This is a genomic window from Rhizorhabdus wittichii (genome assembly GCF_017607425.1).
Classification (GTDB): domain Bacteria; phylum Pseudomonadota; class Alphaproteobacteria; order Sphingomonadales; family Sphingomonadaceae; genus Rhizorhabdus; species Rhizorhabdus wittichii.
In genome coordinates this window covers 4,209,887-4,264,827 of record NZ_CP059319.1, presented here as the reverse complement: position 1 = coordinate 4,264,827, position 54,941 = coordinate 4,209,887, and the positions used below count along the sequence as shown (strand labels likewise).

At 70.9% G+C, this 54,941-nt stretch carries 56 protein-coding genes, 1 tRNA gene and 1 pseudogene (2 of these 58 running past the window's edge); 29 read left to right on the top strand and 29 right to left on the bottom strand.

The features are described 5' to 3' along the window. A protein-coding gene (locus HRJ34_RS20490; RefSeq protein WP_012048768.1) for a cold-shock protein crosses the window boundary here: on the bottom strand, positions 1-36 show its beginning. The gene continues 561 nt to the left of window position 1, outside the view; only the first 36 of its 597 coding nucleotides appear in the window; it begins with the start codon at positions 34-36; the stop codon falls past the left edge of the window. Positions 37-147: 111 nt separating this feature from the next. Further along, complete coding sequence (locus tag HRJ34_RS20485) at positions 148-675, bottom strand: regulatory protein RecX (protein ID WP_404947152.1); 528 nt, start codon at positions 673-675, stop codon at positions 148-150. Positions 676-839: 164 nt separating this feature from the next. Here HRJ34_RS20485 and HRJ34_RS20480 point away from each other — a divergent pair, with 164 nt between their 5' ends. The 11 genes from HRJ34_RS20480 to HRJ34_RS20430 all read left to right on the top strand — a co-directional run bounded on the left by HRJ34_RS20480 (position 840) and on the right by HRJ34_RS20430 (position 8,740). Continuing rightward, on the top strand, positions 840-2,564 hold the full coding sequence (locus HRJ34_RS20480; protein ID WP_012048770.1) for a fatty acyl-AMP ligase: 1,725 nt from the start codon (positions 840-842) through the stop codon (positions 2,562-2,564). A gap of 10 nt (positions 2,565-2,574) precedes the next feature. Beyond that, positions 2,575-3,312 carry a hypothetical protein gene (locus HRJ34_RS20475; protein ID WP_208632251.1) on the top strand — a complete coding sequence of 246 codons (738 nt, stop codon included), beginning with the start codon at positions 2,575-2,577 and terminating at the stop codon, positions 3,310-3,312. Positions 3,313-3,413: 101 nt separating this feature from the next. After that, positions 3,414-3,489: transfer RNA gene (locus tag HRJ34_RS20470), tRNA-Trp, on the top strand. Between the two features lie 142 nt (positions 3,490-3,631). Further along, entirely contained in the window at positions 3,632-3,829 is a 198-nt protein-coding gene (gene secE, locus HRJ34_RS20465) for a preprotein translocase subunit SecE (RefSeq protein ID WP_012048772.1), read from the top strand. 21 nt (positions 3,830-3,850) lie between these two features. Continuing rightward, complete coding sequence (nusG, locus tag HRJ34_RS20460; RefSeq protein WP_012048773.1) at positions 3,851-4,390, top strand: transcription termination/antitermination protein NusG; 540 nt, start codon at positions 3,851-3,853, stop codon at positions 4,388-4,390. Between the two features lie 214 nt (positions 4,391-4,604). Then, entirely contained in the window at positions 4,605-5,036 is a 432-nt protein-coding gene (rplK, locus tag HRJ34_RS20455) for a 50S ribosomal protein L11 (RefSeq protein ID WP_012048774.1), read from the top strand. A 4-nt stretch (positions 5,037-5,040) separates the two neighbouring features. Beyond that, a complete protein-coding gene (gene rplA, locus HRJ34_RS20450) occupies positions 5,041-5,739 on the top strand; it encodes a 50S ribosomal protein L1 (protein WP_012048775.1) in 699 nt (232 codons plus the stop codon). Between the two features lie 231 nt (positions 5,740-5,970). After that, positions 5,971-6,195, top strand: a complete 225-nt coding sequence (locus HRJ34_RS20445; RefSeq protein WP_208632250.1) for a hypothetical protein — start codon at positions 5,971-5,973, stop codon at positions 6,193-6,195. Between the two features lie 147 nt (positions 6,196-6,342). Further along, positions 6,343-6,672 carry a phosphoribosyl-ATP diphosphatase gene (locus tag HRJ34_RS20440; protein ID WP_226948871.1) on the top strand — a complete coding sequence of 110 codons (330 nt, stop codon included), beginning with the start codon at positions 6,343-6,345 and terminating at the stop codon, positions 6,670-6,672. A 43-nt stretch (positions 6,673-6,715) separates the two neighbouring features. After that, positions 6,716-7,093, top strand: coding sequence for a histidine triad nucleotide-binding protein (locus tag HRJ34_RS20435; protein WP_208632249.1), 378 nt, complete (start codon positions 6,716-6,718; stop codon positions 7,091-7,093). A 123-nt stretch (positions 7,094-7,216) separates the two neighbouring features. Next, positions 7,217-8,740: an amino acid permease gene (locus tag HRJ34_RS20430; protein WP_012048778.1), complete on the top strand. Its 1,524-nt coding sequence runs from the start codon at positions 7,217-7,219 to the stop codon at positions 8,738-8,740. Between the two features lie 57 nt (positions 8,741-8,797). Here the strand turns inward: HRJ34_RS20430 and HRJ34_RS20425 are convergent, their stop codons facing one another. Then, positions 8,798-9,799 carry an adenosine kinase gene (locus HRJ34_RS20425; protein WP_208632248.1) on the bottom strand — a complete coding sequence of 334 codons (1,002 nt, stop codon included), beginning with the start codon at positions 9,797-9,799 and terminating at the stop codon, positions 8,798-8,800. A gap of 92 nt (positions 9,800-9,891) precedes the next feature. On the opposite strand from HRJ34_RS20425, the gene HRJ34_RS20420 reads away from it, so the two are divergent. Further along, entirely contained in the window at positions 9,892-10,272 is a 381-nt protein-coding gene (locus HRJ34_RS20420; protein WP_012048780.1) for a hypothetical protein, read from the top strand. Positions 10,273-10,287: 15 nt separating this feature from the next. Here the strand turns inward: HRJ34_RS20420 and HRJ34_RS20415 are convergent, their stop codons facing one another. Both HRJ34_RS20415 and HRJ34_RS20410 read right to left on the bottom strand, forming a co-directional pair. Beyond that, the gene (locus tag HRJ34_RS20415; protein WP_450088464.1) at positions 10,288-10,935 is read right to left on the bottom strand and encodes a glutathione S-transferase family protein; all 648 of its coding nucleotides are present in this window, start codon (positions 10,933-10,935) and stop codon (positions 10,288-10,290) included. A 19-nt stretch (positions 10,936-10,954) separates the two neighbouring features. Further along, on the bottom strand, positions 10,955-11,599 hold the full coding sequence (locus HRJ34_RS20410) for a dihydrofolate reductase family protein (protein ID WP_226948870.1): 645 nt from the start codon (positions 11,597-11,599) through the stop codon (positions 10,955-10,957). A 75-nt stretch (positions 11,600-11,674) separates the two neighbouring features. Here HRJ34_RS20410 and HRJ34_RS20405 point away from each other — a divergent pair, with 75 nt between their 5' ends. From HRJ34_RS20405 to HRJ34_RS20390, 4 genes and pseudogenes are all read left to right on the top strand, one after another. Then, positions 11,675-12,184 carry a winged helix-turn-helix transcriptional regulator gene (locus HRJ34_RS20405; RefSeq protein WP_012048783.1) on the top strand — a complete coding sequence of 170 codons (510 nt, stop codon included), beginning with the start codon at positions 11,675-11,677 and terminating at the stop codon, positions 12,182-12,184. 93 nt (positions 12,185-12,277) lie between these two features. Then, positions 12,278-12,916, top strand: coding sequence for a prolyl hydroxylase family protein (locus HRJ34_RS20400; RefSeq protein WP_029995373.1), 639 nt, complete (start codon positions 12,278-12,280; stop codon positions 12,914-12,916). Between the two features lie 125 nt (positions 12,917-13,041). After that, positions 13,042-14,558 (top strand): annotated as a pseudogene (locus HRJ34_RS20395) (hypothetical protein). Between the two features lie 78 nt (positions 14,559-14,636). Further along, positions 14,637-17,330, top strand: coding sequence for a TonB-dependent receptor domain-containing protein (locus HRJ34_RS20390; RefSeq protein WP_208632245.1), 2,694 nt, complete (start codon positions 14,637-14,639; stop codon positions 17,328-17,330). A gap of 67 nt (positions 17,331-17,397) precedes the next feature. On the opposite strand, the gene HRJ34_RS20385 is transcribed toward HRJ34_RS20390, so the two are convergent. The 6 genes from HRJ34_RS20385 to HRJ34_RS20360 all read right to left on the bottom strand — a co-directional run bounded on the left by HRJ34_RS20385 (position 17,398) and on the right by HRJ34_RS20360 (position 25,511). Continuing rightward, a complete protein-coding gene (locus HRJ34_RS20385; RefSeq protein WP_208634402.1) occupies positions 17,398-18,684 on the bottom strand; it encodes a glycoside hydrolase family 130 protein in 1,287 nt (428 codons plus the stop codon). Between the two features lie 52 nt (positions 18,685-18,736). Continuing rightward, positions 18,737-21,040, bottom strand: coding sequence for a glycosyltransferase family 4 protein (locus tag HRJ34_RS20380; protein ID WP_208632244.1), 2,304 nt, complete (start codon positions 21,038-21,040; stop codon positions 18,737-18,739). Between the two features lie 118 nt (positions 21,041-21,158). Then, entirely contained in the window at positions 21,159-22,814 is a 1,656-nt protein-coding gene (locus tag HRJ34_RS20375) for a M28 family metallopeptidase (protein WP_208632243.1), read from the bottom strand. Between the two features lie 62 nt (positions 22,815-22,876). Beyond that, a complete protein-coding gene (locus HRJ34_RS20370; RefSeq protein ID WP_208632242.1) occupies positions 22,877-23,716 on the bottom strand; it encodes a type II secretion system minor pseudopilin in 840 nt (279 codons plus the stop codon). Positions 23,717-23,871: 155 nt separating this feature from the next. After that, positions 23,872-24,447: a prepilin-type N-terminal cleavage/methylation domain-containing protein gene (locus HRJ34_RS20365; protein WP_158305158.1), complete on the bottom strand. Its 576-nt coding sequence runs from the start codon at positions 24,445-24,447 to the stop codon at positions 23,872-23,874. 68 nt (positions 24,448-24,515) lie between these two features. Next, complete coding sequence (locus HRJ34_RS20360) at positions 24,516-25,511, bottom strand: penicillin-binding protein activator (RefSeq protein WP_226948868.1); 996 nt, start codon at positions 25,509-25,511, stop codon at positions 24,516-24,518. Positions 25,512-25,516: 5 nt separating this feature from the next. Here HRJ34_RS20360 and HRJ34_RS20355 point away from each other — a divergent pair, with 5 nt between their 5' ends. Then, positions 25,517-26,272 carry a hypothetical protein gene (locus HRJ34_RS20355; RefSeq protein ID WP_208634436.1) on the top strand — a complete coding sequence of 252 codons (756 nt, stop codon included), beginning with the start codon at positions 25,517-25,519 and terminating at the stop codon, positions 26,270-26,272. Positions 26,273-26,430: 158 nt separating this feature from the next. On the opposite strand, the gene HRJ34_RS20350 is transcribed toward HRJ34_RS20355, so the two are convergent. From HRJ34_RS20350 to gspL, 4 genes are all read right to left on the bottom strand, one after another. Beyond that, the gene (locus HRJ34_RS20350; protein WP_086400576.1) at positions 26,431-27,651 is read right to left on the bottom strand and encodes a type II secretion system F family protein; all 1,221 of its coding nucleotides are present in this window, start codon (positions 27,649-27,651) and stop codon (positions 26,431-26,433) included. Continuing rightward, positions 27,651-29,111 carry a type II secretion system ATPase GspE gene (gene gspE / locus HRJ34_RS20345; RefSeq protein WP_208632240.1) on the bottom strand — a complete coding sequence of 487 codons (1,461 nt, stop codon included), beginning with the start codon at positions 29,109-29,111 and terminating at the stop codon, positions 27,651-27,653. Before gspE ends, HRJ34_RS20350 begins: the two co-directional genes overlap by 1 nt. After that, complete coding sequence (locus HRJ34_RS20340; protein WP_208632239.1) at positions 29,108-29,614, bottom strand: type II secretion system protein M; 507 nt, start codon at positions 29,612-29,614, stop codon at positions 29,108-29,110. Before HRJ34_RS20340 ends, gspE begins: the two co-directional genes overlap by 4 nt. Positions 29,615-29,732: 118 nt before the next feature. Further along, positions 29,733-30,764, bottom strand: a complete 1,032-nt coding sequence (gene gspL / locus HRJ34_RS20335) for a type II secretion system protein GspL (RefSeq protein WP_208632238.1) — start codon at positions 30,762-30,764, stop codon at positions 29,733-29,735. A gap of 79 nt (positions 30,765-30,843) precedes the next feature. Here gspL and gspG point away from each other — a divergent pair, with 79 nt between their 5' ends. From gspG to gspD, 5 genes are read left to right on the top strand one after another with little or no spacing between them, the layout of a single operon-like run. After that, positions 30,844-31,329 (top strand): type II secretion system major pseudopilin GspG, encoded by a 486-nt coding sequence (gene gspG / locus HRJ34_RS20330; protein ID WP_029995614.1) that lies wholly within the window; start codon positions 30,844-30,846, stop codon positions 31,327-31,329. After that, a complete protein-coding gene (locus HRJ34_RS20325; RefSeq protein ID WP_208632237.1) occupies positions 31,329-31,790 on the top strand; it encodes a GspH/FimT family pseudopilin in 462 nt (153 codons plus the stop codon). The genes gspG and HRJ34_RS20325 overlap by 1 nt, the downstream gene beginning before the upstream one ends. Further along, positions 31,787-32,188: a type II secretion system minor pseudopilin GspI gene (gene gspI / locus HRJ34_RS20320; RefSeq protein WP_208632236.1), complete on the top strand. Its 402-nt coding sequence runs from the start codon at positions 31,787-31,789 to the stop codon at positions 32,186-32,188. Before HRJ34_RS20325 ends, gspI begins: the two co-directional genes overlap by 4 nt. Then, complete coding sequence (locus tag HRJ34_RS20315) at positions 32,185-33,006, top strand: type II secretion system protein N (RefSeq protein ID WP_208632235.1); 822 nt, start codon at positions 32,185-32,187, stop codon at positions 33,004-33,006. Before gspI ends, HRJ34_RS20315 begins: the two co-directional genes overlap by 4 nt. Before the next feature lie 11 nt (positions 33,007-33,017). Next, positions 33,018-35,066 carry a type II secretion system secretin GspD gene (gene gspD, locus HRJ34_RS20310; RefSeq protein ID WP_012048802.1) on the top strand — a complete coding sequence of 683 codons (2,049 nt, stop codon included), beginning with the start codon at positions 33,018-33,020 and terminating at the stop codon, positions 35,064-35,066. Between the two features lie 145 nt (positions 35,067-35,211). On the opposite strand, the gene HRJ34_RS20305 is transcribed toward gspD, so the two are convergent. The 7 genes from HRJ34_RS20305 to HRJ34_RS20275 all read right to left on the bottom strand — a co-directional run bounded on the left by HRJ34_RS20305 (position 35,212) and on the right by HRJ34_RS20275 (position 41,032). Continuing rightward, a complete protein-coding gene (locus HRJ34_RS20305) occupies positions 35,212-35,664 on the bottom strand; it encodes a hypothetical protein (RefSeq protein ID WP_226948867.1) in 453 nt (150 codons plus the stop codon). Beyond that, positions 35,664-36,146, bottom strand: a complete 483-nt coding sequence (locus HRJ34_RS20300; RefSeq protein ID WP_012048804.1) for a hypothetical protein — start codon at positions 36,144-36,146, stop codon at positions 35,664-35,666. The genes HRJ34_RS20305 and HRJ34_RS20300 overlap by 1 nt, the downstream gene beginning before the upstream one ends. A 2-nt stretch (positions 36,147-36,148) precedes the next feature. Continuing rightward, entirely contained in the window at positions 36,149-36,832 is a 684-nt protein-coding gene (locus HRJ34_RS20295; protein WP_208632233.1) for a hypothetical protein, read from the bottom strand. A 19-nt stretch (positions 36,833-36,851) separates the two neighbouring features. Beyond that, on the bottom strand, positions 36,852-38,915 hold the full coding sequence (locus HRJ34_RS20290; RefSeq protein WP_208632232.1) for an NAD(+) synthase: 2,064 nt from the start codon (positions 38,913-38,915) through the stop codon (positions 36,852-36,854). Between the two features lie 214 nt (positions 38,916-39,129). Further along, entirely contained in the window at positions 39,130-40,098 is a 969-nt protein-coding gene (locus HRJ34_RS20285) for a GGDEF domain-containing protein (RefSeq protein ID WP_226948866.1), read from the bottom strand. Between the two features lie 143 nt (positions 40,099-40,241). Next, positions 40,242-40,457 carry a DUF2842 domain-containing protein gene (locus HRJ34_RS20280; RefSeq protein WP_012048808.1) on the bottom strand — a complete coding sequence of 72 codons (216 nt, stop codon included), beginning with the start codon at positions 40,455-40,457 and terminating at the stop codon, positions 40,242-40,244. Next, a complete protein-coding gene (locus HRJ34_RS20275; protein ID WP_029995523.1) occupies positions 40,454-41,032 on the bottom strand; it encodes a 5-formyltetrahydrofolate cyclo-ligase in 579 nt (192 codons plus the stop codon). Before HRJ34_RS20275 ends, HRJ34_RS20280 begins: the two co-directional genes overlap by 4 nt. Before the next feature lie 306 nt (positions 41,033-41,338). On the opposite strand from HRJ34_RS20275, the gene HRJ34_RS20270 reads away from it, so the two are divergent. Next, positions 41,339-41,641 carry a GIY-YIG nuclease family protein gene (locus HRJ34_RS20270; RefSeq protein ID WP_012048810.1) on the top strand — a complete coding sequence of 101 codons (303 nt, stop codon included), beginning with the start codon at positions 41,339-41,341 and terminating at the stop codon, positions 41,639-41,641. 53 nt (positions 41,642-41,694) lie between these two features. Here the strand turns inward: HRJ34_RS20270 and HRJ34_RS20265 are convergent, their stop codons facing one another. Together HRJ34_RS20265 and HRJ34_RS20260 are read right to left on the bottom strand one after the other, a co-directional pair. Further along, on the bottom strand, positions 41,695-42,036 hold the full coding sequence (locus HRJ34_RS20265) for a cell division protein ZapA (protein ID WP_012048811.1): 342 nt from the start codon (positions 42,034-42,036) through the stop codon (positions 41,695-41,697). Continuing rightward, entirely contained in the window at positions 42,036-42,236 is a 201-nt protein-coding gene (locus HRJ34_RS20260) for a hypothetical protein (RefSeq protein ID WP_016746335.1), read from the bottom strand. The genes HRJ34_RS20265 and HRJ34_RS20260 overlap by 1 nt, the downstream gene beginning before the upstream one ends. Positions 42,237-42,389: 153 nt before the next feature. Between HRJ34_RS20260 and tkt the strand changes: the two genes are divergently transcribed. From tkt to HRJ34_RS20230, 6 genes are all read left to right on the top strand, one after another. Beyond that, a complete protein-coding gene (gene tkt, locus HRJ34_RS20255) occupies positions 42,390-44,357 on the top strand; it encodes a transketolase (RefSeq protein ID WP_208632230.1) in 1,968 nt (655 codons plus the stop codon). A gap of 15 nt (positions 44,358-44,372) precedes the next feature. Further along, entirely contained in the window at positions 44,373-45,380 is a 1,008-nt protein-coding gene (gene gap, locus HRJ34_RS20250; protein WP_012048813.1) for a type I glyceraldehyde-3-phosphate dehydrogenase, read from the top strand. 118 nt (positions 45,381-45,498) lie between these two features. Next, the gene (locus HRJ34_RS20245) at positions 45,499-45,954 is read left to right on the top strand and encodes an MOSC domain-containing protein (RefSeq protein WP_208632229.1); all 456 of its coding nucleotides are present in this window, start codon (positions 45,499-45,501) and stop codon (positions 45,952-45,954) included. A 2-nt stretch (positions 45,955-45,956) separates the two neighbouring features. Next, a complete protein-coding gene (locus tag HRJ34_RS20240) occupies positions 45,957-47,150 on the top strand; it encodes a phosphoglycerate kinase (RefSeq protein ID WP_208632228.1) in 1,194 nt (397 codons plus the stop codon). A 1-nt stretch (position 47,151) separates the two neighbouring features. Continuing rightward, positions 47,152-47,586: a VOC family protein gene (locus tag HRJ34_RS20235; protein ID WP_012048816.1), complete on the top strand. Its 435-nt coding sequence runs from the start codon at positions 47,152-47,154 to the stop codon at positions 47,584-47,586. A 13-nt stretch (positions 47,587-47,599) separates the two neighbouring features. Further along, positions 47,600-48,496 (top strand): fructose bisphosphate aldolase, encoded by an 897-nt coding sequence (locus HRJ34_RS20230; RefSeq protein WP_208632227.1) that lies wholly within the window; start codon positions 47,600-47,602, stop codon positions 48,494-48,496. Between the two features lie 42 nt (positions 48,497-48,538). Here HRJ34_RS20230 and HRJ34_RS20225 read toward each other — a convergent pair whose 3' ends face one another. From HRJ34_RS20225 to HRJ34_RS20205, 5 genes are all read right to left on the bottom strand, one after another. After that, positions 48,539-51,724 (bottom strand): efflux RND transporter permease subunit, encoded by a 3,186-nt coding sequence (locus HRJ34_RS20225; RefSeq protein WP_208632226.1) that lies wholly within the window; start codon positions 51,722-51,724, stop codon positions 48,539-48,541. Positions 51,725-51,728: 4 nt separating this feature from the next. Then, complete coding sequence (locus HRJ34_RS20220) at positions 51,729-52,892, bottom strand: efflux RND transporter periplasmic adaptor subunit (RefSeq protein ID WP_208632225.1); 1,164 nt, start codon at positions 52,890-52,892, stop codon at positions 51,729-51,731. Further along, positions 52,889-54,166 (bottom strand): TolC family protein, encoded by a 1,278-nt coding sequence (locus HRJ34_RS20215; protein ID WP_012048820.1) that lies wholly within the window; start codon positions 54,164-54,166, stop codon positions 52,889-52,891. The genes HRJ34_RS20220 and HRJ34_RS20215 overlap by 4 nt, the downstream gene beginning before the upstream one ends. A 57-nt stretch (positions 54,167-54,223) precedes the next feature. Continuing rightward, positions 54,224-54,553: a hypothetical protein gene (locus tag HRJ34_RS20210; protein ID WP_012048821.1), complete on the bottom strand. Its 330-nt coding sequence runs from the start codon at positions 54,551-54,553 to the stop codon at positions 54,224-54,226. A 61-nt stretch (positions 54,554-54,614) separates the two neighbouring features. Then, a protein-coding gene (locus HRJ34_RS20205; protein ID WP_226948865.1) for an aminotransferase class V-fold PLP-dependent enzyme crosses the window boundary here: on the bottom strand, positions 54,615-54,941 show its final stretch. The gene runs 999 nt beyond the window's last position; the window shows 327 of its 1,326 coding nt (coding positions 1,000-1,326); the start codon falls outside the window, past its right edge — the gene reads right to left on this strand; its stop codon occupies positions 54,615-54,617.

The following is a 54,941-nucleotide window of genomic DNA, read 5'->3' as shown; positions in this document are numbered from 1 at the left end:
GCGCAACGTTACAGACGCAACAGACTTCTCATTCATCGCCCTGTCACCCGCAGCCCTGGCGTCAGCTTCTATCATAGAGCGCCGTTGAAACGAAGCGCTTCCGAATCCGGTGCCGCGCCCCAAACCCTTGCCATTGCGCGTTCTGCGTCACGGTTCAACCCCTACCTCGTCAGGATCAACCTGGAGCAGGCGCAACACCAGCTCGATCGGATGGCCCGCGCGCGCCATCGCGGCGATCCAGCGGCGTTTCTCGGCGGGGTCGGCGGGGCGCGCGGCGAACGGCCCGATCCGCTTGCGCCGGGCGTAGCGCAGCGCCGCCGCCTCGGCGTCGCCGTCGATCCGCTCGCGCAGCCCCTCGGCCGTCTCGGCGTCGATCCCGGCGGCACGCAGCGCGCTGCCGATCCGCCGCGCGCCATAGCCGCGCCGCAGCAGCGCCTCGGCCCGGGCCGAGGCAAAGGCGCGGTCGTCGACATAGCCGCGCTCGGCGAAGCGCGCGACCAGCGCCTCGACCGGGGCCGGGCCGTCGCCGTCCCAGCCGCGCTCGCGCAGCTTGCGGCGCAGATAGGCGGTCAGTTTCGCCCGCGTCGTCGCGTAGCGCGCGGCATAGTCGAGCGCGGCGCGTTCGAGGGTCGCGGCGTCATAGGGCGGCAAGGCTTTGGCAACTTCATGGGGCATGCGCCATGATTGTGCCACAGTCGGGCCGGATTTTGAACGCGCCGCTCGGCAAGATGTGGCGCACTGAACGAGGCTGCCTGTTGGCTGGCCGGCGTCGCCGCAAGGGTGCGGCGATGCTGGATCGGGTGGGAATGGCCGCGAATGAACGAAGGATCTGACCGATAATGGCATTGGTGCCGACGCCGACAGCCGACGCGCTGCCGCGCCGTTTCTCCGATTTCGATACGCTGGGCGCGGCCCTCGACTATGCCGCGACCGGCACGCGGGGGCTGAATTTCCATGACGCCCGCGGCACGCTGACGCGCCCCTATCCCTTCGCCGAGCTGCGCGCCGAGGCGCTGGCCAATGCCGGCCGGCTGGTCGCGGCTGGGGTGCGCCCCGGCGACCGCATCGCCCTGATCGCCGAGACGGGAACCCATTTCGCCGCGCTGTTCTTCGGCGCGGTCTATGCCGGCGCCTGGCCGGTGCCGCTGCCGCTGCCGACCTCGTTCGGCGGCAAGGACAGCTATATCGACCAGCTCGCCGTCCAGCTCGGCAGCTCGGACCCGACGCTGCTCTTCTTCCCCGAGGAACTGGCCGAGATGGCGACCGCCGCCGCCGCGCTGCGCGGGGTGAAGGCGCTGAGCTACGAGGCGTTCGAGGCGCGCGAGGCGGTCGACGCGATCCTGCCGCAGGCGTCGCCCGACGACATCGCCTATCTGCAATATTCGAGCGGATCGACCCGCTTCCCGCACGGCGTCGCCGTCACCCACCGCGCGCTGCTCAACAACCTCGCCGCGCACAGCCACGGCATGCTGCTCGAACCGCAGGACCGCTGCATCAGCTGGCTGCCCTGGTATCACGACATGGGGCTGGTCGGCTGCTTCCTGTCGCCGATCGCCAACCAGGTGTCGGTCGACTATCTGAAGACCGAGGACTTCGCCCGCCGCCCGCTCGCCTGGCTCGACCTGATCAGTCGCAACGAGGGCACCTCGATCAGCTATTCGCCGACCTTCGGCTACGACATCTGCGCGCGCCGCATGTCGAGCCAGACCAAGGCGTCGGACCGCTTCGACCTGTCGCGCTGGCGGCTCGCCGGCAACGGCGCCGACATGATCCGCCCCGACGTGATGCAGTCCTTCGTCGACGCCTTCGCCGAGGCCGGCTTCAAGGCGACCGCCTTCCTGCCGAGCTACGGCCTGGCCGAGGCGACGCTCGCCGTCTCGATCATGCCGCCGGGCGAGGGCATCGTCGTCGAGCTGGTCGAGGAGACCCAGCTTTCGGGCGGCGACCACAGCAAGGACCGGCCGCGCCGCTTCCGCGCGATCGTCAATTGCGGCAAGCCGGTGCGCGACATGACGGTCGAGATTCGCGACGACGACGGATCGCCGCTGCCCGACAAGATGATCGGCAAGCTGTGGGCCAAGGGCCCGTCGATCATGACCGGCTATTTCCGCGACGAGGAGGCGACCGACGCCTGCATGGTCGACGGCTGGCTCGACACCGGCGACATGGCCTATATGTCCGACGGCTATATCTACATCGTCGGCCGCGCCAAGGACATGATCATCATCAACGGCAAGAACCACTGGCCGCAGGACATCGAGTGGGCGGTGGAGCAGCTTCCCGGCTTCAAGGCCGGCGACATCGCCGCCTTCGCGATCACCACCCCGGGCGGCGAGGAGACCCCCGCCGTGCTCGTCCAGTGCCGCACCTCCGACCCCGAGGAGCGCGCCCGGCTGCGCGACCAGATCCGCGAGAAGGTCCGCGCGATCACCGGCATGCACTGCGTGGTCGAGCTGGTGCCGCCGCGCACCCTGCCCAAGACCAGCTCGGGCAAGCTGAGCCGCGCCAAGGCGCGCAACCTCTATCTGTCGGGCGAGATCCAGGGCTACGACATCGCCGCATGATCCGGCCGACATGATCCGGCGAAGCGCGCGCCTCCGGACATGGGCGGCCGCGCTGCTGGCGCTGTCGGCCGGGGCATCCGCCCTCGCCGCGCCGCTCGATCCGCTCGGCGACCCCGACCAGTTCCGCCGCGACGTCGAGGCGATCAACCGCAAGCCGCTGCCCGACGGCGAGGCGCTGGCGCGCGCGGTCGGCAACGCCGTGATGGTCGACGCCAAGGTGCGCGGCCGCTGCCAGCCGAAGAAGATCAGCATCGGCAAGCTCGAGCCGGTGACGCTCGACGGCATGATCGCCGCGATGATCGCCGCCGGCCGGATCGAGAATGGCTGGATCGCGTCGGTCAGGCTCGACGACTGCCCGCCCGCCGACCCGATCCGCGTGCTGCTGCTGCGCATGGCCGACGGGGCGACCCTCGACGGCGTCTTCGCCGGCCAGGGCGAGAGCCTCGCCTGGCCGACGCTGTCGCGCGAGGCGCTGCGCGCCACGGTCGCCGCCGCGTCGCAGCGCCTGCATGCCGAGGACCCGCAATGCGCGCCCAGGGAGCTGACGCCGACCGGGGTGCGCGTCACCGGCACCAGCCCCGATCTCGGCCCCAGCCAGTACGGCATCCGCCTGAAGGGATCGTGGACCGAGCTGTGGACCTTCGAGCCGTGCAGCCACCGCCTCGCCATCCCGATCGCCTTCCGCACCAACGGCGCCGGCGGCGCCTGGTGGGATATCGACCAGCCCGGCATACAGTTCGCGAAGTGACAGGCAGTTCGCGAAGTGACGGGCGGCGGATGTCGGCCGCCATCCCGCAACCCCTTGCGCTTGCACGCCCCCACCGCTATGTGCCCGCCTCTCGGACCCGGAGGAGTGTAGCTCAGTTGGTAGAGCATCGGTCTCCAAAACCGAGGGCCGGGGGTTCGAGTCCCTCCACTCCTGCCATCTGACGATGGCCGGAAGGCCGCTGGGGTCGGGAAACGAGACGAGGTCAGGTCCGCCGGCCGAAAGGCCGAAGAGCGGACCGCGGCCTCGTGTCGTTGTTTGCGTGGTTTCCGGGTCGGACCCGGCAGGATAGGCTGAGGACGTGGCGAAGACTTCACCCGTTGAGTTCATCAACCAGGTCAAGGCCGAGACCCGGAAGGTCGTCTGGCCGAGCCGCAAGGAAACGATCGCGACCACGATCATGGTCGGCATCATGACCCTGCTGCTGGGCCTGTTCTTCTTCGGGATCGATCAGATGTTCGCGTCGATCGTGAAGTTCCTGCTGTCCCTCCTGGGCTAAAAGACGGAGACGTTGGCGTTCATGGCGCGCTGGTACATCATTCACGCCTATTCGGGCTTCGAGAACAAGGTCCGGGAAGCGATCCTGGCCGATGCCGCGCGCCTGGGCCTGGAGCAGCTCGTCGAGGCCGTCGAGGTCCCCACCGAGAAGGTCACCGAAGTCCGGCGCGGCAAGAAGATCACGTCGGACCGCAAATTCTTCCCCGGCTATGTGCTGGCGAAGCTCAGCATGAACGACGACGTCTACCACCTGGTGAAGAACACGCCGAAGGTGACGGGCTTCCTCGGTTCGTCGGGCAAGCCGCAGCCGATCAGCGAGGCCGAGGCCGCGCGCATCCTCAACACCAAGGAGGAGGCCGCCGCCGCCGCGCCCAAGACCAAGCTCAAGGTCGATTACGAGATCGGCGACCAGGTCAAGGTGCTCGACGGTCCGTTCGCCAGCTTCAACGGCGTCGTCGAGGAGCTCGACTTCGACCGCAGCCGCGTCAAGGTGTCGGTGTCGATCTTCGGCCGCGCGACCCCGGTCGAGCTCGAGTTCGAGCAGGTCGAGCGGGTCAAGTGACGGCCTGACCAGGGCCGTCATCCTGAACTTGTTTCAGGATCCACCGGGCCACACGCACGGACGGTGCGGATGATGGGTGGATGCTGAAACAAGTTCAGCATGACGATTTGGAAAGTTTCGGAGCGATCCGGAATAGGCGCCTTGCAGGTGCCGAACATTGCGGGAGAGGGCGTCGGCCTTCGCATGGACCGCTAAACTTGGAAGAGAGTGAAACATGGCAAAGAAGATCACGGGCTATATCAAGCTCCAGGTGCCCGCTGGAAAGGCGAATCCGTCGCCGCCGATCGGCCCCGCGCTCGGTCAGCGCGGCGTCAACATCATGGACTTCTGCAAGGCGTTCAACGCCCAGACCGGTGATTTCGAGGTCGGCACCCCGCTGCCGACGATCATCACCGTCTATGCGGACCGTTCGTTCAGCTTCGTCACCAAGACCCCGCCGGCGACCTATCTGATCAAGAAGGCGATCAACCTGAAGTCGGGCTCGAAGGAGCCGGGCAAGGCGAGCGCCGGCAAGATCAAGCGGTCGCAGCTGGCCCAGATCGCCGAAGTGAAGATGAAGGATCTCAACGCCAACGATATCGAGTCGGCGACCCGCATCATCGAAGGCTCGGCCCGCGCGATGGGCCTCGAAGTGGTGGAGGGCTGAGACCATGGCCAAGCTGAGCAAGAAGCAGAAGAACCAGGCCGCGTCGGTCGACAGCCAGAAGCTGTACGGCGTCGATGAGGCGATCGCCCTCGCCAAGCAGAACGCCACGTCGAAGTTCGACGAGACGATCGAGGTCGCGCTGAACCTGGGCGTCGATCCGCGCCACGCCGACCAGATGGTCCGCGGCGTCGTCACCCTGCCCAAGGGCACCGGCAAGGACGTCCGCGTCGGCGTGTTCGCGCGCGGCGCCAAGGCCGACGAAGCCAAGGCCGCCGGTGCCGAGGTCGTCGGCGCCGAAGACCTGCTCGAGACGATCCAGGGCGGCACGGTCGACTTCGACCGCTGCATCGCGACCCCGGACATGATGGGTCTGGTCGGCCGCCTCGGCAAGATCCTGGGCCCGAAGGGCCTGATGCCGAACCCGAAGCTCGGCACCGTGACGATGAACGTCGCCGAAGCCGTCAAGGCGGCCAAGGGCGGCCAGGTGGAGTTCCGCGTCGAGAAGGCCGGCATCATCCACTCGGGCATCGGCAAGGCGAGCTTCCCGGCCGAGGACCTGCGCGCCAATTTCGACGCGTTCGTCGACGCGATCGTCAAGGCGAAGCCGACCGGCGCCAAGGGCAAGTACCTCAAGAAGGCCGCCGTCAGCTCGACCATGGGCCCGGGCGTGAAGATCGACGTGGCGGACGTCGCCGGCGCCTGATCGCCGGTCCGCACGACACGCCTTCGAAAGGGGCCGGGAGCGATCCTGGCCCCTTTTTCGTGGCCCGCGTCCGGCCCGCCCGACCTGTCGGGTTTCTTTACATCCCTGCCCCGCCCGCCCGCGCCACCCGACGCCCGAACCTTGGAAAACGGGCCTTTCGGGCAAATGGCACGATTGCGCTTACCTTTCCGGCAACCCGTTATTCCTCTCGCCCGGGGCGAGGGCGGGGAGATGGTCCGATGGTCAGTTCCGCATTCCGGGGGTATTTGCGTTGAGCATGGCCGCCGCGATCGCCTCTCCGCCTGGGCGCAACTCGATACGGTGACGGCGTGGCTGCAGAAGGTTCCGCAGCCGAGCGCGCTGGTCCTGTTCCTGGTCGCGGTCGCGGGGGTGCTGGTGGGTCGCATGCGAGCCGCAGGCGCCGCGAGCCATGAGTTGCGCGTGACGTTCGAGTAGCTTGCGTTCCATTGCGTTCGTTCCCGTGCGTTGTTTTGCGTGATGCGGCCCCGCCCGCCCTTCCCCGCCCGCCCGGCGGAGATGGACGGGCGGGGGTTCTTTCGGCGATCCGCGTTTTCGACGATTGACCTCGCCGCCTCGCCGCGCTTGAAGCGGCGGCATGACCGGCACCCTCGACCGCCAGATCGACCATCGCGGCGCGCCGCGCCGGATCCCTCCACATCCTATGTCGCCGCGCTGTTCGCGAAGGGCATGCCCAAGATCGCCCAGAAGCTGGGCGAGGAGGCGGTCGAGACGGTGATCGCGGCGATGGCCGGCGACCGTCGCGGGGTGACGGGCGAGGCCGCCGACCTGCTGTTCCACCTGATGGTGCTGCTGGCCGAGGCGGGGGTGCCCTTCGCCGACGTGCTGGCCGAGCTCGACCGCCGCGAAGGCACGTCGGGCCTCGCCGAGAAGGCGGCGCGGCCGAAGGGGTGATCATCCCTTTACGGGACGGACGAATTGGGAGTTGGAGAAGACGATGCCGATCGATGCGACCCAGCCTTATGACGACGACAATGTCTTCGCCCGCATCCTGCGCGGCGAGCTGCCGTCGCGGAAGGTCTATGAGGACGACTGGGCGCTCGCCTTCCACGACATCAACCCGCAGGCGCCGGTCCACCTGCTGGTGATCCCCAAGGGCCGCTACGTGTCGTGGGACGATTTCACCGCCAGCGCGAGCGACGCCGAGATCGCCGGCTTCGTCCGCGCCGTCGGCCATGTCGCGCGCGAGGCGGGGCTGCCCGCGCCGGGCTATCGCCTGCTCGCCAATGTCGGCGGCCACGGCCACCAGGAGGTGCCGCACCTCCACGTCCACATCTTCGGCGGGCGGCAGTTCCACGCGATGCTGGTGAGCTGAGCCGCGAGCAGACCCGTCCCGCCCGCCCTCGCGCAATTCTGTTGCGCGCGGCGGAATTAGCGATTAGGCTCCCCCTCCCATGACCGGCCGCGCGCACAAGCCCGGCATGAAAGGGACATCCGCATGATATTCGGGCGTGTTAAGCCTCTCGACGCCATTCTCGCCACAGCAGCGAAAAAGTCGCTGCACCGATCGCTAGGGCCGTTCCAGCTCACCATGCTGGGGATCGGCGGCATCATCGGAACCGGTATCTTCGTTCTCACCGCCGAAGCCGCGCAGAAGGCCGGCCCCGGCATGATGCTCAGCTTCGTGATCGCCGGCTTCGTCTGCGCGGTCGCGGCGCTCTGCTATGCCGAGATGGCGGCGATGGTGCCGGTGTCCGGCTCCGCCTACACCTACAGCTACGCCGTGATGGGCGAACTGGTCGCCTGGATGGTCGGCTGGGCTCTCGTCCTCGAATATGCGATCGCCGCCGGCGCGGTGTCGGTCGGATGGTCGGGCTATGTCGTCGGCCTGTTCCAGTCGTTGACGGGGATAACCGTGCCCAAGGAACTGGTGCTCGGCCCGATCGACGGCGGCATCGTCAACATCCCCGCCGCGATCATCGCGCTGCTCGTCACCTGGCTGCTGGTGCTCGGCACCAAGGAGAGCGCCACCGTCAACGCCGTGCTGGTCGGCATCAAGGTCGCCGCGCTGTCGCTGTTCGTGGTGCTGGCGCTGCCGGTGATGAACATGAACAATTTCGATCCCTTCGCCCCGCTCGGCTTCGCCGGTATCTCGGCGGCGGCGGCATCGATCTTCTTCGCCTATGTCGGCTTCGACGCGGTCTCGACCGCCGCCGAGGAGACCAAGAATCCCCAGCGCAACATGCCGATCGGCCTGATCGGCTCGCTCGGCATCTGCACCGTCTTCTACATGCTCGTCGCCGCCGGCGTGATCGGCGGCGTCGGCGCCCAGCCGATGCTCGACGCCTCGGGCGCCGCCATCCCCACCGGCTCGCCCGCGCTGGCGCAGGCCTGCTCGGCGATCGGCGACGCCAAGGTCGTCTGCTCGAAGGAGGCGCTGGCCTGGACCCTGCGCGAGATCGGCTACAAGGAGATCGGCAACCTGCTCGGCCTCGCCGCCGGCCTCGCCCTTCCCTCGGTCATCCTGATGATGATGTTCGGCCAGACCCGCATCTTCTTCGTGATGAGCCGCGACGGCCTGCTGCCGGGCGTCTTCTCGCGCATCCATCCGCGCTTCAAGACGCCGCATGTCGTTACGGTCATGACCGGTATCTTCGTGGCGATCTTCGCCGCGCTGTTCCCGGTGGGCGCGCTCGCCGACATCTCCAATTCGGGCACGCTGTTCGCCTTCGCCGCGGTGTCGATCGCGGTGCTGGTGCTGCGCCGGACCGATCCGAACCGCAGCCGCCCCTTCCGCACCCCGGCGGTGGCGCTCGTCGCCCCGATCGCGACGATCGGCTGCATCTACCTGTTCTTCAGCCTGTCGCGCTACACGATCACGCTGTTCTTCAGCTGGGCGGCGGTCGGGCTGATCGTCTATTTCCTGTACGGCTATCGGAAGAGCAACCTCGGCCGGGGCATCGTCGAGACGCACGAGACCGATCCCGACGCGCCGCCGCAGCCGGTGCCGCCGATCGAGTGATCGGCAACACGCCAGGACCGATGGATCGAGCCCGGCGAAAGCCGGGCTCTTTCTTTGTCAGGGGACGCGGAGCCGATCCTCGATCAGCGCGGCGAGGTCCTCGCCCTCGGGCAGGCGCGGCCCGGTCAGCGCGATGATCCGCCCGGCGGCGATCGATCCCATGCGCAGCGCCACCGGCAGGTCGCGGCCCTGCGCGAGGCCGGCCAGCACCCCGGCGGCGAACAGGTCGCCCGCGCCGGTCGTGTCGACGATCGCCCCGAACGGCTCGGCGGGCGCCTCGCAGCGCCGCCCGCCCTCCACGCCGATCGCCCCGTCGGGCCCGCGCGTCGCGATCAGCAGCGGCACCCGCGCCGCCGCCCAGGCGACGCCGGCCTCGAAATCGGCGCGGCCGCTGAGCTCGGCCAGCTCGCCCTCATTGGCGAACAGGATGTCGACCAGCCCCGCGTCGAGCAGCGCGACGAAATCGTCATGATGCTGCTGGACGCAATATTCGGAGGACAAGGTGAAGGCGGTGCGCCGGCCGTGCGCGCGGGCGGTCTCGATCGCGGCGCGGGCGGCGGCGCGCGGCTCGTCGGTCCGCCACATATAGCCTTCGACGTAGAGGATCGCCGCCTCCGCCGCGATCGCCCCGTCGAACGCCGCCGCCGGCAGATATTCGGACGCGCCGATCGCGGTGTTCATCGTCCGGTGGCCGTCGGGGCTGACGATGATCAGGCAGCGTCCGGTCGGCCGGTCGATCGGCGGCAGCGGGAAGGCGATGCCGCCGGCGGCCATGTCGTCCGCGAACAGCCGGCCGAGCCGGTCGGCGCCGACCTGGCCGACGAAGGCGAGCCGCAGCCCGAGCCGGGCGAGCGCCGCCATCGTGTTGGCGGCGGAGCCCCCGCACACCTCCTCGCACTGCCCCATCGCCGCGTGCAGCAGCACCGCGCGGTCGGGGGCGATCGGCTGCATCAGCCCGCGCATCAGCCCCTGCGCCGCGACGAAGCCGTCGTCCTTGTGGCACAGCACGTCGACCAGCGCGTTGCCGATCGCGACGACGTCGTAGCGGGGGGGAATCATGCGCCCGGCTCCTAGCGAAAGCCGTCGCCGCCGCCAAGCGGTCCGCCGCCCGGCGCTTGCGCCCGGCCCGATATGATGCTGTGCGGGGCGGCATGACCCTGTTGCGATCCGCCCGCCTCCTGCCCCTCGCCCCCGCCGCGCTGCTCGCCGCCTGCGGGCCGACCGGCCATGTCCCCGTCGTCTCGGCCCCGCCGCCGCCGGTGCGGGCCGAGGCCGGGCTCGACCGGGTGCTGGGCAAGGACGCCCGTGCGCTGATCAGCCTGTTCGGCGTCCCCGACCAGGATGTCCGCGAGGAGCCGGCGCGCAAGCTGCAATATGCCAGCGGCGTCTGCGTGCTCGACGCCTATCTCTATCCGCCGGGGCCGGGCCGCGAGCCGGTCGTCACCCATGTCGACGCCCGCCTGCCGACCGGCGAGGACATCGACCGCGCCTCCTGCATCGCCGCGCTCAGCCGGCGGAAGGAAGCGCGTTAAGCCATATCTTCCCGATCAGTCCCGGCCCTCGGGCGCGCCGAGCGGGAAGAAGTGGCGGTAAGGCCGCGCCTCGTCGAGCGCGCGGGCGTAGCTCGGCCGGGCGAGCAGCCGCGCGCGATAGGCGCGCAGCGCCGCATATGTCTCGGGGATCGCGTGGCTCCAGTCGGCATAGAGCAGTTGCGGCGCCGCCGAGCAGTCGGCGAGGCCGAAGTCGCCCGCCACCCACTCGCGGTCGCGCATCCGCTCGTCGAGCAGCGCATAGGCGGTGTCGAGCGCGGCGCGCCAGCGGTCGCCGCCGTCGTCATGCTCGCGGCCGATCGCGATGTAGACCAGGCGCTGCTGCGGATAGGCGACATAATTGTCGAAGAAGCGGTCCCACATCCGCACCTCGGCCGCCGCCAGCGGATCGGCGGGGATCAGGCGCGGCGCATCGGGAAAGCGCGCCTCGACATGTTCGATGATGCCGGTCGCCTCGAACACCAGTTGGCCGTCGTCGACCGCCACCGGGAATTTGCCGACCGGCCAGAGCGCGGCGAACTCGCCCGCGTTCGGCTCGCTGCCGTCGAGCATCTTCTCCTCGAAGGCGATGCCCTTCTCGTAGAGCGCGGTCTTGGCCTTCTGGCAGTAGGAGGAGAAGGGATGGGCGTAGAGCTGGATCGTCATGGTCGCGCTGCCTTTCCGTTCATCGGCCGATGATGACATGCCGGGCGGCCTCGCCGGCTTCGCTGGAGAGCACCCTATAGCCGAGCGCGGGAAGGTCGAGCCCCGCGAACAGCGCCTCGCCGCGGCCGAGCAGCACCGGCGCCACCGCGAGATGCAGCTCGTCGACCAGCCCCGCGGCCAGATATTGGCGCAGCGTCGACACGCCGCCGCCGATCTTGACGTCGCGATCGCCGGCCGCCGCCTTCGCCTGCTCCAGCGCCGCGCCGATCCCGTCGGTGACGAAGTGGAAGACGGTGCCGCCCGCCATCACCAGCGGGTCGCGCCGGTGGTGGGTGAGGATGAAGGTCGGCGCATGGAACGGCGGTTCGTCGCCCCACCAGCCCGTCCATTCGTCGCCGTTCCAGGGGCCGCGCACCGGCCCGAACATGTTGCGGCCGAGGATGTGCGCGCCGAACCCCTCCATCGCGCGGCGGGCATGGACCGCGTCGACGCCGTCGGTGTCGCCGCCCTCCTCGCCGATCATCGCCCGGAAGCTGCGCGTCGCGAAATACCATTGGTGCAGCTCGGTGCCGCGATGCCCCAGCGGGTCGGCGAGGCTCTGGCCGGGGCCGGCGCCGAAACCGTCGAGCGAGATCGAAAAGCCCGCCGCGCGAACCTTGCTCATCATGACTCTCCTGAACCGCTTTCAATCTGCAAGCAGTTGCGTCCTATTTCAACCGATTGTACTTTGCAAGCGGTCATGACGACGGAACGACTTCCCGGCCGCTCCGGCTGCCCGATCAACCTGACGCTCGAAGTGCTCGGCGACCGCTGGAGCCTGATCGTCATCCGCGACATGATGTTCGGCAACCGCCGCCATTTCCGCGAACTGCTCGGCCAGTCGGAGGAGGGCATCGCCTCCAACATTCTCGCCGACCGGCTGAAGCGCCTCGTCGCCCTCGGGGTGCTGTCGAGGCAGGACGATCCGACCCACAAGCAGAAGGCGGTCTACAGCCTGACCGACAAGGGGATCGAGCTGCTGCCGCTGCTCGTCCAGATGGGCGCCTGGGGCCGCCGCCATCTGCCGACCACGCCCGAGCTGGCGATCCGCCAGCAGCTCATGGAGGAAGGCGGGCCGGCGCTGGTCGCCGATTTCATGGCCGAGCTGCGCCACCTGCACCTCGGGGTGCCGCTGCCCGCCGGACACGATCCGGTCCTTCCCCGGCTGCGCGCCGCCTATGAGGCGGAACTGGCGCGCCGGGGCGGCTGACGGAATTGGGTCGGTTCCGCAGCGATCATGTTGCAGGACGATGACGCGCCCCATGGCCTGCCCCGCCCCATTCGCGCTAGGCAGGCGGTCGCCATGACCGACCTGATCTCCTCCGTCGCCGAGCATCTCAAGTCCCGCGGCGCACAAAAGCTGCCCAGCGCCAAGGCCGAGCTGTTCATGATCCGCGACTTCCTGCCGGCGGAGACCTGCGCCGAGCTGGTCGCGCTGATCGACCGCGACAACCGGCCCTCGACGATCGCCGACGACCAGGGCATCGCCTATTTCCGCACCAGCAAGACCTGCGACCTCGACCCGCGCGACGCGCTGGCGCAGGCGATCGACGCGCGGATCGCCGACGCGCTGGGCATCGACCCGCGACTCGGGGAGCCGATCCAGGGCCAGAAATATGACGTCGGCGACGAGTTCCGCGACCATACCGACACTTTCGAGCCGACCGGCTTCGACTATCTCGCCCATTGCGGCGAGACCGGCCAGCGGAGCTGGACGGCGATGATCTATCTCAACGAACCCGCCGCCGGCGGCGCCACCCGCTTCCGCCGGCTCGACAAGATCATCCCGCCCGAGCGCGGAAAACTGGTGGCCTGGGCCAATATCGACCGGTCGGGCCGGCCCAACGAGGCGACGTTGCATTGCGGGATGAAGGTCCGCAAGGGCGCCAAATACGTCATCACCAAATGGTATCGCGAACGGCCCTGGCCCGAACGGGGCTAAGCCCGCCCCACTGTCTCCGAACTGTCATGTCGGCGTAATCGAGCCGCCATCCAGCCTCTCTAGGAGCGGGTTCCGAAGGGCGTGGCCGAGAGTCGGGCGCCCCCTCGTCCAGCAAAGGGGCCATCATGAACAAGTTCCGCACCATCCTGATGCTCGGCTGCGCGCTGGCGGTCACCGCCTGCGGCGGCGCCGACGACGTCCTTGCCGGGTGAAGGCACCATTCGCGGCATCAAGGGCGGCGGCTTCGGCACCCCGGCGTTCAACCCCGACCCCGGGCCAGGCCGCCGCGAGCTGCCCGACCGGCACGATCGACCGCGGCACCGTCACCTCGGCCTTCCGTAACTGCGAAATCTCGGGCCGCATCAGCGCCGACTATACGCTGCAGAAGCTGCCGGGCGTGGTCTACTCGCTCTCCGGCCCGGTCAATGTCGGCACCGACATCGGCGGCGACGGCGCGGCCGCGGGCGGCCAGCGCGTCACCCTCACCGTCCAGCCGGGCGTCACCGTCTTCGCCTCGTCGGGCAACGACTATCTGGTCGTCAACCGCGGCTCGCGCCTGAACGCGATCGGCACCGCGACCTCGCCGATCGTCTTCACCGCCCGCGACAACGTCGTCGGCTCCGCGACCGACAGCAGCCAGGGCCTGTGGGGCGGCATCATCCTGCTCGGCCGCGCGCCGATCTCGGATTGCAACACCGCGGTCACCGGCGGCTCGGCCCAGTGCCAGCAGGTCATCGAAGGCACCACCAGCTCGCTCTACGGCGGCGCCGAGGCGACCGACAACAGCGGCACGCTGCAATATGTCCAGATCCGCTATTCGGGCTTCGCGATCGCGCCCGGCAACGAGCTGCAGGGCCTGACCCTGGGCGGCGTCGGCAGCGGCACCACCCTCGACCACATCCAGATCCACAACAGCTCGGACGACGGCATCGAGATCTTCGGCGGCCGCGCCAACCTGAAATATCTGGTGATCACCGGCGCCGACGACGACGCGCTCGACACCGACCTCGGCTACAAGGGCTTCATCCAGTTCGTGATCGGCGTGCAGCGCGACGGCTCGAACGGCGACTCGATGATCGAAGCCGACTCGAACGGCAACGAGGACGCCACCCCGCGCCAGAACACCCGCCTCGCCAACTTCACCTTCGTCCAGCGCTCGACCGTCCAGGGCGGCAACGTCATGCTGCTGCGCGGCGGCACCGACTATACGATGGTCAACGGCGTGGTGACCGGCACCGGCGCCTGCCTCGACATCGACGAGACCGGCACCACCACGACCCGCGCGGCCAACAGCAGCCTCGACGACGTCGGCCCGCCGGTGTTCAACTCGGTCGCGCTCGCCTGCTCGGGCGGCAATTATCGCGCCGACGGCAACGAGGCGGCGGTCCAGACGATCTTCACCGCCGGCAGCAACAACAAGCCGAGCTTCACCTCGTCGCTGACCGGCACCTACATCAACGGCGCCAACGAAGCCGCCGTGCCGGCCTTCGACGCCAAGACGCTCGGCAGCTTCTTCGTCACCACGTCCTATATCGGCGCGGTGCGGGACGCGACCGACACCTGGTATGCGGGCTGGACCTGCAACTCCTCGACCGCGTCGTTCGGCAGCACCAGCGGGGCCTGCACCGCGATCCCGAACTGACCGGCGCTTGAACGACGATACGGGCGGCGGTCGCGGAAGCGCTCGCCGCCCGTTCGCACATTTGAACGGGGACCCATCATGAACAACCCTCTCGCCTTCGGGCGCATCCTCCTGCTTTCGACGGCGCTGATGTCGCCGGCCGCGCTGCTCGCGCAGGCCGCCGCGCCGGCTCCCGCCGACCAGCCCGCCGACCGGTCGTCCGCCGACAAGGGCGAGGAGCAGGTCGAGATCTCGACGCTCGGCGCGCCCTCGGCCCGCGACATCGTCGTCACCGGCCGCCGCCAGCAGAACGTCGTCCGCGCGACCCCGCAGGTCGTCTCGGTGCTCTCCTCGGCCGACATCGCCCGCACCGGCGACGGCGACATCGCCGGCGCGCTCCAGCGCGTCACCGGCCTGTCGGTGGTCGGCAACGGCTTCGTCTATGTCCGCGGCCTCGGCGACCGCTACTCGCTGGCGCTGCTCAACGGCTCGCCGCTGCCGAGCCCCGAGCCGCTCAAGCGCGTCGTCCCGCTCGACCTGTTCCCGACCAGCATCCTCGCCTCCTCGCTCGTCCAGAAGAGCTATTCGGCCAATTATCCGGGCGAGTTCGGCGGCGGCGTGATCAACCTGACGACCAAGGCGATCCCGACCGAGACCTTCCTGTCGATCGGCGGATCGATCGCCGGCGACAGCGAGACGACCGGCAATCTCGGCTATACCTATTACGGGTCGGACTATGACTGGTTCGGCTTCGACGACGGCACCCGCGACATCCCCAAGGGGCTGAAGTCCGCGATCAGGAATTCGGGCACCACCCCGATCGTCCAGGGCGCGACCTACAGCGCGCAGGACCTGCAGGGCTTCGCCGCCAGCCTGAACAATGCGGACACCGCGCTGCTCCAGCGCAACCGCAACATCCCGGCCAATTTCTCGGCCGACCTGACCGGCGGCACCTCGTTCGACACCGACAGCGGCCGGGTCGGCGTCCTCGCCGCCTTCGGCTACAGCAACAGCTGGCGGACCCGCGACGTGCTCCAGCAGTCGTCGATCGACCCGGACCTGGCCGGCATCCCGCAGACCCAGTTCCAGACCGTCATCACCGACAACCACGTCACGGTGAACGGCCTGCTCGGCCTCGGCGCCGAGGTGAACGATCACAAGTTCCGCTGGACCAACCTGTTCATCCGCGACACCGTCAAGCAGGGCCGCCTGTCGGCCGGCTACAACCGCAGCGTCGAGGACCAGGACGCGACCCTGCCGCCGTCGCTGCTCAAGCAGAACACCTACTGGTTCGAGCGCCAGCTGATCGACACCCAGGGCGTCGCCGAGCTGCGCTTCGACAAGCTCAGCATCGACCTGCGCGGCACCTATGCCAATTCGCAGCGCGAGAGCCCCTATGAGCGCAGCTTCAGCTATAATTACAGCCCGGTCGTCGGCGACTACGTCAACAACCTGACGTCGGCCGGCCAGTCGGCCGACATCGCCTTCAGCGACCTCAACGAGGATGTCTACGCGGGCAGCGCCGACATCGGCTACACGCTCGACGGCGCGCTCAAGGGCACGCTGACCGCCGGCTATGCCTATAACAAGACGAAGCGGTCGTCCGAGCGCTACCAGTTCCAGTTCTTCCGCCCGACGGGCGCGCTGAACCAGGGCGTCGCGCAGGAGCGGCCGGACTTCCTGCTGTCCGACTATAATATCTACACCTACAACATCCAGCTCCGCGACGTGTCGGGCGCCGAAGGGTCGCGCGCCTATGACGCGGATCTCGTGATCCATGCGGGCTACGGCCAGGCGGAGATCGAGCTGGGCGACGGCCTGCGCATCCAGGGCGGCGTCCGCTACGAGGACGCGAAGCAGACCGTCACCCCCGACGCCGGATCGGGCACCAACATCTCGAAGAGCTATTTCCTGCCGGCGCTGACGCTGACCTATAATTTCAACGACGACATGCAGGTCCGCATCGCCGGATCGAAGACCGTCGCCCGTCCGCAGTTCCGCGAGCTGGCGCGCCAGATCTACCAGGACTTCGAGAGCGATCGCCAGTTCACCGGCAACCCGTTCCTGACCGATTCGAAGCTGTACAATGCCGAGGCGCGCTGGGAGTGGTATTTCGACCGCAACCAGCGGCTGTCGCTGGCGGGCTTCTACAAGAAGATCGACAATCCGATCGAGGCGTCGGCCTTCTTCGCGGGCGGCGGCGTGCTCCGCACCGGCTTCGCCAACGCGCCCGAGGCGCAGCTCTACGGCGCCGAGATCGAGGCCGAGAAGCACTTCCCGCTCGACGGCCTCGGCGGCGAGTTCTTCGCCAGCAAGCGGCTGGTGATGATCGCCAACTACACCTGGACCAAGTCGAAGCTGAAGGTCGACGACTCGATCGTGATCGGGCCGGACCTGTCGCCGGTCGCCGCCAACACGCTGTTCCGCGACGGCGCGCCGCTGACCGGCCAGTCGGACCACATCGCCAACCTCCAGCTCAGCTTCGAGGATACCGAGCGCCTGTCGCAGATCACGATGCTGCTCAACTATGCAAGCGACCGCGTGACCAACCGCGGCCCGATCCAGGGCACGCTGCGCCAGCCCGACATCGTCGAGAAGCCGGGCTTCCGGCTCGACCTGGTCGGCCGCCAGGGCTTCAAGCTGCTCGGCACCGACATGGAGCTGAAGCTCGAGGCGCGCAACCTGACCGGAACCCCCTACAAGGAGTTCCAGAAGACCGGTTCGAACACCATCTACCTGAACCGCTACAAGGTCGGCCGCAGCTTCTCGCTGGGCCTGACCGCGAACTTCTGATCGGACCATATCCGATCGGACGACAGCAAGGGGGCGCGGGACCGGGGTTCCGCGCCCTCGCCGTTGGTCAGGACATCTTCGCCAGCAGCTCGGCGATCGGCACGAAGGCGAAGGCGACCGAGCTGTCGGCGACGCCATAGGGCAGGAACAGATGATCGCCATGGCGCAGCGCGCCGCAGGTATAGACGACGTTGGGCACATAGCCCTCGCGGTCCTGGTCGTGCGCGGCGAGGATCGGCTCGACGGTCCGCCCGAGCAGCTTCGACGGATCGTCCTTGTCGAGCAGGACCGCGCCGATCGCATATTTGCGCATCGCCCCGACGCCGTGGGTGAGCAGCAGCCAGCCCTCGTCGAGCTCGATCGGCGGGCCGCAATTGCCGATCTGGACCAGTTCCCACGGATAGGCCGGCGTGAGCAGCAGATCGCCGTCCTCCCACTGGTCGACCCGGTCCGACGCCAGCAGGAACAGGTTCTGCCCGTCCTGCCGGCCGATCATCATGTAATGGCCGCCGATCTTGCGCGGGAACAGCGCCATGCCCTTGTTGCGCGCCGCCGCCCCCCGCATCGGCACCAGGTCGATCGCCCGGAAATCGCGGGTGCGCATCAGCTCCGACTGGATCTCGCGCCCCGAATAGGCGGTGTAGGTGCCGATATATTCGCGGCTGCCGTCGTCATGGGTGAACAGCGTCAGCCGCAGATCCTCCAGCCCGTTGCGCTGGGCCGGGGTGATCGGGAAGATCACCGTGCCCGACAGGGTGCTGTCGGGATGGCGATAGACCGTGGTCGGGCCGTCGAGATCGTAGATGCCGTCAGCGTCGGGCGCGTCGGCGGCGGTGGCGAAGGGCGGCTCGGGCGCCAGCGTCAGCTCGCAACCGGCGGAGATCAGCCCCTCGCGGAAAGCGACCGAGCTGATATGCCCCTCCCCCACCGCGCGCAGCGACATCAGGATGCGCAGCGTCGAGGGGGACAGCCCGCTCTGGTCGGGATGCGGCACCACGCTGGGGTTCATCAGCGCGGCGGCGGCATAGCTGTATTCGTGGCAGAAATAGGCGCCGATGAGCTGCCGCTTCTCCTCGCCGACGTCGGTCGGGTCGAGATCGAGCAGGGTGCGGATCTGGTCGAAGCGGGTCTCGAACACCCGCCGCGTCTGCCAGTGGCGCGCCTCGAAATCGGCGAGGACGAGGTCGAGCTGCCAGCGCGTCTCCGCCGCGTCCAGGTCGAGCACCGCGCGGACGAGCCGCTGGGCGCGGCCGGGTTCGGCGCCATTGGCCTGCCAGGCGAGGTGGAAGGGGCGCACCACGACCCGCGACGCATCGGCGGACAGGCGGAGCGGATGATTATAGGCCGCGAGCATGGGCTCCCACAGATATTGGGACCGGACCGACGCCACCGCCGCCCTGAGGGGTTCAGGCGGCGTCACGGGTCTTTCTAGCGCCCAGATTCGCGGAAAGCATCGGGGAAAGCGAGGCCATGGCGAGATTGGCGAGTTGCAGCGCCAGGATCGATTCGGCACCCTGGTTGCGATTGATCCCGTGCGGCATCAGCCCGTCGAAGCAGCCGCCGTCGCCTGCCTGCGCGAGCGACAGGCCGAGGTCGTTGTCGCCGGTGAACCAGCCATGGGCGTTGCGCGCGCACTCCGCCCATTGCCCGTCCCCGGTCGCCGCGAGCGCCGCGAGGCAGGCGTCGATCGTCGCCTGCGCCTCCAGCGGTTGCTGGTCATAGGGCAACGGCGACGCATAGGGCCGGTGGAAGCTGTCGGTGCCGACCGGACGGAAGCCGCCGCCGGGCCCACGCTGGACGCCGCAGATCCAGGCCAGCGTCTCCAGCCCCGCGTCGATCGCCGCCTGGTCGCCGAGCGCCGCCCCCGCGCGCAGCAGCGCCTCGGGCAGGCGGGCATTGTCATAGGCGAGCACCGCCTCGAACCAGGTCCAGCCGGGCTGCCGCGCCGTGGCCAACAGGGCCATCAGCCCATCGACCACGTCGCGCAGGACGGCGCGCGACGGCGCGTGGCCGGGATCGGCGGCGAGCCGCTCCGCCGCGCCGAGCGCCGCGAAGGCGCGGGCGCGCGGCGACACGAGCTCCCCGGCGAGCGGCAGCGCCTCGTCGAACAGTGCCGCCGCCCAGCCGCGCAGGCCGGGATCGGCGCCACGGGCGGCGGCGGAGCCGAGCGCCCACAGCGTGCGGCCGTTGCTGTCCTCCGACCCCACCTCCTCGCACCAGCGGCGGTCATAGCCCATGAAGTTGCGGAAGCGGCCGCGCTCGGGGTTCCAGCCATGGTGGACGAAGGCGGCATAGGTCGCGGCAAGCCGGTCGATCAGCGCGCGGTCGCCGCCCTCGATCCGGCACATCAGGATCAGCGCGCGGGCATTGTCGTCGATGCAATAGCCATGGTTGCGATCGGGAATGCCATGGATGCCGTGCTGGAGCAGGCCGGTCCCGTCGGTCATCCGCAGCAGCGCGCCGAGGTGGAGCGGCGGGCGCGCCGGCCTGACCGCGAGCGGGCCGGCGCGCGGCCGCTCCTCGACGGCCGCGGCGATCAGGCCCATCGCGCGCTCGACCGCCCTGGGCCAGAGCAGCTCGCGGCCCAGCGCATAGGCGCGCCGCGCCAGCGCGTCGCGAGCCTCGTCGTCGCGCAGCAGGCCGCTGACCGCCGCGGCGAGCGCCCCCGCGTCGCGCGGCGGGACCAGCACGCCATGCCCGTCGGCGAGGATCTCGGCGGCGTGGAGATAGGGGGTCGAGACCACCGGCTTGCCGAGCCCGATCGCATAGGACAGCGTCCCCGAGGTGATCTGCGCCATGTTGAGATAGGGCGTGACATAGACGTCGCAGGCCTCGAGCCGGTCGAGCAGCGCCTGCTGTTCGAGGAAGGCGTCGACGAAGCGGACATGGCCGGCGATGCCGAGCGCCTCCGCCCGCGCCGTCAACGCCTCGCGCAGCGCCTCGCCCTGCTCGCGGACGAGATTGGGGTGGGTCGCGCCGATCACGAGATAGCAGCAATCGGGATGGGCGGCGGCGATCGCCGGCATCGCCTCGATCATCACGTCGATGCCCTTGTCGGGCGCGAGCAGGCCGAAGGTCATCACGATCCTGCGCCCGGCGAGGCCGAGCCGGGCCTTCGCCGCTTCGGGATCGGCATGGGCGCGGTCGGGCACGCCATGCGGGATGACGGCGATCCGGTCGGCCGCGACGCCATAGACCTCCTGCAGGATGCGGCGGCCGCGCTCGGCCATCACGATCAGGTGGGAGGCGCGCCGCAGCAGCGCCTCGAACGGAGCACGCTCGGCCGGGGAGGGATGTTCGAGGACGGTGTGCAGCGTCGCGACGATCGGCAGGGTCGACCGCTCGACGAGGTCGAGGACATGGCGCCCGCCCTCGCCGCCGAAGATGCCGAATTCGTGCTGGAGCCAGATCGCCTGCGCGCCGCTCGCCTCGATCAGCCCGGCCGCGAGCCGATAGGCGGCGGGATCGTCGGCGGCGATGGTGCGAACAGGGGCGGGATAGGCGACCCCCGACCCGTCATCCATCGCATAATGATCCACCAGCAGCGCGGGGAAGCGCGCGCGCAGCGCGTCGATGACGTGCGAGGTGAAGGTGGCGAGCCCGCAGCGGCGCGGCAGGGCGTTGCCGACGACGGCGATATGGCGAATCCGGGGCGCGGGCGGCCGATCCCCTGCGGGGGCCTCGAAGATGGAACGAATCGGGTCCTGCATGCCGCGCGGCGCTCCCTTGTCCAGCGACGCCCCCGCCGCGGGTCAAGAACGATGCTGCACCGCAATAGTTGCACCGATTTCGGCGACGCCCCGGAAAAAGCCGAGTCGGGACAAGCTTTTATCGCCGCGCCGCCGCGCTCCGATCGCGGATCGCCTTGAACTCCGACCCCGGCTTCCATTGCGGCCAGGCCGACCCGTTCGCCAGCTCCTCGGCGATGGTGCCGAGCAGGTCGATGTCCTCCACCGCCCCGGCGAGATTCCAGTCGGGGCTCCAGGCGTCGCAGGCCTGGTGATAGCATTGGCCGGTATAGGCATCGATCCACGCCTGCCCCGCCTTCACGCCGCCGTCCTTCAGGTCAGACGCCCCGGCGATCCCCATCAGCAGCAGCACCGGCACCCCGCGCTTGGCGAGCGAGAAATGGTCGGCGCGGTAGAAGAGGCCACGCTCCGGCAGGCTTTCGGGCGTCACCGTCCGCCCCTGCGTCGCCGCGACCCGCGCCAGATCGTCCTCGAGCGTGCCCTGTCCCTTGCCGACCAGCACGACGTCCTTCGCCGGGCCCGCCGTCTGGAGGATGTCGATGGCGAGGTTGGCGACGGTCGTCTCGACCGGATAGACCGGGTTGGCCGCATAATATTCGGAGCCGAGCAGGCCGCGCTCCTCGGCGGTCCAGGCGGCGAAGACGACGCTGCGGTCGGGCGCGGGGCCCGCCTTCATCGCGCGGGCGATCTCGAACAGGCCGGCGAGGCCGAGCGCGTCGTCATTGGCGCCGGCGCGGTAGATGCGGCCCTGCGCGTCGGGCTTGCCCGCGCCATAGGCGTCCCAGTGCGCGCCGAGCATCACCACCTCGTCGGGCCGCTTCGCGCCGGGCAGCCGCGCCAGCACGTTGCGGCTCGCCACCGTCTCGTGCGCGACGGGGACGTCGGCGGCGAAGGTCACGCCCTTCAATTCGACCGGCCGGAATTTCGGCGACCGCGCCGCCACCGACAGCTTCGCCAGGTCGAGCCCGGCCGAGGCGAACAGCCGGGCGGCGGCCTCGCCCGACAGCCAGCCCTGCAGGGCGACGCTGGTCAGCTCCTCCGGCTTGCGGACGATGTCGTAATTCTCGCCGCCGCCGCTGATCACCACGTTCCAGCCATAGCCCGCGCCCGCCGTCTCGTGGACGATCAGCGCGCCGACCGCGCCCTGCCGCGCGGCCTCCTCGAACTTGTAGGTCCAGCGGCCATAATAGGTCATCGTCCGGCCGCCGAACCGGCCCGCCGCGGGCTCGCCCGGCTGGGCGGCGAAATCGGGATCGTTGACCAGGAAGATGACGACCTTGCCCTTGAGGTCGGCGCCCTTGAAATCGTCCCAGCCGCGCTCCGGCGCCTTGACGCCATGGCCGACGAACACAACCGGCGCGTTCGCGATCCGCGCGGCGTCGTCGGGCCGGACGGTCGAGACATAGACGTCCTTCGCCGGCACCAGCGGCATCGCGCCCTTCGGCCCCTGGAAACCCAGCGTCTTCGGCGTGCCGAGCCGGGTGTGGAGCAGCGGCACTTTCTGCACCCACTGCCCGCCGGGCCCGCCCGGCTCCAGCCCCAGCGCCTCGAAGCGCGCGACGAGATAGCCGATCGTCCGCTCCTCCCCCGCCGTACCGGGCGCGCGGCCCTCGAACAGGTCGGAGGCGAGGGTCTTCACGGTCTCGGTCAGGCGGGCGGGATCGGCCGCGACCCTGGCGGCGGCGGGCTGGACGGTGAGCGCGGCGAGCGCGGCGGCGATGGGGAGAATCTTCATGGATGGACTCTTACGAGACCCATCCTCCACCGTCATCAACTCAGAAGTTGTTGATGAGTGGATCAGGGGAGGGGCGGCGCCTGCAACGGAGCGGAGGCGCCGGTCCAGCGGCCGACCACCGCCGCGGTCTTGCCGCCCTGGCCGTCGTCCTTGCGGGCGATCAGGCTGGTGACCTGCTGGCTGGTGTCGCCGATCCGCACCCGGGTGCGCACCCAGAAGAGGTTGGAGGTGAGCCCCGTCCCCTGCGGCATCGACACGTCAAGCGAGGCGAGGTCGGCGGCGGTCAGATAGCCTTGCCGGTCGCGCAGGGCGACGATCCGCCGCGCCGCCATCGGGTCGCCGGTCAATATGCCGATCAGGTCCTCGCTCGCGGCGTTGAGGTTGATCTTGCCCTCATAGGGGAGCGCGGTCAGCAGCCCCGACAGCCGCGCCACCTGGCCCGGCGCGAGGCCGAGCGCGCCGAGCGGGCGGATGTCGGTCAGCGGCCCGGCGGCGCGGATCGCGGCGACCGCCCGGGCCGACTGTTCGGGCGTCATCCCGACCGCGCCGGCGATCCGCCCGAGCGTCGCCGCCGCGATCGGATCGGGCTGCATCAGCGCGTTGACGTTGAACCGCCCCTGCGCGTCGGCGATGGCGAGGTCGAAGCTGCCGCCCTCGATCGGCGCGCCCGATTCGGCGAGCGCGCCCCAGGGCTCGGCGCGACTGTCGGTGTCGGGCGCGACCAGCGCGTCGCGGCGGAGCGCCACCACCGCCGACACCTCGCCGCCGCGCGCGATCGCCTGCGCCCGCGCCGCCTCGCGCATCCTGAGGCCGCGTTCGAGGCCGCTGTCCTCGGCCGAGATCATCAGCAGCAACAGGCCGCTCGCGATCGCGACGAACAGCAGCACGTTGACGAGGATCATCCCCTCCTCGCCGCGGCCGACTGTCCTCCCCTCCCGCTTGCGGGAGGGGCCGGGGGTGGGCCTCCCGACGCGCGGTCCGGAGCGCGTCCCTATCGGGCCGCGCGCCCACCCCTTGCCCCTCCCGCAAGCGGGAAGGGGATCATCGGACCGCCCCCTCACGGATGGACCGGCAACGGCACGACCCGCCGCAGCGATCCGCCGACCGTGCCGCCCGGCGCCAGCGCGATGTCGGCGGCGACGGCGGCGGGCCATTGGTTGGCCAGCTCGGGCGCCGGCGGCCAGCGGTCGACCCAGCCCTCGCCCGGCCGGTAATAGCTCCAGCGCACCGCCGCGACGCCCTGGAGCATGCGCTGCGCCCCCTGCGGCAGGCCGCGCCCGCGCACCCCGCGCAGCAGCGTGCCGGCGCCAAGCTGATAGTCGATCCGCACCGGCAGCCCGCCCGCCGCCGCCAGCGGGCGGCTGAAGCGCACGGTCGCGGCGTCGCCCTGGAGCGGGCCGGGACTGATCTGGGTCAGGTCGTTGTCGATCACGTACATCGCCCGTTGCACCTCGGCGAGCCGGTCGAGCCGGCCCTCGGTGCGGTCGCGGATACCCATCAGGCTGTCGACCAGCGCCAGTCCCGCGAGCGCGATCAACCCGAACAGCGCGAGCGAGATCATCAGCTCGATCAGGGTGAAGCCGGCTTCACGTCCCTCTTCGTCATTCCCGCGAAAGCGGGAATCCACGGTCACGGGACACCCGATCTCCTGCGGGCCGCCGTCCATGGATTCCCGCTTTCGCGGGAATGACGGGAAAGGGGTCACAGCGATCCGCTCTTGTCCGCCACCCCATAGCCGTCGGGACCCGCCACCAGCACCGCGAGCGCGCGGGCGGCGCTGCCGTCGGCGGCGAAGCGGAGCGGGCCGGTGACGATGTTGAACTGCGGCACCGACAGCAGCGCCGACCGGTCGACCACGCCGTTGGCGCGCAGCGCCTCGACGATCGTCATCGCGTCATAGGCGAGCGCCGCGATCAGCCCCGGCCCGGTCGCCCCGGCCTTCTGGTAGCGACCGGAGAAGTCCGCGAGCGCATTGGGATCGGGCGCCGACAGCCACGCCCCCGCCACGTCCTGTGGCGGCAGGTCCATCGCCTGCTGGGTGCCGAGCAGCTGGATGCCGCTGCCCGCCAGTGCGCGGGCGGCCTGGCGCAGCGCGTCGCCGCCCTCGGTGACGAGCAGGGCGTCGGGCAGCTCGCCCTGCCGGCGCAGCGCGGCGGGCAGGTCGGCCGCCGCCGTGTCGGTCGGCAGCATCGACACGTCGAGCCCGGCGGCGCCGCGCAGCCGTTCGGCCGCCGCATTGCCCTGCGCCGCCCAGCGCGACGTCCCGCCGAACACCGCGACCCGGCGCACCCCGCGCCCGCGCGCATAGCGCAGGATCGCGGTCACGCTCTGCCCGGCGGTGATGCCGAGCAGGAAGGCGCCGCTGCCGATCAAATCCTCGTCGTTGCTGAAGCTCAGCACCGGCACCTGGCCCGCAGCTCCGGCCGCCGCCCGGCTCTCCTCTGCGAACAGCGGGCCGACCAGCGCGCGGGCGTCGCGCTTGAGCGCCTGCCGCACCGCCTCGACCGCGCCGGCGGCGGTCCCGCCGGTGTCGAGCACCATCGTCTCGTCGGCCTTTCCGCCCGGCGATTGGGCGAGCGCGGCCGCGCGCTGCATGCTAAGCCCGACCGTGGCCGACGGCCCCGACAGCGGCAGCAGCAGCGCGACGCGCGGCCGCTTCCCCGAGCGGGCCGGCGCGGCGACGAGCGGAGACAGCAAGGACGATGCCGACCCCAGAAGCAGTGCCGGCGGCAGCAGCCGCAGCAATCGACGCCTATCCCGATTCATATGACGCTCCCGTCCGTCGCCGCCTCGACCGCCGCGCGCTCGCCATCGGCGGCATCGGCCTGGGCGTCTATCTGTCGACCCTGCTGGCGACGATCCCGGCGCGGATCGTCGCGCCGCTGCCGGGCGCGACCGGCACGATATGGCATGGCGCCGCCCCGGTCGATGGCGGCAGTCGCGCCGAATGGCGCTGGTCGCCGCTCGCCAGCCTGACCGGGATCGGCTTCGCCGCCGACGTCACCGTGAGCGGACCGCAGACCGCGCTCACCGCCCGCGCGCTGCTGCGCCCCGGCTCCATGCTGCTCGAGGATGCGAAGGGCCGCGCCGGCTTCGGCCTGATCGCCGCGATCGCACGGCCGAGCTTCGCCTGCGACCTGTCGATGCGGGTCGATCTCGCGCGCGTCGCGATCGGCGGCGGCAAGCAGGGCGCCGACGGCCGGATAGCGAGCGAGCCGGGCAACTGCGGCCCGTTCGGCGGTGCGCCGGTCGCGGTGCCGGCGATGGCCTTCGACGTCCGGCAGACGCCCGGCATGGCGGTGATCAACCTCGCGCCGGCCGGCGAGCGGCGGCGTCCGTTCATCGTCGGCGGGCTGACCGAGGAGGGCAAGCTGCGCCTGATCGTCACCGCCGAGGGCGCGGCGGCGATGCCCTTCCTGTCGCCCCCCGGCGGCATGAAGATCGAGACCGAGCTTTAAGGCCAAGATCCTCCCCATCGCAGATGGGGAGGGGGACCGCCGCAGGCGGTGGAGGGGGCGCCGGCGAAGCTGGCGCTGCGCGCCTACCCCTCCACCATCCTTCGGATGGTCCCCCTCCCCCCGCTGCGCGCGGGGAGGATTTGGGGCCGGCCGCATCCTCACATCCCCACGATATTGTTGAGGTTGATGATCGGCAGCAGGATCGCCAGCACCATCAGCAGCACCAGCCCGCCCATCATCAGCAGCACCAGCGGCTCGACCAGCGAGACGAGCAGCGCCGCCATCGCCTCCATCTCGCGCTCCAGCTCGGCGGCGGCGCGGGCGAGGGCGGGGCCGAGCTGGCCGCCATTCTCGCCGCTGGCGACGATCGCGACCAGCATCGGCGGGAAGATGCCCGATTCGCCCATCGCCGCCTGCAGGCTCGCCCCCTCGCGCACCCGCGTCGCGACGCCGATCGCCGCCTCGCGGACATGGCGGTTGGGGGTGACGGCGGCGGCGGCGTTGAGGGCGTCGACCAGCGGCACAGCGCTCTGGACGAGGGTGGCGAGGCTCGCCGCGAAGCGCGCGGCGTTGTACTGGCGGCTGAATCGCGCGACCGGCCAGGTCGTGGCGATCCGCCGGTCGAAGCGCAACCGGTTGGCCGGCACGCGCAGCCAGCGCCCGCCGATCAGGATCGCGGCGAGCAGCGCGATCGCCATCGCCAGCCCATATTTCTGCAAGCCGCCCGAGATCGCGATCAGCGCGCGGGTGAGGAAGGGCAGCTCCGCCCCGCGCGAGATGAAGACGCGGACGATGTCGGGCACGACATAGACCATCAGCAGCGCCATCATCCCGAACGAGACGACCGCGAGCAGCGCCGGATAGAGCAGGGCGAGTTGGATCTTCTGCTGGTTGCGCTGCCGGTTCTCGACGAAGTCGGCGAGATGGGCGAGCACCTGCGCCAGCCGCCCCGCCTGCTCGCCCGCCGCGACCGAGGCGGTGTAGAATTCCGGAAAGGTCGCCGGGTGCAGGCGCAGCGCGGCGGCGAAGCTGTAGCCGTCGAGGATCGCGCCGCGCACGTCGAGCAGCAGCGAGCGGAGCGCAGCGCCCTCGGCCTGCTCGGCGACGAGCTTGAGCGCCTGCTCGATATTGACCTCGCTCGTCACCAGCGTCGCGATCTGGCGGGTGACGGTGGCGAGCGCGCGGGCGCCGACCCTGCGGCGGAACAGCCGCGCGCCGATGCCGGGCGCGGCGCCGCCCGCCGTCGCCGCCTCGACCGCGGTCGGCAGCAGCTCGCGGTCGCGAAGCAGCTGGCGCGCGGCGGCGGGGCTCGACGCCTCGATCACCCCCTGCTTCGCGGCGCCCCGTATGTCGACCGCGCGATAGGCGAAGGCCGGCATCAGCCCTCGTCCTGGACGACGCGGGCGACTTCCTCGATCGTGGTGAGGCCGGCGCGCAGCTTGGCGATGCCGTCGTCGAGCAGGCTCGGCCCGGCCTTGCGCGCGGCGGCGGTCAGCTCCGCCTCCGACGCGCCGTCGTGGATCAGGCGGCGCAGCTCGTCGTCGGCGGCGACCACCTCGTACAACGCCATCCGGCCCTTATAGCCCTCGCCATGGCAATGTTCGCAGCCCTGCGCGCGCCAGATCTTCTTGCCGGGCTTGATCGCGCGGCCGAGCAGCGCCGAATCGGCCTCGGTCGCGCGGTCCTGCCAGCGGCAATGCTCGCACAGCCGCCGCACCAGCCGCTGGGCGATCAGCCCGACCACCATCGGCGCGAGCAGGTAGCGCTCCACCCCCATGTCGATCAGCCGGGTGATCGACCCGATCGCGCTGTTGGTGTGCAGCGTCGACAGCACGAAATGGCCGGTCATCGACGATCGCACCGCGACCTCGGCGGTCTCCTGGTCGCGAATCTCGCCGACCATGATCACGTCGGGGTCCTGGCGCAGGATGGCGCGCAGGCCACGCGCGAAGGTCATTCCCGTCCGGGCGTTGACCTGGGTCTGGGCGACCCCGGCCAGCTCATATTCGATCGGGTCCTCGACCGTCATGATGTTGCGCTTGCGGTCGTTCAAGTGGGTGAGCGCGGTGTAGAGCGTCGTCGTCTTGCCCGATCCGGTCGGGCCGGTGACGAGCAATATGCCGTGCGGCCGGTCGAGCAGGCCAAGGAAGACGTCGCGGTCGCGCTCCGACAGGCCGAGCGCGGCGGTGTCGAGCCCGGTCGAGCCGCGATCGAGCAGGCGCATCACCACCCGCTCGCCATGCTGGGTCGGGATGGTCGAGACGCGCACGTCGATGTCGTAGCCGCCGACCCGCAGGGTGACGCGGCCGTCCTGCGGCACCCGCTTCTCGGCGATGTCGAGCCGCGCCATCACCTTGATGCGGCTGACCAGCAGCGGCGCCAGCGCGCGCTTCGGTTCGACCACGTCGCGCAGCACGCCGTCGATGCGGAAGCGGACGATCAGCCTTTTCTCCTGCGTCTCGACATGGATGTCCGACGCGCCGTCGCGCACCGCCTGGAGCAGCAGCGCGTTGATCAGACGGATCACCGGGCTGTCGTCGCGGCTGTCGAGCAGGTCGTCGACCGCCGCCGCGCTGTCCGCCAGCGTCGCCAAGTCGTCGGTGCCGGCGAGGTCCATCGTCCCGCCCGCGCTGTCGCGATAGGCGGCGGCGACGGCGCTCTCGAACGCCTCCTCGGCCACCGGCTCGAAGGCGAGGCCGGCGCCGAAGCGGCGCTGCACCTCGAGCATCGCCTCGGGGCTGGCGCCGGCGCGGAACAGGCAGCGCGCGCCGCCGTCTCCCGCGGGCTGGACGAGGACGCCGTGGCGGCGGGCGAAGCCGTAGGGAAGCGCCTCGGTCATGCGCGCACCATCAGTTCGGCGGAGACGAAGCCGCTCGACGGGCGGCGATCGAGCCGCAGGCGGACCACCCGCAACCGGCTGGTCTGCTCGACCTCGGCGATCCAGCGGAGCAGCGATTCATAGGGCGCGTCGGCGACGGTCACGCGAATGCCCTCGCCGCCCTCATTGACCACCGGCACCATCCCGAAGCGCGCCGCGCTGGCCGACAGGATCGCGGCGGGACTGCCGCCGGCCTGCGGCTGGGCGGGCGCCTGGCCGAGCGGACCGGCGCTGCGCAGCCGCGCGCTCAGGCTTTCATAGGTGCGGATGTCGGACAGCGCCTGGGCGCGGGCGCGCTGGACCGGCAGGATCACCATCGCCACCAGGACGTAGAGCGCGACCATCGCGGCGAGCCCGCCGAGCAGCCATTGCTCGCGCCGGCTGCGCGCCTGCCACAGCCCGATCGCCTTCTGCCGCGCGGGCTCGAAGGTCGGGAAGAGGGCGGCGAAATCGAGCTGTTTCATGCGGCGAGCCCCCCGTCCGTCATCCCGGCGAAAGCCGGGATCTCACTGCCTTTCCCGCCGGCAGCGATGACCAGGAAGAAGGGAGATCCTGGCTTTCGCCAGGATGACGATCGATCGATCATGCCGCGCCTCCGACGACCAGGCTCGCCCCGTCGAAGCGGCCGGTGAGGCCCGCCGAGCGCAGCGCGTTGACGATATTGCCGCGCGCGGCGGGGTCGGCGAGCTCGACGTCGAGGCGCAGGCTGCGGCCCGCCTCGTCGAACTGCATCGACCGGATCGTCACCGCGCCGCCGAACGGCGCCAGCGCCGAGGAGGTGCGGCTGAGCAGCGGCAGCAGCGTTCCGGGCGGGGCGTTGCCGCCCGCCGGCAGCAGCTCGGCCGCGACCAGGGCAGCCTCGCGCGGGTCGGCGCCCGCATAGCGGCCGGGCGCGGCGGTGGCGAGAAGCTGGGCCAGCTCCGCCCCGCGCTTCGCCGCGACCGACCGGAGCGCGACGGTGTCGGCGGCGGCGATCGCGCCATGCGCGACCAGTCCGGCAACGGCGACGATCGCGACGCGGCGGCCGGTCCGCGACAGGCCCTGGCGCGGGCGCGCATAATCGCCCTGGCGCAGGTCGAGCGCGATCGGCAGCGCCTCCCCGCCCTCCTCGACCTCGTCGCAGGCCGGCTTGCCCGCCGCCGTCCACAGCGCGACGAACAGCGCCTCGCGCGCCGCGAAGCCGGCGCCGTCGGGGGTACGGACGAGGATGCGGCCGTCGGCCTCGCGCCGGACGTTCCAGCGGCCGGCCTCGGGCACCGGCAGCGCCAGCGCGTCGGGCATGATCGCGGCGTCGGCGATCCCGGCCTCCGCGACGTGCGCGACCCAGGTCGCCATCAGGTCGCGATCGACCGCTCCGGCGAGCCAGCCGCCGCCGGCCTGCTGCGCGCCGAGCGCGAGGTGCGGCACGTCGGGGCGGTCGGCGATGCGGTCCTCGATCGCGAAGGGCAGCGCCGCGAGCCGGCGCGCGTGCGACGGCAGCGGCAACGCGACCGACATCGTCAGGACATGTTCGCCCGGTACCAGCAGGACGGGCCGCGCGGCGACCCCGGCAACGGCCTTCACCACGCCCGCGTCGAGCCGCCAGACGCCCGCTTCCGCCCGGGGGCCGAGCATATTTTTTAGCCGCGCGGCGATCGGCGCTATGCTAGGCGACTGTAACATCAGTTTCATGGATATATCTCATAGCGCCGCCATGATCATAGTTTCGCAACATTTTCATGACGAGCCCGAACATGACGGCCGGCGCGCCCCTTCGGATCGCGAGGCCGGCCTGACCCTGATCGAGATGATCGTCGTGCTGGCGATCATCGCGCTGGTCGCGGCGCTGATCGTCCCCAACGTCATCGGCCGTCCCGATGAAGCGCGCGTGACGGTCGCCAAGACCGATCTGCGCACCATCTCCGCCGCGCTGAAGATGTACCGCCTCGACAATGGCGACTATCCGACCACCGAGCAGGGGCTGGCGGCGCTGTCGAGGAAGCCGGCCACCGCGCCCGAGCCGCGCAACTGGTCGGCCGAGGGCTATCTGGCGCAGGTGCCGGTCGACCCCTGGGGCCGCCCCTATGTCTATCGCAATCCCGGCAGCGGCGGCGCGGGCTTCGACCTGGTCAGCCTGGGCAAGGACGGCAAGCCCGGCGGCGAAGGGCTCGACGCCGACCTGAGCGACAAAGCGCCCTGATGCAGGCGCGGGGGGGCGAATCGGGGATGACCCTGGTCGAGATGCTCGCCGTGCTCGCGATCATCGCGGTCGCGGCGGGGGCGACCGTGCTCGGCATCGGCGCCGCCACCCGCGCGCCCGGCGTCGAGGCCGAGGCGCGCCGCCTCGCGACCCGGCTCCAGTCGGTCGCCGACGAGGCGATGGTGTCCGACCGCCCGGTCGCGCTGAGCTGGGACGAGAAGGGCTATGCCTTCACCGGCTGGGACGGGCGCGGCTGGCAGGAGGGCGCGGACGAGGCGCATGCCCGCCACCGCCTGCCCGCCGGCATCCGGCTCGACATGGGCCGCCGCACCCCGCCGCTGCTGCTCGGCGTCGACGGCGCCGGCGTCCCCGCGACGATCGGCCTGCGGTCCGGCAAGGACCGCTGGCTGGTCGTCTATGACGGGCTGTCGGCCAGCCCGATCCCGGTGCCGGCCGCATGACCCCGGCCACCCACGGCCGCCCCGGCGAGGCGGGCTTCTCGCTGATCGAGGCGCTGGTGGCGCTGCTCGTGCTCGCCATCGCCGCCGCCGGCCTGGTCCGCGCGGCCGAGGCGCATGTCGATTCGATCCGCGGCCTCGAACGCCGCGCCGCAGCCCAGCTCGTCGCGCAGAACCGGCTCGCCGAGCTGGCGGTGCCCGGCCTGCCCGCCGGCCCGGCACAGGTCGAGATGCTCGGCCAGCGCTGGGCCGTCGCGGTGCGCGAAAGCGCGACCGACGACCCCGACATGGCCAAGCTGAGCGTCGCCGTGGCGGACGCGCGCGACCCGGCATCGCCGCTCGTCACCCTCGACGGCTTCCGCGACAGAGGTACGACCACGGGGGGCACGACGACGCGATGACCCCGCGCCAGGCCTCCCGCGCCGCGGATATCTTCACCGGCCTCGTCGTCGCCTCGGTCGCGGTCGCGCTGGCCGGGCTGACCTGGCACCTGTTCGGCGCCGGCCCTGCCGATCCGCCCCCGGCCACGGGCGCCGCGCCTATGGCCGCGACCGACATCGCCCCGGCGCTGGCGCTCGCCCCCTTCGGGCGGCCCGACGCCTCCTCGGCCCAGCCGACCAGCCTCGCGCTCCAGCTGCGCGGCGTGATCCTCGCCGATCCTCCCTCCGCCTCGACCGCGCTGATCGCGCCGCCCGGCGGGCGTCCCGTCTCCTATGCGGTCGGCGCGTCGGTCGGCGGCGCGACGATCGAGGAGATCGCCTTCAACCGGGTGCTGCTGCGGAACAACGGGCGGCTCGAACGGCTCGACCTGCCGCGCCCGTCGCTGGGCGGCGAGGCCGCGTCGGCGACCACGCCGCCCCCGCCGCCGCCGCCCGGTGCGGTGCCCGCGACCGGCCCTTCGGACGGATCGGGGCCGCAGCCGATGCAGGCGATCACGCCGCCACCAGGCGCGCCCAACGGCGCGAGCGCCGCCTCGCTGCTCGACGGGCTTGGCGCGGCGCCGGTCGGCGGCGCCTATCGCATCGGCGCCGATCCCTCGCCCGCCGCGCGCAAGGCCGGGCTGCTGCCCGGCGACGTGATCGAGCGGATCAACGGCCTGCCCGCCACCGCCGTCACCGCCGACCGCCAGCTGATGGCCCAGGTCATGGCCGGCGGCCCCGCCCAGATCGACGTGCTGCGCGGCGGCAAGCGCGTCTCCTTCTCCTTCGCCCTCCGTTGAGGAAGCCCATCGTGTCCCTGTTCGCCCGCACCGCCCTCTCCGCCCTGGTCGCCGCCGCGATGGCCGGCACGCCGATCCTGGCACAGGGCGCGTCCCAGGCCGCCGACGTGGTCGTCAACATGCGCGCCGTCGACATCGCCGACGTCGCCGAGCAGATATCGCGCATCACCGGCCGCACCCTGATCCTCGACCCGGCGGTCAAGGGCACGGTCAACGTCACCTCGGCCGAGCCGCTGTCGGTCGACGGGGTGTGGGACCTGTTCCAGTCGGTGCTGCGCGTCCACGGCTTCGCGGCGGTCAAGTCGGGCCGGTCCTGGCGGATCATCCCGCAGGCCTCGGCGATCCGCGACGCGGGATCGGGCGGGCGGCTGTCGGGGCAGGACGTCACCACCCGCATGGTCCGGCTCCAGAATGTCTCGGGCGAGCAGGCGGCGCGCGTCTTCCGCCCGCTGGTCGCGCAGTTCGGCAGCATCGAGGCGATGGCCAGCCCCAACGCGATCATCGTCACCGACTATGCCGAGAATGTCCGCCGCATCGAATCGTTGGCCCGCGCGCTCGACAGCGGCGGCGGCGGCCGGTTCGACAGCATCACCCTGCGCTACGCCAACGCCAAGGACGTCGCCGCCGCGATCCAGGGGGTGATGGGCGACGGCACCGCGACCGGCGGCCCCCGCGTCGTCGCCGACGAGCGCAGCAACATCGTCCTCGTCCGCGGCGAGCCGGCGATGGTGTCCGAGGCCCGCCGCCTCGCCCACACCATCGACAAGCCCGGCGCGGGCGTGCCGATCACCCGGATGATCCGCCTCAACAATGGCGACGCCGAATCGGTGACCGAGGTGCTGCAAGGCGTGCTCGGCGAGCAGGGGACCGTCACCAACCCCGCCGCCCGCGCGGTCGCCGGCGGCCGGGCGCGGATCACCCGCCAGCAATCCAACGCCGGCGCCCAGGCGGCCGGCCTGTCGCTCGGTTCCACCCCGGCGACGCTCGGCGGCGGTCTGGCGGACGCGGCGTCGCCCGGCGCGGGCGGCAGCGGCGGCGACGCGACGCCGAAAGGCTTCTCGACCCCCGACCTCACCGTCCAGCCCGCGCCCGAGCTCAACGCGATCGTGCTGCGCGGCACCCCGGCGGCGATCGCCGAGGTCGAGCCGCTGATCGCCCAGCTCGACGTGCGCCGCCCGCAGGTGCTGATCGAGGCCGCGATCGTCGAGATCAGCGGCGACCAGGCCGAGCAGCTCGCCGTCCAGCTCGGCATCGGCGCGGCGGCGATCAACCGCGCCAGCGGCGGCGCGACCTCCTTCACCAGCCCCGGCCTGCCGCTCCAGTCGATCCTGACCGCGATCGGATCGCCGGCGGCGGGCGCGGTGCTGTCAAACGGCGGATCGGCCAATATCCGCTTCGGCGACAATTTCAGCATCCTGCTCCAGGCGATCGGCCAGTCGACCCGTTCCAACCTGCTGTCGACGCCGAGCCTGACGACGCTCGACAATGAGCCGGCCGAGATCGTCGTCGGCCAGAACGTGCCGTTCCGCACCGGCAGCTTCTCGACCGACGGCAACACGATCAACCCGTTCACGACGATCGAGCGGCAGGACGTCGGCCTGACCCTCCGCGTCGTGCCGCGCATCCACCAGGGCAATGTCGTCCGGCTGGAGGTCGCGCAGGAGGTGTCGTCGCTGACCAATGCCGTGACCGGCGCGGCCGACCTGATCACCAACCGCCGCAGCATCCAGACCTCGGTGCTCGCCGACGATGGCCAGACGATCGTGCTGGGCGGCCTGATCAGCGACGACCGCACCCAGACGCGCAGCCAGGTGCCGATCCTCGGCGACATCCCGATCGCGGGCGAGCTGTTCCGATCGCGCAAGGAAAGCCATGTGAAGCGAACGCTGTTCGTCTTCCTGAAGCCGACCATCCTGCGTGACCGCGAGGCCGCCAACAGCGTCACCCAGGCCAAATATGCCCGCACCCGCTATGACGAGGCGATGCTCGGCAAGGGCCCGCCGCTCCTCCTCGAACCGCCGGGCCGACGCCTGCCGGTCGAGATTTCCGGGGTCTATTGAGGGCCGGAACCGGGGAAATACACCGCCCCACCGTCGTCATTCCCGCGAAAGCGGGAATCCATGGACGGCGGCCCGCAGGAGCCGATGCGCTCCGTAACCGTGGATTCCCGCTTTCGCGGGAATGACGGGTGAGTTGTGATCGGGCCTACTGCCCCTCGTCCTCCCCGGTCGCCGCCTCCGGCTCGGCCGCCGGCAGGAAGGACCGTACCCGCCGGCGGCCCCTGCTGAACAGCGCCGCGTCGGGCGACAGGCTTTCGAGCCGCCAGCCGTCGAAGCTCTCGCCGGGCGACAGCACCTTGCTGGTGCCGTCGGCGGCGCGGACCATCGCGATCGCCTTGTCGGGCAGGCGGCCGGCGATGCCGATCAGCCTGGGCGCGTCCTCGGCGGCGGGAGCGTTGGCGGGGTCGAGCGGGTCGAGGAACAGGCGGCGCCCCGCCCCCTCCTCCGCCGCCGCGACCGGCACGGGCTGGACGGTGTCGCCGCGCGCGGGAATGTCGGGCAGCGGCGGCTGCGCGCGCCACAGCAGCGTCACGGGCGCGGCGAGCGCGACCAGCGCGGCGCCGGCGATCCAGAGCGATCCGGCGGGCGGGCGGCGCATCAGCGCGGCTCCCATACGGCCATCGCCCGGGCGTCGAGCCGGATCGCGGTCTCGGCGGGCCCGGTCCGTCCGATCCGCCAGCGCGCGAATCGGATCGCGGGACGCGCGGTCTCGATCGCGCGCGCGAAACCGAGCACGTCGGGCTCGGGCCCCGAGACGGTGACGTCGGCGGCGAGTTCGGCCGGCAGCGCCCGGTCGGCCGCCACCGGCGCAACCCGTTCGAGCAGCAGGCGCCGATCGGCCGCCGCGCCGCGAATCGCCGCGAGCAGCGCCGCCTCCGCCGCCCGCCGGTCCTCCTGCCCATGCGACGCCTCGACCGGGAGCAGCCGCCGCGTGGGCACCGCCCCGGCGCTGGCCCGCGCCTCGACCGTCCAGAGCCGCGCCCGCGCCGCGGCGAGCGCGTCGAGCCCCGCCCAGGCGAGCCCCGCCGCGAGCAGCAGGCCGAGGCCGGCGCCAAGACCGGTCGCCAGGGTCCACCGCATCGTCAGATCCGCCCCCGCAGCGTCACCCGCATCGTCCCGCCCTGGGTCATCGCCTGTCCCACCTCGCGCAGCGCGCCGAGCAGCGGGTCGGCGGCGAGCGCCGGGCGCAGCCGGTCGGGGTCGGGCGTCTCGATCTCGACGGTCAGTTCGCCGCCCTCGGCCAGCTCCATGCCGGCCAGTCCCGCCTCCTCGGGCAGGACGGCGCGCAGCCGATCGGCCAGCGCGCTGACCGGCGGCGCGGCCATCACCGCATCGATGCGGATGCGCGCCGTCTCGGTCGCCGCGCCGCGCGCATAGGCGGCAAGCGCGGGCGCCTCGCGCCGGGCGAGCCGCGCCGCCTGCCAGCGGTCGAACCCGGCAAGCCCCCAGGCCGCGACCGCCGTGGTCAGCGGAATGGTCGCGAGCGCGAGCAGCGCGATCGCGCGCGCCCGCCCCGCCGGAAGCCCGACGCCGGACGGCAGCGCCGGGCGCCAGCGCGGCAGGCGCCAGCCGCCCCGCGCGATGCGGTCGCCCAGCCGGTCGAGCAGGCTGGGGCCGATCGGCTCGACGCTGACCGGGTCGAGCCCCGCCGCTGCCAGCCGGGCGCGCGCCGCCGCCGCATCCTCGGCGCGGACGATGCGGATCTCGGACGCGCCGCTCCGCCGCAGCAGGACACAGCGATAACGGGTCAGGGGCGCGGCCGGCATGAGGGCGCGGGGGCTCCGGTCAGTCCTCGACGCCGTCGAGCGCGGCGGCCAGCTCGTCGAGCCAGACCGTCGCCGTCCCGTCCGAGGGCGCCCGCCAGTCGCCGCGCGGCGACAGCGCGGCGGCCGCCGACAGCTTCGGCCCGTTGGGGATGGCCGATCGCTTGAACTGGCTGATCGTGAAGAAGCGGAACAGGAATTTCTCGAGCCAGGACCGGATCGTCGCCAGGTCGTAGGCGTTGCGCAGATCGTCGGGGAAGCCCGCCGGCCACAGCCCGGCATCGGCATCCTTCCAGGCGTGCCAGGCGAGGAAGGCGACCTTCGACGGCTTCAGCCCCAGCCGTGCGACATGGTGGAGGAAGAAGTCGTTGAGCTCATAGGGCCCGACCTTCGATTCGGTGCTCTGGATCGCGCCCGAGGCGTCGGCGGGGACCAGCTCGGGCGAGATTTCGGTGCCGAGAATCGCGGTCAATATGTCGTCGGTCGCGGGATCGAACTGGCCGGTCCGCACGCACCAGCGGATCAGATATTGGATCAGCGTCTTGGGCACGCCGGCATTGACCGCATAATGGCTCATCTGGTCGCCGACGCCATAGGTGCACCAGCCCAGCGCCAGCTCGCTGAGGTCGCCGGTGCCGACGACGAAGCCGTCATGCTGGTTGGCGAGGCGGAACAGATAGTCTGTGCGCAGGCCGGCCTGCACATTTTCGAAGGTGACGTCGTAGACCGGCTCCCCTTGCGCGAAGGGATGGCCCATGTCGCCGAGCATCTGGCGCGCCGCCGGACGGATGTCGATCTCTTCGGCGGTGATGCCCAGCGCGCGCATCAGCGCCCAGGCATTGGCCTTGGTCGCGTCGCCGGTCGCGAAGCCGGGCATGGTGTAGCCGCGGATCGCGCTGCGCGGCAGGCCGAGCCGGTCGCAGCTCTTGGCCGCGACGATCAGCGCATGGGTCGAATCGAGCCCGCCCGACACGCCGATCACCATCGCCTTGCCGCGCGTCGAGGCGAAGCGCTTGACCAGCCCGTCGACCTGGATGTTGAACGCCTCGTAGCAGTCGGCGTCGAGCTCGCGGGGGTCGGCGGGGACGAAGGGGAAGCGCGCCACCGGCCGCCGCAGCCCGACGTCGGCGCGGTGCGGGCGATGCTCGAAGCCGATCGTGCGGAAGCGCGCCTCGGGATGGCCGTTCGCCGCCGCGCAGTCGTTGAACGTGCCCATCCGCATCCGTTCGAGCCGCAGCCGCGCGACGTCGACGTCGGCGGCGATCAGCTCCGGGTCCATGCCGAAGCGGGTCGATTCGGCGAGCATCTGCCCGAGCTCGTGGATCATCGCCTGCCCGTCCCAGGCGAGGTCGGTGGTGCTCTCGCCCGGTCCGCTCGCCGAATAGCAATAGGCCGCGATCGCGCGGGTCGACTGCGACGCGGCGAGCAGCGCCCGCTCGCGCGCCTTGCCGACGATGATGTTGGAGGCGGAGAGGTTGCACAGGATCAGCGCCCCCGCCATCGCCCCCGCCGTCGACGGCGGCAGCGGCGCCCAATAATCCTCGCAGATCTCGACATGGAAGCTGAAGTCGGCGAGGTCGGCGGCGGCGAAGACCAGGTCCGGCCCGAACGGCGCGTCCTGCCCGCACAGCCGCAGCGCGAGCCCCGTGAGGCCGGCGCCGGGCGCGAACCAGCGCTTCTCGTAATATTCGCGGTAATTGGGGAGGAAGCTCTTGGGCACGACGCCGAGGATGCGGCCGCGCGAGACCACCACCGCCGTGTTGTAGAGCCGCCCGTTGCGGCGGATCGGCGCGCCGACCAGCAGCACCGGGGCGAGGTCCGCGCTCGCCGCGACGATCCCCGCCAGCTCGGCCTCGACCCGGTCGAGCTGGGCGTCCTGCAGGTGCAGGTCGTCGATCGCGTAGGAGGACAGCGCCAGCTCGGGCAGGACGAGCAGGTCGACCCCCTCGGCATCGGCGCGCCGCGCCAGATCGAGGATGCCCGCCGCGTTCGCCGCGACATCGCCGACGCTCGCCACCGGCGTACCCGCGCCGACGCGCACGAAGCCGTGGCGGTGGATCGAACGGAAGGGGGCGGCAGCCGACATCAAAGGCCCTCGATCATCAAACGTCGCTTCGCCCATAGAGGAAGCGACGGCCGAGCGCCAATGCGGGAGAGTCGATCAATCTCACTCGTCACCCCTGCGGAGGCAGGGGTCCATGTCTCTCTTCACCCGAGACGGCATCCGAGAAGACAACAGACATGGATGCCTGCCTTCGCAGGCATGACGAGCATATTCATGACAGTTCGAGGGCGCGCCGTCACTCCGCCGCGTGGATGCGGTTGCGGCCGTCCTGCTTGGCCCGGTAGAGCGCGGCGTCGGCGCGCTTGAGGATCGAGCCCGGCGAATCCTGGAGATCGAGCGCGGCGAGCCCGCCCGAGAAGCTCAGCCGGCCGAGCGACTGGCCGGTGTGCGTCACCTTCAGCTCGCGCGCGGCGATCGCGGCGCGGATCTTGTCGAGGGTCGCCATCGCCCTGGCGGCGGCGCCGCGCTCGAACACCATCACGAATTCCTCGCCGCCATAGCGCGCGACGAACACGTCGCCGCTGGCGGCGCGGCCGAGCGAGGAGGCGACGAACTTGATCACCTCGTCGCCGATCTGGTGGCCATGGGTGTCGTTGAACTGCTTGAAATGGTCGATGTCGCAGATCGCCAGCGCGAGCGGCGTGGCGGCGCGGCGGGCATTCTCGAACGCGCCGCGCAGATGCTGGTCGAGCGCGCGGCGGTTGGGCAGGCCGGTGAGCGGATCGCTGTTCGCCTTGCGATGCGCCGCGGCGAGGTCCTTGCGCATCGCGCTCATCTGCTGCTCGGTGCGGCGCAGATCCTCCTCGGCCGCCTGCGCCTTGTCGATCATCGTCCGGGTCAGGCCGACCAGCTTCTTGACCGCGAGCGCGGGCGATCCGTCCGCCGCCAGCCCCTCGGCCTCGTGCGCCAGCGCCTCGCCATAGTCGCGCGCGTCCTCGCCCGAGCGGGCGAGGATCGTCGTCATCTGCTCGAGATAGCCCTGCGCCTCCAGCGCCATGCGCGACAGTTCGTCGGTCGACAGGCCGGGGTCCAGCCGGGTGGCGATCGTGCCGGCGACGGCATCGGTCAGCCCGCCGTCCTTGGCGATCGCGCGGTCGATCGTCGCGTTGAGCGCAGCGTCGCGGCCCGACAGATAGCGGTGGCACAATTCGAAATTCGCCGGGGACGGTTCCAGCCCGTGATCGAACAGAAGCTTGCCGATCATGTCGTACAGACGCCGCCATTCGGCGCGCGCAGCAGACTTCTCGGCTATTCTTTCTTCTTTCACCGCGACACCCCTGATCTCAGGGCCCGGAATAGCGCGAGATTCGATACATCCGGTTAATGACCCTCGTATTTTTACGAGGTTCAGCGCCGCCAGCGGCCGGTCTCCATCCAGGCGAGCAGCGGCTTGAGCGGCAGGATCCAGACGATGCCGGCGACGATGTAGACCGGCGCCTGGACCAGCGCCGGCAGCGTGCCGATCCAGGGGGAGGCCGTCGCGACGATCACCGCCCATACCGAAATGATGAGCAAGATCAGGAAGATGCCGGCGGGTTTCCGCCAGCTCGGTTGGTTCGTCACGCGCTGTTCCCTTCGATCACGCCCGCCTCGGTGACGACCGCGTCGAGCGGCACGTCCCACGGATCGCAGCCTATGGCGGGTCGCTGCTGGATCGACCAGCCCCAGCCGATCCTGCGCGCCCGCGGCAGCGCGGCGAAAGCGCGATCGTAGAAACCCGCGCCCTGCCCGATTCGGTTGAGCGCCGAATCGAAGCCGAGCAGCGGCGCGACGATCAGATCGGGATCGATCCCGGCCGATTCGGCGGCCGGCTGCGACAGCCCGCGCCAGCCGGTTTCGAGCGGATCGCCCGGCGTCCAGCGCAGGAAGCGCATCGGCGCGGACCGCGACTCGACATGGGGCAGCGCGACGGCGATTCCCCGCGCTGCCGTAGCGGCGATCGCCGCCGCGCATCCCATCTCGCTGCCCATCGCGACATAGAAGGCGATGCTGCGCGCGCCGCCGGCGACACGCATCAGATGATCGGCCGCCAGCGCCTCGAGCCGCGCACGCTCGCCCGGCGCGAGATCGAGCACGAAGGCATCGCGGACGGCGCGCAGCTCGGCGCGCAACGCCGGCTTGGACGGCTCAGCGGCCATCGGCGGCGCGGCGGGGAAAGGGGGAGGTGGCGGGACCGCCATGGTCGTTTGCTGGAATATCCTCTGACGCCATAAGCATCAGGTGGGGACCATGTGCACCGGACCAGGATCCGGGCAGGGACAGCCCCCTAGGAATGTGAATCGCCTCAGGGATGTTCGCTACAGCTCGTGCCGGGCAGTACCCGCCATGGACATATGTAGGTGCAAAGCAGGGCCGGCTCAAGGGAGCGGCGGCCTTGCGGCACCCGTCATGCTGAACTTGTTTCAGCATCCACCGGGAAACCCGCGCCGTGCTACCGAAGAGAAATGGACCGCCAACCCTGCGTCTACATCCTCGCGAGCGATCGCAACGGCACGATCTACATCGGGGTCACATCCGATCTTCCGAAGCGATTGTATCAGCATAGGAGCGGGACCCTCGATGGCTTCACGGCACGCTATGGCGTCGCGAAGCTGGTTCGCTACGAATTGTTCGAGGACATGTCGACCGCGATCGCGCGAGAAAAGCAGCTCAAGCGCTGGCATCGCTCGTGGAAGCTCAACCTGATCGAGCAGGATAATGCGGACTGGCACGATCTTTCGATCGGCCTGGGCTTCGAACCTCTCTGAACCGGCACCCGCCGGCCGGTGGATGCTGAAACAAGTTCAGCATGACGATCGAATTACTGTCCGTCCCGTTCCATCCGGTCGGCGAGTCGCTCGACGCGCTCGGCGATGCGCTCGATCGCGACCGCATAAGCGGGGTCGGGCTCGGCGGCAACGGTGGAGGGCGCCGGGTCCTTGCGCGCGACCGCGGCGGCGCCGCGCAGGTCGTTGAGCTCGTCGGCGAGCAGCAGCGCCGACAGCAGCAGGGTGCGCGCCTCGGTCATCTCGCCGAGCGCGCCGGTCAGCTCCTCGGCCTTGCTGCCGACCATGTGGACGAGCGCGCGGAGATGGTCCTCCTCGCCGTCGCGGCAGCTCAGGCGGTAGCGGCGACCCGCGACATCGACGTCGACGTCCGCCATCAGTTCGCTCCCAGCAGGCGGTCGATCCGCTCGATCGCCGATTCGGTCGCCTCGCGCAGCGTGCGATGCCGTTCGGCGAGGCGGAACAACGCCTCATTCTCGTCATGGCCGAAGGAGGGCGCGGCTTCGACCCCGGTTTCGAGCCGGGTAATCGCGCGTTCGAGGCGGCCTAGCGCCAGTATCAGGCGGTGATCGGTCATCGATTCGGAGGAATAGCAGCCTCGTGACAGCCCGCAAGCGCCCCGAACCACAGCCCCAATGGTTGACGATACCGCTCCGGCACGACAAAGGAGCCCGCGAACAGGGAATATGGCCTTGTTCGATCGATCCCGCCGGTCTGCAGAAGGTTTCCTATGACGATTGCATCGAGGCAGCTCGCCAATGCCATTCGCGCGCTTGCGATGGACGCAGTGCAGGCCGCCAATTCGGGCCACCCCGGCATGCCGATGGGCATGGCCGACGTCGCGACCGAGCTGTTCACGAAGCATCTGAAATATGATCCGGCCCAGCCCAGATGGGCGGACCGCGACCGCTTCGTCCTGTCGGCGGGCCACGGATCGATGCTGATCTACGCGCTGCTCCACCTGACCGGCTATGCGCGCCCGACGATCGAGGATATCCGCAACTTCCGCCAGCTCCACAGCCCGTGCGCCGGCCACCCCGAGAATTTCGAGCTGGCGGGCGTCGAGGCGACCACCGGCCCGCTCGGCTCGGGCCTCGCCACCGCGGTCGGCATGGCGATCGCCGAGCGGCATCTGAACGCGAGCTTCGGCACCGACCTGGTCGACCATCATACCTGGGTGATCGCCGGCGACGGCTGCCTGATGGAAGGCATCAACCATGAGGCGATCGGCCTGGCCGGCCATCTGAAGCTCGGCCGCCTGATCGTGCTGTGGGACGACAACAGGATCACCATCGACGGCGCGGTCTCGCTCAGCTCGTCGGAGGACGTGCTCGCCCGCTACGCCGCCACCGGCTGGCACACCGTGTCGTGCGACGGCCATGACCCGGACAGCATCAACAAGGCGCTGGAAGCGGCCAAGGCCGATCCGCGCCCGTCGATCGTCCAGTGCACCACCGTGATCGGCTATGGCGCGCCGAACAAGCAGGGCACCTCGGCCACCCACGGCGCGGCGCTTGGGCAAGACGAGGTCGCGGCGGCGCGCGGCTATCTCGGCTGGACCGCCGAGCCGTTCGTCATCCCCGAGGACATCAAGGCCGCCTGGGCCGAGGCCGGCCATCGCGGCACCGCGACGCGCAGCGCCTGGGAAGCGCGCCTCGTCGCCTCGAAGGACCGCGCCGAGTTCGAGCGCCGCATGGCGGGCGCGCTGCCGGCCGGCTTCTCGCTCGACGCCTATATCAAGGAACTCGCCGCCAACCCGCAGAAGGTGGCGACCCGCAAGGCGTCCGAGATGGCGCTGGGCCCGATCAACGAGCAGCTTCCCGAGACGGTCGGCGGCTCGGCCGACCTGACCGGATCGAACAACACCAAGACCAAGGGCCAGGCGCCGCTGACCGCCGAGGACTATGCGGGCCGCTATATCTATTACGGCATCCGCGAGTTCGGCATGGGCTGCGCGATGAACGGCCTCGCCCTGCACGGCGGCGTCATCCCCTATGGCGGCACCTTCATGGTCTTCTCCGACTATTGCCGCCCGGCGATCCGCCTGTCGGCGCTGCAGCAGCAGCGCGTCGTCTATGTCATGACGCATGATTCGATCGGCCTGGGCGAGGATGGCCCGACCCACCAGCCGGTCGAGCATCTGATGAGCCTGCGCGCGATGCCGAACCTCGACGTCTATCGCCCGTGCGACGCGATCGAGACCGCCGAATGCTGGCAGCTCGCGCTGGAGAAGGCCGACGGCCCGTCGCTGCTGGCGCTGTCGCGCGAGGGCCTGCCGCAGGTCCGCACCGACATCAGCGAGAATTTCTCGGCGAAGGGCGCCTATCGGCTGAAGGCGGCCGAGGCCGCGCGCAAGGTGGTGCTGATCGCCAGCGGCTCCGAGATCGAGATCGCGCTCGCCACCGCGAAGAAGCTCGAGGAGGCCGGCCATGGCGCCGATGTCGTCTCGATGCCGAGCTGGGAGCGCTTCGACGCGCAGCCCGAAAGCTATCGCGACGCGATCCTGCCCGAGGGCGCGCTGCTCGTCTCGATCGAGGCCGGCACGACGATGGGCTGGGAACGCTATGTCGGCCGCAAGGGCCTGCGCTTCGGCGTGGACGGCTTCGGCGCCTCGGCCCCGGTCAAGGCGCTCTACGATCATTTCGGCCTGACGGCCGACAAGCTCGCCCCGCGGATCATCGGGGCGCTCGCCAACTAAAAGGAGTATCGGCACATGGCTGTGAAGGTTGCGATCAACGGTTTCGGACGCATCGGGCGCAACGTCGCCCGCGCCATCCTCGAGCGCCCGGACTGCGGCCTTGAGCTGGTCTCGATCAACGACCTCGCCGACGCCAAGGCCAATGCCCGGCTGTTCAAGCGCGACAGCGTCCACGGCGCCTATCCGGGCAGCGTCGAGGTCGACGGCAACGACCTGATCATCGACGGCAAGCGCATCGCCGTCACCGCCGAGCGCGACCCGGCCAAGCTGCCGCACGCCGCGCAGGGCATCGACATCGCGCTCGAATGCACCGGCTTCTTCGCCAATCGCGACGGCGGCCAGAAGCATCTCGACGCCGGCGCCAAGCGCGTCCTGATCTCGGCCCCGGCCAAGGGCGTCGACCTGACCGTCGTCTATGGCGTCAACCATGACGCGCTGACCGCCGACCACAAGATCGTGTCGAACGCGTCGTGCACCACCAACTGCCTGGCGCCCTTCGCCAAGGTCCTGCACGAGGCGATCGGCATCGAGCGCGGCCTGATGACGACGATCCACGCCTATACCAACGACCAGCGGATCCTCGACCAGATCCACAGCGATCCGCGCCGCGCCCGCGCCGCCGCGATGTCGATGATCCCGACCACCACCGGCGCCGCGGTCGCGGTCGGCGAGGTGCTGCCGGCGCTCAAGGGCAAGCTCGACGGTTCGTCGATCCGCGTGCCGACCCCGAACGTCTCGGTCGTCGACCTGACCTTCACCCCGTCGCGCGAGACCACCAAGGAAGAGGTCAACGCGCTGCTCAAGGCCGCGTCGGAAGGCCCGCTGAAGGGCGTGCTCGGCTACACCGACGAGCCGTTGGTCTCGATCGACTTCAACCATGACGCGCATTCGTCGACCATCGACAGCCTCGAGACCGCCGTGCTCGAAGGCAAGCTGGTCCGCGTGCTGAGCTGGTACGACAATGAATGGGGCTTCTCGAACCGGATGGTCGACACCGCCGGGGCGATGGGCAAGCTCATCTGACGATGCCGGCCGCCCTCTTCTCCCACGTCGCCCCGGCGGAGGCCGGGGCCTCAGGAGATGAGGGCGCGCCCTGGCCTCCCGAGATCCCGGCCTCCGCCGGGATGACGGAATAACGGCAATGCCCGGCCGCCTCATCGGCATCGCCCGGAAGGACCATCCGCACGGTCCGATGGAGCTGCTCGACCGGGTGGCGATCGGGCTCGACACCGGGGTGCAGGGCGACCATCGCGGCGCCATCCGCCCCGGCAAGTCGAACCGGCGCCAGGTGACGATCCTGATGGCCGAGGACTGGACGGCGGCCATCGCGGATCTGGGCCGTCCCGTCTCATGGGAACAGCGCCGCGCCAACCTGCTGGTTGAAGGCGTCGTCCTGCCGCGCGAGGAGGGAGCGAGGCTCCGCATCGGCGGCGCGACGGTCGAGATCACGGGCGAATGCGACCCGTGCCGGCGGATGGACGCGGTGGCCGACGGGCTGCAGCTCGCGCTGCGGCCGGACTGGCGCGGCGGGCGCATCGCGCGGGTGATCGAGGGCGGCGCGATCGCGCTGGGCGACGAAGTGGAGGTTGAAGGATAAGCATGGCATTCAGGACGCTCGACGATATCGGCGATGTGCGCGGCAAGCGCGTCCTCGTCCGCGAGGACCTCAACGTTCCGATGGAAGGCGCCGCCGTCACCGACGACACCCGCCTGCGCTCCGCCGCCCCGACCGTCGCCGAACTGGCCGACAAGGGCGCGATCGTCCTGGTCCTCGCCCATTTCGGCCGCCCCAAGGGCGAGCGCAATCCCGAGATGAGCCTCGCGCTCGTCACCGCCGCCTTCCGCTCGGTGCTCGGCCGCGAGGTCCGCTTCATCGGCGACTGCTGCGGCGAGGAGGCCGAGGCCGCCGTCGCCCAGCTCCAGCCCGGCGACATCGCGCTGCTCGAGAACACCCGCTTCCACAAGGGCGAGGAGAAGAACGATCCCGCGCTCGCCGAGGCGATGGCGAAGCTCGGCGACCTCTACGTCAACGACGCCTTCTCGGCCGCGCACCGCGCCCATGCCTCGACCGAGGGTCTCGCCCGGCTGCTTCCCGCCTTCGCCGGCCGCTCAATGCAGGCCGAGCTGGAGGCGCTGGAAAAGGCGCTCGGCAAGCCCGAGCATCCGGTCGCGGCGGTGGTCGGCGGCGCCAAGGTCTCGACCAAGCTCGACGTGCTCAAGCATCTCGTCGCGCGGGTCGATCACCTGATCATCGGCGGCGGCATGGCCAACACCTTCCTCGCCGCGCGCGGCGTCGACGTCGCCAAGTCGCTGTGCGAGCACGACCTGAAGGACACCGCGCTCGCCATCCTCGACGCCGCCGACGCGGCCGACTGCATCGTCCACCTGCCCTATGACGTGGTGGTGGCGAAGGAATTCAAGCCCAACCCGCCGACCCGCACCGTCAACGTCCACGAGGTCGCCGCCGACGAGATGATCCTCGACGTCGGCCCCGCCGCGGTCGAGGCGCTGGGCGACGCGCTCAAGACCTGCCGGACGCTGGTGTGGAACGGGCCGCTCGGCGCGTTCGAGACCCCGCCCTTCGACACCGCGACGGTCGCGCTGGCGCGCACCGCGGCGGCGCTGACCAAGGGCGGCTCGCTCGTCTCGGTCGCGGGCGGTGGCGACACCGTCGCGGCGCTCAACCATGCCGGCGTCGCCGGGGACTTCAGCTTCGTGTCGACCGCCGGCGGCGCCTTCCTCGAATGGATGGAAGGGCGCGAGCTGCCCGGCGTGAAGGCGCTGGAAGCCTGAATTGATCACGATCCGGGACATCGACCATGTCGTGCTGCGCATCCGCGATCTCGATCGCGTCGCCGCCTTCTACATCGACGTCCTCGGCGCCCGCTGGGAGAAGCAGCAGGCGGCGATCGGCCTCTACCAGCTGCGCGTCGGCAACAGCCTGATCGACCTGGTGCCGGTCGACGGCGAGTTGGGCCGCGCCGGCGGCGCCGCGCCGGGCCGCGAGGGCCGCAACGTCGACCATGTCTGCTTCCGCGTCCTGCCCTGGGACGGCGAGGCGGTGCTCGCGCACCTCGCCGGCCATGGCATCCAGGGCGAGATCGTCTCGCGCTACGGCGCCGAGGGCGACGGCCCGTCCATCTATCTCTCCGATCCCGAGGGCAATTCCCTCGAGCTCAAGGGTCCGCCCTGGGCGCCCGTGCCGGGATCGGCCACCCCACGTCCATAGGAGACCAGACCAAATGATCGACCAGAACGCGGCCAGGAAAATCGCCGAAGGCAACGGCTTCATCGCGGCGCTCGACCAGAGCGGCGGATCGACCCCCAAGGCCCTCAAGGGCTATGGCGTCGAGGAAGGCGCCTGGGGCTCCGAGGAGGAGATGTTCGGCCTGATCCACGCGATGCGGACCCGCATCATCACTTCGCCCGTCTTCACCGGCGACAAGGTGATCGGCGCGATCCTGTTCGAGCGAACGATGGACGGCCAGGCCGGCGGCAAGCCGGTGCCGCAGGCGCTCAACGAGCGCGGCGTGGTGCCCTTCATCAAGATCGACAAGGGCCTGGAGGACGAGAAGAACGGCGTCCAGCTGATGAAGCCGATGCCCGAGCTCGACGCGCTGCTCGCCCGCGCCAAGGGGCTGGGCGTGTTCGGCACCAAGGAGCGTTCGGTGATCAACCTCGCCAACCGCGAGGGCATCGCCGCGATCGTCCAGCAGCAGTTCGCGGTCGGCAAGCAGGTGCTCGCCGCCGGGCTGATGCCGATCATCGAGCCGGAGGTGAACATCAAGAGCCCGGAGCGCGCCGAGGCCGACCAGATCCTGCTCGAGGAGCTGACCAAGGCGCTCGACGCGCTGACCGGCGACGACAAGGTGATGCTCAAGCTGTCGCTGCCGAAGCAGGCCGGCCTGTTCGATTCGCTGGTCGACCATCCGCGCGTGCTGCGCGTCGTCGCGCTGTCGGGCGGCTACAAGCGCCCCGAGGCCTGCGTCGAGCTGGCCAGGAACCGCGGCGTGATCGCCAGCTTCAGCCGCGCGCTGCTCGAAGACCTGCGCGCCCAGATGAGCGACGACGAGTTCAACGCCTCGCTCGGCTCGGCGATCGACGAGATCTACACCGCGTCGACCAGGAAGACCGCCTGATCCCATGGTTCGGGGGAGGGCCTCGGCCCTCCCCCTTCCCGTTCAATCGCCCTTGGCCTCCCGCTTCCCGCCGAAGCGCGCATAGAGCGTCGGCAGCACGAACAGCGTCAGCAAGGTCGCCGAGATCAGGCCGCCGATGACGACCGTGGCGAGCGGCTTCTGCACCTCGGCCCCCGCCCCGCTCGCGAAGGCCATCGGCACGAAGCCGAGGCTGGCGACCAGCGCGGTCATCACCACCGGGCGCAGCCGCTGGATCGCGCCGAGCCGCGCCGCCTCCGCCCGATCCACGCCCGACCGGACCAGCTCCTGGACCGAGCTGACCATCACCAGGCCGTTGAGCACCGCGATCCCCGACAAGGCGATGAAGCCGACCGCGGCCGAGACCGAGAAGTCCATGCCGCGCACCAGCAGCAGCAATACGCCGCCGACCAGCGCGAAGGGCACGCCGGTGAAGACGATCGCGGCGTCGCGCACCGATCCCAGCGCGCCGTAGAGCAGCAGCAGGATCAGGACGAAGCAGGCCGGGATCACCAGCCGCAGCCGCGCGGTGGCCGATTCGAGATTCTCGAACTGCCCGCCCCATTCGAGATAGGTGCCGGCGGGCAACCGGACCTGCTTGGCGATCGCCGTCTGGGCGTCGGCGACGACCCCGCCGACGTCGCGGCCGCGGACATTGGCCTGGACGACGACGCGGCGCTTGCCGTTCTCGCGGCCGATCTGGTTCGGCCCGTCGACGATGCGCAGCTCCGCCACGCTCGACAGCGGCACATAGCGACCGCCGGCGACGGGCACCTGCACCTGGCGGAGCAGGCCGAGATCGGCGCGCTGGGCGTCCGACAGCCGGACGACGACCGGAAAGCGCCGGTCGCCCTCGAAGATCATCCCCGAGGTCCGGCCGCCGATCGTGGCGGTGACGACGTCCTGGACGTCCTGCGCGGTCACCCCCAGCCGCGCCATCGCGTCGCGGTCCACTCGGATGTCGAGCATCGGCAGGCCGCTGGTCTGCTCGACCTTGACGTCGGCGGCGCCCTCGGTGCGGCGCAGGATGGCGGCGATCTGCTCCGCCGTCCGGTTCATCGCCGCGAAGTCGTCGCCGAAGACCTTGACCGCGACGTCGCCGCGCACCCCCGCGATCAGCTCGTTGAAGCGCATCTGGATCGGCTGGGTGATCTCATAGGCGTTGCCGGGGAAATGGGCGAGCTCGCCCTCCAGCCGCTCGACCAGTTCGGCCTTGGCCAGCCGGGGCTCGGGCCACTGGTCGCGCGGCTTGAGGATCACGAACATGTCGGTGGCGTTGGGCGGCATCGGATCAGAGGCCAGCTCGGCCGTGCCGGTCTTGGAGAAGACGAACTTCACCTCGGGCTGTCGCGACATCATCCGTTCGATCGGCACCTGCATCGCCTGGCTCTGCTCGACCGAGGTCGCGGGGATGCGCAGCGCCTGGATCATCAGGTCGCCCTCGTCGAGCTGCGGCAGGAACACCCGCCCCAGCGCGAGGAAGGCCAGCGCGGCGACGGCGAGGCTGGCGAGGCCCGCGCCGATCGTCAGCGACGGCCTGCGCATCGCCCGGTCGAGCCCGGGCTCGTAGCGCCGCTTGAGCCAGGCGACGACCCGGCCGTCCTTCTCCTCGACCCGCTTCGACAGCCAGACCGCGATCGCGGCAGGCACGAAGGTCAGCGACAGGACGAAGGCCGCCGCCAGCGCGATGATGACGGTGAGCGCCATCGGCACGAAGGTCTTGCCCTCGACCCCGCTCAGGGTGAGCAGCGGGACATAGACGAGGATGATGATCGCCTGGCCGTAGACCGACGGCCGGATCATCTCGCGCGCCGCGGCGGCGACCGTCGCCAGCCGCTCCGGCACGGTCAGCAGCCGGTCCTCGCGGTGCTGGCGCTCGGCCATCCGGCGCAGCGCGTTCTCGACGATGATCACCGCGCCGTCGACGATCAGGCCGAAGTCGAGCGCGCCGAGGCTCATCAGATTGGCCGAGACGCCGGCACGCAGCATCCCGAAGCCGGTCAACATCATCGTGATCGGGATCACCGCCGCCGCGATCAGCGCCGCGCGGACATTGCCAAGCAGCAGGAACAGCACGACGACGACCAGCAGCGCGCCCTCGCCGAGATTCCTCGCGACCGTCGCGATCGTCGCGTTGACCAGCGCGGTGCGGTCGAGCACCGGCTGGACGACGACGTCGGGCGGCAGCGAGGCGTTGATCGCCTTCAGCCGATCGGCGACCGCGGTCGCGACGGTCCGGCTGTTCTCGCCGATCCGCATGACCGCGGTGCCGACCACCACCTCGGTCCCGTTCTCGGACGCCGATCCCATGCGGATCGCCTGGCCGGTGCGGACGCTGGCGACCTGGTCGAGCGTGATCGGCACGCCCTCGCGCGTCGCCACCACGACGCGCGCCAGCTCGGCCGCGTTGCGGATCAGCGCATCGGAGCGGACCGCCAGCCCCTCGCCGTTGCGGTTGATGAAGCCGCCGCCGACGCTCGTGTTGTTGCGTTCGAGCGCAGTGCCGAGATCGGTAAGCGTCAGGCCGAGCGCCGCCAGCTTCTGGACGTCGGGGACGACCAGATATTGCTTGGTGTAGCCGCCGATCGCGTCGATGCCGGCGAGGCCGGGCGTGTTCTTGAGCAGCGGCGCGACGATCCAGTCCTGCGCGGTGCGCAGATAGGTCGCCTTGTCCGCCTCGCTGGTCAGCCGCTCGCCCTCGGGGGTGATGTAGCTGCCGTCGGGCTGCTGGCCCGGTTCGCCCGGACGATGGGTGTCCTCCTCGCGGTGCTGGAGCCGGACGGTCCACATATAGACCTCGCCCAGCCCGGTCGCGATCGGCCCCATTTCGGGATTGGCGCCCTCCGGCAGCGTCTCGGCCACGCCCTGCAGCCGCTCGCCGACCTGCTGGCGGGCGAAATAGATGTCGGTCGCGTCGGAGAAGACCGCCGTGACCTGGGCGAAGCCGTTGCGGCTGAGCGAGCGGGTGTGGTCGAGGCCGGGGATGCCGGCGAGCGCGGTCTCGATCGGGAAGGATATCTGCTTCTCGACCAGCTCGGGCGACAGCGCGGGCACGCGGACGTTGATCTGGACCTGGTTGTTGGTGATGTCGGGCACCGCGTCGATCGGCAGCCGATGGAGCGAGACCGCGCCGATGACGGCGGCGAGGGCGGTGAGCAGCAGGACGAGCCAGCGCTTCTCGACCGCCCAGGTGACGATGGGAGCGATCATGGCGTCAATGCTCGTCGTGGCTGGCTTCGCCCTTGCCGAGTTCGGCCTTGAGCGTGAAGCTGTTGGTGGTGGCGATCACCTCGCGGCCGGTCAGGCCCGAGAGCAGCACGACGGTATCGCCGCTGGCATCGCCGATCCGCACCGGGGTCGCCTGGAAGCCCTTGGGCGTCCGCACGAACAGGACGGTCTTGCCCTCGACGGTCTGGACCGCCGTCGCGGGCACCCGGATTGCGGTGCCGCCCCTGCCGTCGGAGAGCTGGATCGACGCCGTCACCGGCTCGCCCACCCGCCATATCGCATCGCGATTGTCGAGCGTGGCGATCGCCGGCACCTGCCGGGTCTGCGGATCGAGCGCGGGGGAGACGAAGGATATCCGCGCCTCGGCCTGCCGGCCCGGCGCGGTCACCGTCACCAGGCTGCCGGGGCGGATGCGCCCGGCGTCCTCGGGCTTGAGGCTGATGGCGAGCGAGACCTTGCCGAGATCGGCGATCCGGTAGAGCTCCGCGTCGGCCGCGACCGTCTGGCCGAGCACCACCGGCCGGGCGATCACCTGCCCCGACAGCGGCGCGACGATGCCGAGCCGGTTGAGCCCGCCGCCGCCGCCGCCCGCCGCAGCGACCTGGCTCTGCGCCTGGCGATAGGCGATGCGCGCCTCGGTCGCCGCCGTCCGGGCGGCGATCAGGTCCTGCTCGGGCGACACCTTCTCGGCGAACAGCCGCCGCTCGCGCGCGAGGTTCGAATCGGCGAGCGCCAGCCGCGCCCGCGCCGCCTCGACCTCGCCCTTGAGCTGGGCGGCTTCGCGGCTCTCGATCACCGCGAGCGTCTGGCCGCGCCCGATCGACTGGCCGAGGTTGCGGTGGAGCGCGACGACGCGGCCAGCGATCGCGGCCGAGACGATCTGGGTGCGCTGCGGATCGCCCTCGATCGTGGCGGGCAGCTCGATCGTGCCCGCGCCGCCGACGATCGGGCGGCCGGTCTGGATGCCCGCCGCCGCGATCTGGTCGACGGTCAGGGCTATCGCGCGTTCGTCGGCATGCTCGGCCCCGGCGGCTTCGGCACCATGGCCGGGGGCGGCCTCATTGCCGCTTTCCGGGGCGCCGCCGCCGCAGGCCGACAGCAACAGAGCAAGGGTCAGCGGCAGCGCGCCGCGCGTCATGATGATCTTCATGGATGATGTCCTCCCATGGGCGCGGCGGCGGTCAGCCGTTCGAGCCGCGCGCGGGCGTTCTGGTAGCTGGCGAGGGCGTCGATCGCGGCGACGCGCATCTCGGCCAGGGTCCGTTCGGCGTCGAGCAGGTCGAGCTGCCCGAATTTGCCTTCGCGATAGCCGATCCGGGCGATCCGGGCGGCTTCCTGCGCGGCGGCGAGCGCCGGGCCCGACGCCGCCCGCGCCATGGTCGCGGCATTGGCGGCCTCGACCCGGGCGTCGGTGATCGCCTGTTCGACGTCCTGCGCCGTCATCCGCCACCGGGCATCGGCGCGGGTGCGTTCGGCCCGCGCCTGCGCCACGGCGGCGCGGCCGTTGTTGAGCAGCGGGATCGGGATCGAGATGCTGAACACCGCCGCCGTGTCGTCGGTCGCCGCCAGCCGGCGCAGCCCCGGACCGACGGTCAGGTCGGGCACGCGGTTCGCCCGCGCCAGCCGCACGCCGGCATCGGCGACCGCGAGGTCCGCTTCCGCCGCCGCGAGGGCGAGGGTTCCCTGGGCGCTGGCGGGCGGCTCGGGCCCGAAGCGGGCGGATGGCGGCGGATCGAGCAGGCGCGCGTCGAGCGCCCCGTCGATCGGACGCCCGATCCGCCGCGCCAGATTGGCGCGGGCGGCCTCGGCCAGCCGCGCCTGCCGCTCGACGCCGGCCTCGGCGGTGATCCGGGCGACGTCGGCGCGCTGCTGCTCGATCGGCGACGCCCGGCCGGCCTGCACCCGGACGCCGGCCGCGCGCAGCGTCTCCCGCGCGATCCGGGCCTGGTCGACGGCGATCGCCAGCCGGCGGTCGGCGGCGACGGCGTCGACATAGAGCTGGGAAACCTGGAGCCGGATGTCGGCGGCGGCGATCGCCGCTTCCAGCCCGGCCTTCGACAGTTGGGCATCGGCGACGGCGACGCGCGCGCCGCGCTTGCCGCCGAGCTCGATCGGCAGGGCGACGCCGATCGTCGTCTCGGCGCTCCGCAGCCCCTTATAGGGCCCGCTGCCGGCGATGTTCTCGACCTGCCCTTCCGCGACCGGGTTGGGCCGCAGCCCCGCGACGGTGCGCCCCGCCCGGGCGGCGTCGATCCCCGCCTGCGCGGCCTCCGCCGCCGGGGCGGAACCGCCGGCGTCGAGCACCGCCCGGTCGAGCGTGTAGACGGGCGCCGCCTGCGTCGACGACGCCGGCTGCCCGGTTTGCGCCTGCGCCATCGCGGCGCACGACGCCGCGGCCAGCACGGCCGCGAGCAATCTGTTCATGATGGATGATCCTGACCAATGACGTCGGGCCGGCGAGCGCCGGCCAGCGGACGGTGGTCAGGCCTGGGGCGGCCGCAACGCGGGATCGAGCGCGCGGGACGGCAGCGCCGCGGCCCTGCGCCCGACATAGTCGGATGCGGTGGCGACGCCATGGTCGAGCGCCATGCTCACCGGCACCGGAGCGGCCGGGCCATGGCAACTGCCATGATGGTGCGGCATCGCCTTGTCGCTGTCGCCCTGCGACTGGTCGGCGTCGCCGTCGCTGTGCACGGCGCCCGAACATTCGATCGTCGTCTCGCTGATCCATTCGCGGGCATGGGTCGTCGTCGTCGCGACCAGCGACGTGGCGATCAGGCACAGGAAAAGGAGCCAGAAACGGCGGGCCATGGCGCGCCCTATAGCATGGGAAGGCCGAAAATCCATCACCGCCCCCGACAGGCGCCGCCGCTCAGACGAACATCGCATGTTCGGCGCGGAGCGCGGCGGCCAGCGCGTCGACGTCGGCCTGGGTGCTGTAGAGGCCCGGCGTCACCCGGATGACAGGGCCCCTGGCGACGCCGGTGCGCCACACCGTCAGGATGCGATATTTCTCGAACAGGCGCTGCTGGACGGCCTTGGCCTTCTCGTCGCTGTCCATGCCCTTCAGCCGGAAGCTGGTGATCGTGCAGTAGCGCGCGGGATCGTCGGGCACCGCCATGGTGACGTTGGGCAGGTCGCGCACCGCGTCGACCCAGCGGTTGCGCAGCGCCCGCATGTGCCGCTCCTTCGCCGCCGC

Coding starts and splice junctions, on each gene's coding strand:
- HRJ34_RS20485 (WP_404947152.1), bottom strand. CDS start 675: ATGCCCCATGAAGTTGCCAAAGCCTTGCCGCCCTATGACGCCGCGACC.
- HRJ34_RS20480 (WP_012048770.1), top strand. CDS start 840: ATGGCATTGGTGCCGACGCCGACAGCCGACGCGCTGCCGCGCCGTTTC.
- HRJ34_RS20475 (WP_208632251.1), top strand. CDS start 2,575: ATGATCCGGCGAAGCGCGCGCCTCCGGACATGGGCGGCCGCGCTGCTG.
- nusG (WP_012048773.1), top strand. CDS start 3,851: ATGGCGCGCTGGTACATCATTCACGCCTATTCGGGCTTCGAGAACAAG.
- rplK (WP_012048774.1), top strand. CDS start 4,605: ATGGCAAAGAAGATCACGGGCTATATCAAGCTCCAGGTGCCCGCTGGA.
- rplA (WP_012048775.1), top strand. CDS start 5,041: ATGGCCAAGCTGAGCAAGAAGCAGAAGAACCAGGCCGCGTCGGTCGAC.
- HRJ34_RS20445 (WP_208632250.1), top strand. CDS start 5,971: ATGGTCCGATGGTCAGTTCCGCATTCCGGGGGTATTTGCGTTGAGCAT.
- HRJ34_RS20435 (WP_208632249.1), top strand. CDS start 6,716: ATGCCGATCGATGCGACCCAGCCTTATGACGACGACAATGTCTTCGCC.
- HRJ34_RS20430 (WP_012048778.1), top strand. CDS start 7,217: ATGATATTCGGGCGTGTTAAGCCTCTCGACGCCATTCTCGCCACAGCA.
- HRJ34_RS20425 (WP_208632248.1), bottom strand. CDS start 9,799: ATGATTCCCCCCCGCTACGACGTCGTCGCGATCGGCAACGCGCTGGTC.
- HRJ34_RS20420 (WP_012048780.1), top strand. CDS start 9,892: ATGACCCTGTTGCGATCCGCCCGCCTCCTGCCCCTCGCCCCCGCCGCG.
- HRJ34_RS20415 (WP_450088464.1), bottom strand. CDS start 10,935: ATGACGATCCAGCTCTACGCCCATCCCTTCTCCTCCTACTGCCAGAAG.
- HRJ34_RS20410 (WP_226948870.1), bottom strand. CDS start 11,599: ATGAGCAAGGTTCGCGCGGCGGGCTTTTCGATCTCGCTCGACGGTTTC.
- HRJ34_RS20405 (WP_012048783.1), top strand. CDS start 11,675: ATGACGACGGAACGACTTCCCGGCCGCTCCGGCTGCCCGATCAACCTG.
- HRJ34_RS20400 (WP_029995373.1), top strand. CDS start 12,278: ATGACCGACCTGATCTCCTCCGTCGCCGAGCATCTCAAGTCCCGCGGC.
- HRJ34_RS20390 (WP_208632245.1), top strand. CDS start 14,637: ATGAACAACCCTCTCGCCTTCGGGCGCATCCTCCTGCTTTCGACGGCG.
- HRJ34_RS20385 (WP_208634402.1), bottom strand. CDS start 18,684: ATGCTCGCGGCCTATAATCATCCGCTCCGCCTGTCCGCCGATGCGTCG.
- HRJ34_RS20380 (WP_208632244.1), bottom strand. CDS start 21,040: ATGCAGGACCCGATTCGTTCCATCTTCGAGGCCCCCGCAGGGGATCGG.
- HRJ34_RS20375 (WP_208632243.1), bottom strand. CDS start 22,814: ATGAAGATTCTCCCCATCGCCGCCGCGCTCGCCGCGCTCACCGTCCAG.
- HRJ34_RS20370 (WP_208632242.1), bottom strand. CDS start 23,716: ATGATCCTCGTCAACGTGCTGCTGTTCGTCGCGATCGCGAGCGGCCTG.
- HRJ34_RS20355 (WP_208634436.1), top strand. CDS start 25,517: ATGCCGACCCCAGAAGCAGTGCCGGCGGCAGCAGCCGCAGCAATCGAC.
- HRJ34_RS20350 (WP_086400576.1), bottom strand. CDS start 27,651: ATGCCGGCCTTCGCCTATCGCGCGGTCGACATACGGGGCGCCGCGAAG.
- gspE (WP_208632240.1), bottom strand. CDS start 29,111: ATGACCGAGGCGCTTCCCTACGGCTTCGCCCGCCGCCACGGCGTCCTC.
- HRJ34_RS20340 (WP_208632239.1), bottom strand. CDS start 29,614: ATGAAACAGCTCGATTTCGCCGCCCTCTTCCCGACCTTCGAGCCCGCG.
- gspL (WP_208632238.1), bottom strand. CDS start 30,764: ATGCTCGGCCCCCGGGCGGAAGCGGGCGTCTGGCGGCTCGACGCGGGC.
- gspG (WP_029995614.1), top strand. CDS start 30,844: ATGATCATAGTTTCGCAACATTTTCATGACGAGCCCGAACATGACGGC.
- HRJ34_RS20325 (WP_208632237.1), top strand. CDS start 31,329: ATGCAGGCGCGGGGGGGCGAATCGGGGATGACCCTGGTCGAGATGCTC.
- gspI (WP_208632236.1), top strand. CDS start 31,787: ATGACCCCGGCCACCCACGGCCGCCCCGGCGAGGCGGGCTTCTCGCTG.
- HRJ34_RS20315 (WP_208632235.1), top strand. CDS start 32,185: ATGACCCCGCGCCAGGCCTCCCGCGCCGCGGATATCTTCACCGGCCTC.
- HRJ34_RS20305 (WP_226948867.1), bottom strand. CDS start 35,664: ATGCGCCGCCCGCCCGCCGGATCGCTCTGGATCGCCGGCGCCGCGCTG.
- HRJ34_RS20300 (WP_012048804.1), bottom strand. CDS start 36,146: ATGCGGTGGACCCTGGCGACCGGTCTTGGCGCCGGCCTCGGCCTGCTG.
- HRJ34_RS20295 (WP_208632233.1), bottom strand. CDS start 36,832: ATGCCGGCCGCGCCCCTGACCCGTTATCGCTGTGTCCTGCTGCGGCGG.
- HRJ34_RS20290 (WP_208632232.1), bottom strand. CDS start 38,915: ATGTCGGCTGCCGCCCCCTTCCGTTCGATCCACCGCCACGGCTTCGTG.
- HRJ34_RS20285 (WP_226948866.1), bottom strand. CDS start 40,098: ATGATCGGCAAGCTTCTGTTCGATCACGGGCTGGAACCGTCCCCGGCG.
- HRJ34_RS20275 (WP_029995523.1), bottom strand. CDS start 41,032: ATGGCCGCTGAGCCGTCCAAGCCGGCGTTGCGCGCCGAGCTGCGCGCC.
- HRJ34_RS20270 (WP_012048810.1), top strand. CDS start 41,339: ATGGACCGCCAACCCTGCGTCTACATCCTCGCGAGCGATCGCAACGGC.
- HRJ34_RS20265 (WP_012048811.1), bottom strand. CDS start 42,036: ATGGCGGACGTCGACGTCGATGTCGCGGGTCGCCGCTACCGCCTGAGC.
- HRJ34_RS20260 (WP_016746335.1), bottom strand. CDS start 42,236: ATGACCGATCACCGCCTGATACTGGCGCTAGGCCGCCTCGAACGCGCG.
- tkt (WP_208632230.1), top strand. CDS start 42,390: ATGACGATTGCATCGAGGCAGCTCGCCAATGCCATTCGCGCGCTTGCG.
- gap (WP_012048813.1), top strand. CDS start 44,373: ATGGCTGTGAAGGTTGCGATCAACGGTTTCGGACGCATCGGGCGCAAC.
- HRJ34_RS20245 (WP_208632229.1), top strand. CDS start 45,499: ATGCCCGGCCGCCTCATCGGCATCGCCCGGAAGGACCATCCGCACGGT.
- HRJ34_RS20240 (WP_208632228.1), top strand. CDS start 45,957: ATGGCATTCAGGACGCTCGACGATATCGGCGATGTGCGCGGCAAGCGC.
- HRJ34_RS20230 (WP_208632227.1), top strand. CDS start 47,600: ATGATCGACCAGAACGCGGCCAGGAAAATCGCCGAAGGCAACGGCTTC.
- HRJ34_RS20225 (WP_208632226.1), bottom strand. CDS start 51,724: ATGATCGCTCCCATCGTCACCTGGGCGGTCGAGAAGCGCTGGCTCGTC.
- HRJ34_RS20220 (WP_208632225.1), bottom strand. CDS start 52,892: ATGAAGATCATCATGACGCGCGGCGCGCTGCCGCTGACCCTTGCTCTG.
- HRJ34_RS20215 (WP_012048820.1), bottom strand. CDS start 54,166: ATGAACAGATTGCTCGCGGCCGTGCTGGCCGCGGCGTCGTGCGCCGCG.
- HRJ34_RS20210 (WP_012048821.1), bottom strand. CDS start 54,553: ATGGCCCGCCGTTTCTGGCTCCTTTTCCTGTGCCTGATCGCCACGTCG.